The organism is Bradyrhizobium sp. 87, from assembly GCF_023073015.1.
GTDB classification, from domain to species: domain Bacteria; phylum Pseudomonadota; class Alphaproteobacteria; order Rhizobiales; family Xanthobacteraceae; genus Bradyrhizobium; species Bradyrhizobium canariense_D.
This window is the reverse complement of the sequence record NZ_JADPIQ010000128.1, coordinates 276733-333104: the sequence shown is the minus strand read 5'-3', so window position 1 is coordinate 333104 and position 56372 is coordinate 276733. Positions and strand designations below refer to the sequence as shown.

Genomic DNA, 56372 nt, shown 5'->3' with positions numbered 1-56372 from the left:
GCGGAAACAGTTCGGCCTTCACGACGCCACTGATCGAGGTATAGAAGCACGCAATCACAAGACCGATCATGATCAGGCCAAAAACGGCGTAGACGTTGGTGGTGCTGGACAATGCCATCAATAGCGGCACCGCAGCGAGGGTAGCGCATGCGCTGAACAGGATCATGTTGTTGCGCCGGCCGATCCTGTCCGATAGCGCCCCGAACACCGGTTGCAGCAGCATGAAGGCGATCAGGGCAGCGGTCATGATCGAGCTGACCGTCTTGGCATCCAGCTTCACGCTGTTGACCAGGAATTTCTGCATGTAGGTCGTAAACGTATAGAAAAATAGCGATCCGCCGATCGTGAATGCGAGAACGATCAGCAGCGCGCGCTTATGATGCCAGAGGCCGGAGAGAGAACCTGCCTCCTTGCGGTGCATGGTCTCCGCCGAGGCCGTCTCCTGCAACGAGCGGCGGAGATACAACGCCACAACGGCCGCGACGGCGCCGAACAGGAAAGGCACCCGCCATCCCCATTCCTTCAGCTCGTCGAGCGACAAGGTTTGCTGCAGAACCACGACAACGAGGAGTGCGAGAAGTTGCCCGCCGATGAGCGTGACATACTGGAATGACGAATAGAACCCGCGGTTGCCCTTGCCGGCAATCTCGCTCATATAAGTTGCCGCCGTTCCATATTCCCCGCCGACCGACAGGCCTTGTGCCATGCGCGCAAACAGTAGGAGCGCCGGCGCCGCGGCGCCGATTGTTTGGTACGTGGGGAGCATTCCGATCATCAGCGATCCCGCGCACATCAGCAGCACCGACAGCACCATCGAATTCTTGCGGCCATGCGCATCGGCGATCCAGCCGAACAGCCAGCCACCGAGCGGCCGCATGAAGAACCCTACGGCGAAAATGCCGGCCGTCGCCAGCAACTGGCTGGTCTGGTCGCCAGACGGGAAGAACGCCGCCGCGAAATAGATCGAGGTAAATGCGTAAGCATAGAAGTCGTACCACTCGACCAGATTTCCGGACGACGCAGCCACAATCGCCTTGATACGCGACAGCTTTTGCGCCGTGCTGTCAGCGGGGATTGCCGGGTGCGATGCAGCAACAGCGGTCATTTGCTTACCCTCCCAATCGACGGATGATGCTTTGAGTGAAGTCGCCAGTGGACGCTTTGCCGCCCAGATCGGGCGTGCGAACGCCGTCCTCGCGCAAGACCTGATCAATTGCCGTTCTAAGACGGTTTGCGAGATCAGGCTGATCAATGTGCTCCAGCATCAGCCCGACCGCCAGCAATAAAGCGAGCGGATTGGCGATTCCCTTGCCGGCAATATCCGGTGCCGAGCCGTGCACGGCCTCGAAGATCGCCGCATCCGGACCGATGTTGGCGCCGGGCGCCATGCCGAGGCCGCCGACCAGACCGGCGAGCTGATCCGACAGGATGTCACCGAACAAATTGGTAGTGACGATGACGTCGAACTGCCAGGGATTCATGACGAGCTGCATCGCCGTGGCATCGACGATGCGATCGTCCATCTTGACCCTGCCCTCGTACTTCTTTGCAACCTCGTGACCGACCTCGAGAAAGATGCCGGTCAGCGCCTTCAGCACGTTGGCCTTGTGCACGACGGTCACCTTCTTGCGACCGTTCTTGAGCGCGTAGTCGAATGCGAATTCGATGATCTTGCGCGATCCTTCACGCGTATTGACCCCGGTCGAAATGGCGACCGCGTGCGGATCTTCCCCAATTGGAATATAGTGTTCGAAAGCGACATAGAGCCCGCCGAGGTTCTCGCGCACCAGCACGATATCGATTTCGTCGAATCGTCCTCCGGGAACCATGCTTCGAACCGGCCGCAAATTGGCGTAAAGGCCGAATTCTTCGCGCAGACGAACATTGATCGAGCGGAATCCTCCCCCCACCGGCGTCGTTAGCGGGCCCTTCAGGGCGAGCCGCGTACGTCGGATGCTGTCCAGCGTCGCCTGCGGCAGCGGATCACGGCTTTCCTCGATCGCGGCCAGGCCACCCTGCTGGATGTCCCATTCGAATGGAGAGCCGAGCGCTTCGAGAATGTCGACGGCCGATTTCACGATCTCGGGGCCGATACCATCGCCTGGAATGAGCGTAGCGGGCCGCTTCGTTTTGGATTGAGCAGGCATTACTATGTCCTCGAAGATGAGAGCCGCGGGGTTTTGTGAATGTCAGACATGCTGCCTTGCACTCAATGTACGGGGCTTGCGGCGGAGGTGGCGGGTAGCGTTTCCTGCTTGCTGATCCAAAGCACCGCGATGATCCCGGCGATTTGAAGCAAAGCCAGCGGTATCAAGGCCATGGGGAAGCTACCCGTCGCCTCCTTAATGACGCCGAGCAGCCACACCGCGCCAGAAGTGCCGATGTGCGACAGGGTATTGATGCCGGCAATTCCGGCCGCAGCAGTTGCCGGAGAGAGTGTCCCAGTCGCCAGGGCCCAGAATGGTCCCTTGATCGAATAATTACCGATCAAGACCACGCTCAGAATAGCAAGCGTCACGGGTAATGAGCTCGTGAGCATGGTCGCAAGCAGCGCCGTTGCGCATAACGCAAGTGGTATTGCGGTGTTTTGGGCATGGGCGTTCGACCTGTCCGAATATCTTCCCCAAAAGATCATCGCAACGGAGGCGATGCCAAATGGGATGGCATTCAGGAAGCCGGTCTCCATGTTGGACATCCCGAACGATTTCACGATCTGAGGCTGCCACAGCGACAACGCGTTGCTCGTGGCCGAGCTTCCCGCATAGATCAAACCGAGGATGAGCACATATTTGTTGGTCAGAATTTGCCACAGCGACATGTGGCCGACCTGCTTCGCCATCGATCGTTCCGACTGCAGGCGCGCGTCGAGCCAATTGCGCGCCTCCGGCTCGAGCCATTTTGCATCAGCGGGTTTGTTCGGAAGCCCGAAGAACGAGACCAGGCCGAGCAGGACGGCCGGAATGGCTTCAACGATGAAAAGCCATTGCCAACCACGAAGGCCGAGCACGCCATCCATCGCCAGCAAAGCGCCGGATATTGGCGATCCCAAAAAGCTCGATAGCGGTATCGCCACCATGAAAACCGCAACGATCCGTGCGCGATAGGCCGCCGGAAACCAGAAGGTCAGATACAGGATCACACCAGGAAAGAACCCGGCCTCCGCTGCACCCAACAAGAAGCGGCTCAGATAAAAAGTAATCGGCCCTACCGCAAAAGCGGAGAGAATACCGACTATCCCCCATGTGATCATAATGCGCGCGATCCAGATCCGCGCGCCAACTTTCTGCATCGCCAGATTACTGGGGACCTCGAAAAGAATGTAGGCGATATAGAACAGCGCCCCGCCCGCCCCGAAGGCAGCCTGCGTCAGGCCCAGATCCTTGTTCATTTGCAGGGCCGCAAACCCGGCATTGACGCGGTCAACGTATGAAATGAAATAGCACACCATGAAAAACGGAAGCAGGCGCCATGTAATGCGGCGCATGGTTTCCGCTTCGATCCTCGGTAGCGGCGCGGAATTCGTTGGCATGGCGTCCTCGTTTCGGGTTGACGGTCAGGCAGCGAGTTGGCGCAGGACGTATTGAAAAATTCCGCCGTTGCGGAAATATTCGAGCTCGTCGAGCGTATCGATGCGGCAGGTCAAGGGTATGATGGCCTTATTCGCACCATCGGACTCGCGGATCTCGATCGCGAGCTTCTGGAGATGCTGGGAAGGCCATTCTTTTCCGCTGCGGCAAGCGAATAGTAGGCGTAGCTCTTTGCACCGACGACAAGTGTCTGGCGTGCGCCGAAGCTGTTGAGATACTGCTTCATTATCAAGTCCCCCTTCGCTGGAATCGTCCGCCTCGCGCAGATCTGAAGCGGTCTATTTCTCCGATGCTGCAAAGGGATCGAGACCCGCTTTTTTCAGGGCCGGAGCAGCAGCAGCGGAAGCGAGGAAGGCAATCAGAGCCCGTCCGGCTTCCGGCTGACTGGCACCGGAGGTTATGCCTGCAGAAAAGATCGTGATTTTCTGGACGTCTGGCGGGAGCGGCCCGACAAGGTCGGCTCCAGCGATCGGCAGAAGTTCACTGATCTGTTGAAAGCCGAGTTCGGCGTCACCGCGTGCAACAACACTCGCGACCGGCTCCGCCGGAATCATTTTGGCCTTGTCCTTCATCTCGGCGGCGATCCCGAGACGCTTGAACAGCTCGGTGCCCACATAGACGCCGCTGGCGCTGTCGGAGTATGCAACTGACTTCGCGTTCAACAGTGCCTGCTTCAATGCGTCAGGAGTACCGATATCAGGCTTTGGCGTTCCGGCGCGTACCGCGATCCCGATCGGCGAGCGTACCAGGTCGACGCGGCTGGTTCTGACCGCCCTGCCCTGCTCGATCATCTCGCCAAGCGCGTCGCCGACCATGATGAGCACGTCCGCCGCCTCGCCGCGTGCCAGTCGCACGGGGATGGCGTTCTCCGTCGTTCCCATCGAGGGGCCATAGGCCGTGACGACCGTATTTCCCGTCGCGCGTTCAAATTGCGGTACGAGCTCCTTATAAGGCGTCGCCAAGCCTCCCGAGATCATGACCCTGACTTCGGACGCCTTGGCGATTCCAGCCGCGGCCGCCAAGACAATCAGCAAGCTTAGCGCAACTCGCCTGCGCACGACGATCGTCACGCTCATCGGCAATTTCCTTCGATGCAATTATTCGAGGACTGTGCTTGCTCGATGACGGTCGACGTCATCGAGCACTTTGGTGGTCACGTCCCTATCACCGTCTCGACCGAATTGGCGCCGGATAGCGCGCGTCGTTGTTGCGGCCTGTAAACGAGGTACGTCCCGGCCAGACCACAGAGCGCTGCCGCGCTCATCCAATATCCCGGCGACGCATTGTCACCAGTGGCAGCGATCAGCCAGGTGCAGATCGCTGCCGTAAACCCGCCGAACGTCGTTGCCAGACTATATGCGAGGGAGAATCCCGACGTTCGCACACCCACCGGCATGACTTCGGTCAATGCGACGATCATCGCGCCGTTGTAGCTGGCGTAGATGAAAGACAACCAAAGTAGGACCGTCAGCATCTTCGGGAACGTCGGGCCTGCGGCCAACCAGGAAAGCGCGGGATATGCAGTCAGAAATGCCAAAGTCGAAAAGGCGATGAGGATCGGCCGACGACCAATCCGATCGGACAACGAGCCCATGATGGGAAGCCAGATGAAGTTCGATATTCCCACGCAAATCGTCACGATCAGGCCATCGGCCGCGGTCAGCTTGAGGACCGATTTGCCGAATGTCGGCGTGTAGACGGTAATGAGGTAGAACGACACCGTGGTCATGATCACCATCATCATCCCGGCAAGCACAATGCTCCAGTTTGCGAGGATGGAGCGATAGATCTCGCGGGGTGTCGGATGATGCTTCCGCGCCAGGAATTCATCGGTTTCCTGCAGCGAGCGTCGAATGAAGAATACGAAAGGAACGATCAGGCAGCCGATGAAGAACGGAATACGCCAGCCCCAATCGTCAAGCTGCGCCGGTGCAAGCCATGCATTGAGAGCGAAACCCAGCGAGGCCGAGACGATGATCGCGACCTGTTGACTTGCCGATTGCCAGCTGGCGTAAAAACCCTTCTTTCCCGGTGTGGCCATTTCCGAGAGATAGACGGAAACCCCACCAAGCTCGACGCCAGCCGAGAAGCCTTGCAGCAGGCGTCCGATCAAGACGAGGATCGGGGCCAATATGCCAATGGTTGCGTAACTTGGCACGAACGCGATGAGCACCGTGCCGGCAGCCATGATCGACAGTGTAACGATCAGGCCTTGGCGCCGGCCGATCCGATCCACGTAGGCGCCGAGGATGATGGCGCCGAGCGGGCGCATCAGAAAGCCTGCGCCAAACGCAACGAAGGTCAGCAGCAGTGACGCGTATTCATTTTCGAGTGGGAAGAATGCCTTGGCGATGTACGACGCGTAGACGCCCGACAGAAAGAAGTCGAACATCTCAAGAAAGTTGCCACTGGTGACGCGGAGCACCATGCCAAGCTTCGACTGTCCGGTGGTAACCGTCATGCCGTCCTCCCTTTTATCGTTTATGTTTTTTTGTCTTGTTCACCCGTCTTGCAGGTGTTGCAAACTTGATCGCGGCCGGATTGACCGATACGCGAGGAGCGATCGTTCAAGCTACGATTGCTGCCTCATCGTATATCAGCTGCCTGTCACCAACCTGTCGCTGCCGCACTCCGCAAGAAAATCGGTTTGAAGACGACGCGCTTGATGAGCCGGCAGATATGGGGGGCTTCTCTCGGATGTTATTCCGTCTGAAATCCAGATCCCTGGATTTCTATCGATCCTGCAACGCGCGGCGCCACTCTTTGAGGAAGCTCGCTCGTTTCGATTGATCGAGATAGGTGAGCAATTCTGCACCAATATGGATCGGCTTGACTGCGCCGCTGCGATCCGCAGGTATCACGCCTTCCGCGCCGAGACCGAGGCGCACAGGACCGACTGACCGGGCCAGGAGAAATTTCTGGCCGCGTTCTGAAAGCAGGTAATCAAGAAACAATTTCGCGGATTCCGGGTGGGGCGCGGTGACGGGTATAAAGGCTATTCGCGACATCAAGGTGATGTAGTCGGCAGGAAACACGATTCCGATAGAGGCATCTTCCTTGGCCCGTTCGATCGCGTAAGACCCTATCATATTGTAGGCGAGCAGATGTTCGCCGGATGAAATCCGATCAAGCACCGTTCCGGTGGTCGAATAGAGCTTGATACCGGCGCTGCCAAACGCACGGACCAAATCCCACGTTGTCCTGGTGATTCCGGCATCGCGCGTGATGAACAGGAAACCGGTCCCGCTCTGCTCCGGGTCATAGGTTGCGATCTTACCTCGATAGATGTCAGGCTTTCGGCTTAGAAGGCTCTTCAGGTCAGTGCGGGTTCGGGGTACATCGGACTCCGCAACGAGGTTCTTGTTATAAACAATGACAATCGGCTCCGCCGTGATGGCATAGGCTTCGTCTTTCCAGATGGCCCAATCCGGGATATGCGCAATTTCCTTCGAGACATAGGGTTGAGCATAGCCGTCATTGACGAGCTTGATCTGCAGATCCATCGCGGAGCTCCAGACAATGTCTCCGGGTGCTGCGCTGGAGGTCGAGGGATCCACGACTTGATTGTAGATATCGTTCGAGTTGATCTTTGTATGGACGATCTCGATGTCCGGATGACTTGCCCGGAAATCGGCAAGCAAGTCGGCGACGTCCGCGTCCTGGGTCGTCGATACGATGTTGAGCTGCTCTCGAGCTCCGGCGATAGCGGATGCTTGCCCTTTGAGAGGGCCGAGCTGCGCCTGCTCCGACATGGCAGGCCACGTCAGCAAGATCCCAACGCACAAGGCCAAGGCTTTGGCAGCCGCCATCGTGACGTTTCCTCGTCCATGAGCCGCTTTGCGGACTTCAGTTTGTTCAGGACCGCAGCCATTCGTACGGCAGCGCACAATCCGGCCTCAACTTGAGCTTTCACCATCACGCTTGGCAAGAGGAAAGCTCACGGAAACCCGCAGACCCCGGCCTTCCGGGCCAGGTGCAAGCACGATTTGGGCCCCGAGACGGTCCGACAAGGCTTTCACGATGGCTAGTCCAAGACCACTGCCTGCAGGGCCGTTCGCCATCGGAATCCGATAAAAACGCTCGAAAACGCGGGCCCGATGGGCCTCCGGAATTCCCGGACCGGTATCCTCGACTTCAATTCGCGCGGTCGTGGCGTCAACAACCGCGCGAACCAGGACCATCCCCCCGGGGCGGTTGTAGCGGATCGCATTGTCGATCAGGTTTGCCAGCAATTCGCCAATCAGGACCGTATTGCCGGCGATGACCGCGGGACAGTCGGATCGATCGAACTGGACGTCGATGTCGTTCGCGAAAGCCTGTGGGGCACGCTCCGACAGGACATTGAAGGCGACCTCATTCAGGTCAACGTTCTCCGCGGCCGGTTGCGCAATGTTCTGCTCGTCGGCCCGTGCCAGTGTCACGAGCTGCCCGAGCAGCCGTTCAAGGCGGTTGATGGCGTTATCGACCTCGTCGAGGGCAGATTGGCCCGCCGGCGTTTCCGACCCCAGGCGTCGCACCAGATCGAGATGCGTCCGCAGTATCGCCAATGGGGTTCGCATCTGATGCGAGGCATCGGCTGTGAATCGGCGCACCAGTCCGATGGCCAGATCCAGCCGCTGTAGCAGGGAATTTACCGCGAGCGCCGGTGCTAAAGCTTCCTGCGGCACCCGGGAAAGGTCGAGCGGACTGAGATTTGGACCGCCCTGAATACCGCGCGCGTCGATTTCTTGCTTGAGTTCGCCAAGCGGCCTCAGGCCTCGATCGACGGCGTACCAGCCGAGGCAAGCGATGAGGCTAATCAACCCGGCCTCGAGCATCGCCAGTCCGATCAGCATTTCACGTTCGACGACGCGGCGCGCCTGCACCGTTTCGGCCACTGCGACGAGGACCAGCTCCGGCCTGCCGTAGACCTGCCGCGCCTGCGCGCCGATACGAACCGTTTTGCCGCGATACGCGCCATCGCGATGGCCGGTTTCGCCAGCCTTCAATCGATCGAAGCCGGATAGTGGAAGATCCTTGTAACCGGTGATCAATTCGCCGAGGTAAGTCACGCTGTAATAGATGCTGTCGTGCGACTGGCTTTCCAGCATGCCGAGCGCAACCTGCGGCAAGTCGACCGTCAGTTCGCCATCTTCCACGCCGACGCGTTCGGCGATGGCGAGAACCGACCCATCGAGCAACCGGTCATGAACTGTCTGCACAACGCGCTGGATCAGCAACATACCGCCGATTCCAAGCACCATCGCCAATACAATGGCGGGCGCCACCAGATTGGTGAGGAGCGTTCGCCTCAACGACGGCCGCCAGGTGGCGATCACTGTACCTCCAGCAGATAGCCTAGCCCGCGGACGGTTCGGATCCGCGGCCCGTCAGGACCGAGTTTCTGGCGAACGCGACCAACATAGAGTTCCGCCGCGTTCGGCGCTACCGCCTCGTCGAAGCCAAATACCTCCGCGATCAGGCGCTCCTTGGAGACGACTTTGCCGGCGCGGGTCATCAGCACTTCCAGCACGGCAAACTCGCGCCGTCGCAATTCAAGCGGCCGGCCGCTCAGTGTAATCGTGCCCGCGGCGCGGTCGAACGCGAGCGGGCCACAGATCAAGGTTGGATTTGGAAGCCCCTGTCCCCTTCTCACGAGCGCGCGAACGCGGGCATCAAATTCGGCGATATCAAATGGCTTGGAGAGATAATCGTCGGCGCCGAGATCGAGCCCGCTGACCTTATCGCCGGTCGCGTAACGGGCAGTCAGAATCATGACCGGAACGGTCGACCCGGCTTGCCGTATCTTGTGCAGGACGCCGAAACCCGACACGTTCGGCAAGTTGATGTCCAGAATGATGAGGCTGTAGGGTTCCAGCAAGGCGGTCTGCGCCGCCGAAGCCCCGTCAGACTCGATATCGACGGCGAACCCGGACAGCTTGAGCCGCTCGGCAAGGCCGCGCGCCATGGCGGCATCGTCCTCGACAATCAGAATCCTCACTGAACAAACCCTTGCGTTCGCACCACCCGTGCGCGGGAGACGTCACCGTGAGGCTAGAAGGACAGTATCGAAAGATCAAATCGGAGCTTCCTCGCGGATGTACGGCTCGCATCCTTCGGACACTTCGCCAGGAGAGGGCCGCGTGCTTCCCGGCATCCCCTCCCTCGACGGTTCGACTTTGCCAGGCCAGTCCCCATATCGTGTGGCAACACGTAACGATACAGCGAGCAGCTTTGATGGCCAGGAGACGCGTGACGGAAACGGAAGCCGACGATCTCCCCCGCTATTTCGTCTGGGTGCGCGGTCTTGAGGGCCCCGAACCGCAGAAATGGATGGCGATGGATTTCGGCGTCGGTGACTGGAAACGGCCGCTCGTGCTCGCCTATCTCGAGCTACCTGAGGGCGAGCGACACTTGCCGTTGTCGGCGCTGGCCCGGCGATATCCGCCGCCGCGGGCAGAGGCTTCGTAGAGGGGCCATCCTGGACGGACGCGAGGATCTCGCCACCCCGTCAACCCAGGGCGAGCAACGCCGCATCACTGGCAGTACTGTTTTCCGCCATAGGTATGACATTTGCCGCCCTCGCTGCTGGCCGGAGCAGACGGCGCGCGCGGGCTCGGTTCGTGGCGGGACACCGCCTTTGGTTTCTGGGGCGACGGATCGGGACGCCGCTGGCACACGCCCTGGGCGTCCAGCACGAATTTGTTGTCACAGACGATCTGGACGCAGCGGTCGCCAACCGCCTTTTGCCCCCTCGCACAAACCAGCGGGCAGATGCGATCGGGCCGGGCGCGCACCGCATCGAGCGCGTCGAGGCTTGCGACCTTCACGTCGAATTTCGTACCGGCATATCTGTTGAAGCTGTCGAGCGCCTTTTGCGACGGTGCAGTCCAGGCGCCATCGGCCGCACCGGGATCGCAACCGACACGCTTCAGGTGCGCCTGGAGCAAGCGGGCGATGTCCGCAGGATCCATCGCTGGCACGCTAGTCGGCGCCACGGCGAGAGCAGCAGCGGGCGCGGCGGGCGGGGTCAGAGCGGCAAGCGTAGCCTGGCGCTCCTTCTCGCGCCGGTCTGCCTCGCGCTTCGCCGCCTCGATCTGTTGCTGCGCCTCCAGCGCGGCCTGCTTCATCGCCTGCTCGACCTGAAGGGCCGCGTCCTCCGCCTGCCGGCGCGCCTCCGCAACCTGCCGCCGGGCATCGTCGAGCTCGCGCTTGGCCTGCTCGGCGATGCGTTGGCGCTCCTTCTCCAGATCGCGCCGGGCCTGCTCGGAGATCTGCTGCGTGGCCCGTTCCGTCTCACGCGCCGCCTGCTCCTCGATCTGTTTCCTGAAATCGTCGCTCTTCTGCCGGACCTGCTGCTCGGCCTGCCGCTGTACGGCATCGGCGTTTTCGCTGATTTTTTCTGCGGCCTCGAGCTTGTCGAGCGCCGCATGCGCAAAGTTGGCATAGATGCCGGTGGCATGAACGGCGAGAAAGGAAAGCCAGGCCTGCTTGGTGCCGGCCTGCGCCGCAAGCTCATAATCCCGCCGGGCTCCCGCGTTCGGATCGATCGGCGGTGCAACCGGCGGCACCAGCGCCACGGTGTCGCCGCCGAGCGATCCGTAGACGAAGGGCTCCTGCCGCCGCCCCGTGCTCTTGAGCAGCTCGTCGCGAACCCGGCCAAGCGTCAGGCGAAGGTCGAGGCCCGGTGTCGCCAAATGATTGAGGAGCGCGGTCGCAAACGGGCTGTGCGCACCGTCGCCGTCGCCGGCGACCGCGCCGGCCTTGGCGGCGAACGCAATCAGCGTATCCGCCGTGGCGGGCTCGATCTTGGCGAGGCCGCGGCCCATCGAACGCGTGGCGACACTGCGTGTCATCCGCTCTGCAAATGGATTGTCGCGGCAGGCATCGAGGATGACGAGCCGCAGCCGCTTCGCCGGATTTATCGCCTGGAGAATCCGGTCCAGCGGGACCGCCTCGTCCTCGACGTCGAAATCGCTCTGCAGCCTGGCATCTGCCGGAATCAGGAAGTTCGCGCCGTTCACCTCGATGCCGTGACCGGCGTAATAGACCACGGCCATGTCGGAATCCGCGGCAACCGCAGCAAAATCGCGCACCGCCCGCCGCATCTCGATGACGCCGAGATCGCGGCGAAGCTCCACGATATCGAACCCCATCCGCTTGAACACGTCGCTGATGGCGGCCGCGTCGCTGTCGGGATTGGCCAGCCGCGCGACGCTCTGGTAGTTGGACACACCAAGGACCAGCGCCACTCGCTTGTCGGCCTGCGCGGTCGTCGCCGCTGCCAGCATCAGAGCAATCGCCAGCGCAACACGGCCGGCCAGACGCTGCAGGCGTGACATCGGAGCCGGGAGGATCAATCCGACCATGGTGCAGGCTTCATTCCGTCAAGGAGCCCTAGGCTGGCTCCGGGATGATTTCGAGGGTCTCCTCCCGTAAGTCAACCCGTCTGTGGCCTATCTCACTTCCCGGTGCCGCCGTGGGCGTCAGGCCAAACCTCCGGCGGCATGACTGCGGCCGACGAAGCTCGACCTGATCAAGGAGCCGTATCAGCAGTTCTACAAGAACAATGCCGGTACCGCGCATCTGGTGCAGCGACTGCCGGGCCCGCCCATGCCGCCGGACGAGCCAGTGCGACGAAGCAGTAGGCATCGCGTCGGGAACGCCAGACCGATGCCTTGCGCCCCCATGATTATGGGTGTCGCGGCGCCCGCACCGCGGCTAAACTTGGCCCTGCGCCGCGGGGGACACGCGGTGCAGGACGACGATGATCATGACCGAACAGGGCGAGACGGGTGAAGCCATCACCATCCTCCTCGTCGAGGACGACGCGCCGACCTGCTGGCGGCTCCAGGACGCGCTGGTCAAGGCCGGCTACGAGGTGCGAAGCGCCGGTACGCTGGGAGAGGCTCGTTCGGCGCTGAGCGCGGCTGTGCCGCGCGTGCTGCTCACCGATCTGCGGCTGCCCGACGGCCACGGCGTCGAGCTGATCCGCGAGACAAGGCAACGCTTTCCCGACACCGAGATCATGGTGATCTCGGCGCTCGGCGACGAAGAAAGTGTGATCTCCGCGATCACGGTTGGCGCCACCGGCTATCTCCTGAAGGATGCGTTCCCCACTGATATCGCCACCACCGTGCGCGATCTTGTCGCCGGCCATTCGCCGATCTCGGCCTCGATCGCCCGCTTCATCGTGCGCAGGACGCAAGGTTCCGCGCAGAATGCGGCCGAGCCTCCGCCGGGCCCCGCGCTCAACACCGCAAGGCTCACCCCACGCGAGATCGACATCCTCTGGGGCATTGCCAAAGGTTTCAGCTACGCCGAGATCGCAAGCCATCTCGGCCTGTCCCGGCAGACCGTGCCCGGCCACATCAAGAACATCTATCGCAAGCTCGAAGTGCACACCCGCAGCGAAGCGGTGTTCGAAGCGGTGCAGCAGGGCCTGATCAAGCTGTGAGCGAGATCGTGGCCAAGGCACCGGTCAAACCCGGGCGGCGCCGGCTGCTGGTCTCGCGTCTCGTGCCCTATCTGCTGCTGCAGGCGCTGATAGTGGTCGCGACCGTCCTCGGGCTGCGGCTGCTCCAGCCCAGCGACCCCGACGACTTTGCGCTGAGCGAATTCTCGCTGCGCGAGGACGGCGTGGCACGTCCCGTGACGCTGCCGCATTTCACGTCGTCACGCTATTCCCTGGCCGACCCGCCGCTCTACACCGGCGCCTTCACGTTCCGCCGCGGCGATGTCGCGTCGGGATGGTCGGTATTCCTGCCGCGCTTCAGCAACGCGGTGGAAGTCTCAATCAACGGCGTCGTCATCCTGGATTCCCGACGCGATGCCAACGCCAACCGACCCGACCGCAACACTCCGCAAATCGGGGCGATCCCGTCCTCGCTGCTGCGCGAGGGCACGAACGAGATCGCGGTACGGCTGTTGGTTTGGGGACCGCTCAAGGGCTTTCTCGACACCGTCTATGTCGGGCTGGATGCGGCCTTGCGGCCGGCCTACGAGACACGCACGCTGATGTTCGTCACGTTGCCCGTGGTGTTCTCCGCCTGGCAGTCGATCCTCGCCGTCATCCTGGCGATCATGTGGCTGATGCGCCGCCGCGAGCCGGTTTACGGCGTGCTGGCCGTGGCGATGGTACTCGGCGTAGTGCAGGCCTTTGCGCCGCCACCGGTGCCCCCCCTCAACACGTCCCGGCTCGCCGCGGTATTGCTCGCGTCCGCACCGATCGAGAGCGCCCTGGTCGTCGTCTTCGGCGTGCTGTTCTTCGGCTGGCGCTGGCCGCGCTACGGCATGCTGCTGTTCGCGCCGGGGCTCGTCGTGTTCGGCGTCGGACTGATCGCCGGCCCGCCGCTGCCGCGCATTCTGTTTCTCCTGCTTGGCATTCCTACCGTCGGTCTCTGCCTGCTCCTGATGGCCTGCGTCACCGCTGCCGCGGTGGTGCGGCGGCAGGACGCGGCAAGCTTCACGCTCGGCTGCGCGGTGACCATCGTGCTGATCTGCTGGGTCCACGACATGCTGTCGGTGTTCGAGATCGTGACCGACGAGCGCATCTTCCTCTCGCGCCTGTCCTACTCGGCGATGCTGGTCGCGATCGGCGCCGGCTTGACCTGGCGGTTCGCGCGCGCGCTGAACCAGGTCGACAGCTTTGCCGACCAGCTCGTGACGCGCGTACGTGAGGCCGAGGAGCGGCTGAAGGCGAGCTTTGCCCGCGAGGAGGAGCGCGCAAGGGCAGCCGCGCTCGCCAATGAGCGCACGCGGCTGATGCGCGACCTGCATGACGGCCTCGGCGGCCAGCTCATCAGCATCGTGGCACTGTCCGAGCGCGGGCACGAGGGCGCGACCATCACCGACGCTGCCCGTGCGGCGCTGAAGGACCTCCGCCTCGTCATCGACTCCATGGACGACATCGGCGGCGACCTGATGCTCGCACTCGGCTCCTGGCGCGAGCGAGCGACCGCGCAATTGCGACCGCACGACATCGCGCTCGACTGGCACGTGGCCACGCCGCAGGGGCTGCCGCTGCATCCCGAGCTCAGGCCATGGCATGTCATCCAGATCGTGCGCATCCTCGACGAGGCCGTGACCAATGCGGTCAAGCACGCACAGGCCCGCCGCATCGCGGTCACCATCGAGACGGTCGACGAAGGTCAGGGGCCGTTCGGTGTGATCAAGGTCGCGGATGATGGCAAGGGCTTTGCGAACGGTTCTGCGCCGGTCGGCAGCGGCAGAGCCACCGACGCGGGCCAGACCGCGCGGGGGCTTCGCAACATGAGGAGCCGTGCCGCGCGCTGCGGGGCGATGCTCGATCTGAGCTCGGATTCCTCAGGCACGCGCGTGCGGCTGCAATTGCCGCAGATTTTCCCCGACAGCGGTGCCGCCGTCGGCTGAAAAGCCCCCTCTCCGAACGTGTGGGACGCGCGGAGAGAGGGACGGGCCGGATGATTTGCCTGCGGAAGACGGGGGTTCGTCCGCAATGCTCCTTCGCCCGAACTCTTTCGTCTTTCTCAGCGCACGCCGACGCGATTGACCGGACCACCGCGATTCATCGGCGTGCCCGCGCGCACGCCGACACCGGGCGCACCGACCCCGGGTGTCGCGACCGCGACTGCGGCGGCCGGCGCAGCGACCACTGCCGCTCTCGGCCGCACCACGCAGCCCTTGGGTATGCCGACCGTCTTGCAATAGACCACCGCCTGCGCCGGGCTCGTGCCCAGCGAGACCGTCGCCGCACCTGCCAGCGCCAAAATTGTCAGCCCGGCGCTCAGCGCTCCCGCTCTTTTCGACATCTTGCTCTCCTGCTTCCCGTTCGGCGTCCCGATGCAATCACCGGGTCTCGCGGCCGACGTGCAGCCTGAATGACAAAAGACGGCGCGCTGATACATGCCATGAAAATGGGGGTACGGCGGCGGGAGGGGCTGGCCGATGCCATGAACATGGCATGGACCTGCGCCCGGCGCTCGCGAGATGGTCCGGCCCGCTTGATCCCAGGCGGGACCAACGACATTCCCAAGGAGGTGTTTTATGAAGATCTCGGTTCTTGCCGTGCTGCTGCTCGCCGCTACCGCCCAGACCGCCGCTGCGCAATCCGGTCCGACGCCGCAGGAGCAGATGACCTGCCGAAGCGACGCGAACAAATTCTGCGCCGAACATATCGGCAAGCCGCCACAGATGAATGCCTGCCTGCGCGAGAACAAGTCGAAGCTTTCGGACGGCTGCCGCAAGGTCGTGGAGTCACACGGCGGGTGAGTGCTCGCGTCCACAACACAAATCTCGGCGGCGTCAAAGCCGTCAGGCCATAGACGTCGATGCGCCGGTCATAGGTCGGGCGCGCGCACGACGGCGAGGATGGACGCTAATCGTCGTCGCCGAATAGCCTGATCTGCGGAAAGCCGCCGCGCGGCCTGCTCGGGACCTCGCGCGCATCGGCATCTTCGCGGATGTTGCGCGCGACGTCGTCCCAATCGGTGCGGTCGCGCATCCCACGCGGATCGCGGAAATCGTAGTGGCGGCGCTCGGCCCAGCGCTCACGGCGCTCCGTCCGGCGCCGTTCAGACGTGGCGCGCTTGACGTCAGAATCCCTGGCCTTGGCATAGGCGTTGTCGGATGAGGATGACGGCTCTGTCGATGCTTGCCGCTCGGCAGGCTTTGCGACTTGCGGAGGCGACGCCGGTGGCGGTTTCGGGGGCTCCACCGCTGCCGCCTGCGAAGGCTGTTGCGCTGGCTGTTCAGCGTTGGCTTGAGTGGTCTGCGTGTCGGGCTTCACCGCTTCGGACTTTGCCTCAGGCTTGGACTCGGCCTTGGCGTCGGATTTGGCTTCGGCCTGCGCTGGCGCGGCGACCATGGCGCCGAAGGCTTGCGAGCCGGTGAGATATTGCAGGCGCTCGGATGGCGCTTCCGTCGTGGCGGGCTTGGCGTCAGCGCGCTGCGCGATCTTGCTGGTATCAGGCCCCTGCTTGGGCGAGACCGGATTCATGATATTGCCGGCGACAATGCCGCCGCCGAGACCAATGGCGATGGCTGCGACGATGGTTCCTGCACCGACGAAATAGGCTGTCGAGGCGCGCATTGGTCCACTCCCTCTTTGGAGCGGGCAACGCTTGTCAATTGCAGGATGTTCCCGATATAGCCGCAGTTCCGGAAGGAACTTGCGCGTCAGATCTGCTGCGCCACCTTCTCGAGCCCAATGATGCGGGCGAGCTTGCGCACTTCCTCTTTCTGGTCGTCACGCAGCTGGAACAGCAGCGGCATCGCGGCCGACTTCAACTGCTGGACCTCGTCGCAATTGGGATCGATCGGCACGCCCTGCACGTTCGGATTGGACAGCTTGTTTGCCGAGATCTTGCGGACAACGTTGCGCAGCGCGGTCTCGACCGACGGCCAGTAATATTCCTGCGACGACGACAACTTCAGACGGTCCCTGATGCCCGCAATCTGTACGTCGGACAACAGCGAATAGGATTTCTGCGGCTGCGGCTTGGCGACGACCTTCGGCTTGGCCGGGACTTCGACGGCAGGAATCTCTGCAGCGGCCGGAGCCTCGTTCACGCTCGCCTTGGGCATCGGGAAATCGGATGGCGTGGCGGCGGCAAACGCCTGACGCAGCGGCTCGGTCAGCACGGGCATTTGCGAGAGCTTGTCCGCCGGAACCTGAACCGGGTCGATGGCGGCCGAGGCTAGCGCCAGCGTCGGAACCAGACGGTCGGCCTTGGCGGCCCGATTGGTTGCAAGCAGCTTGGGCGCCGGCGCCTGCGTGATCATTTCGGCGCTGACGCTGGGCACGCTATCGCGGCCGAGAATGGCGGTGGTGGCGGCGCCGAGGACGAGGAAGCAGGTCAGCACGACGATGGTGATGGCTTTCGACAAACGTCTCTCCGCAACCGGCTTCAAGTCCACGTGATCACTGCCCGCAAACTGGGCGAAAATTAAGGCTTAACCGTGCCATCGCGGCGGCAATCGCGCGGACTGCGGCGACATGATCTGGAAAGGTCAACAAAATCAAGCAGCTAGCGCCAGATCGTAAGCGTCCTGGATGTCGGCCACGATCTCCGAGGCCTCCCAGACTCCACGCGGCTCGACCGATTGCAGCGCCACCGTCCAATTGCCGCCCCGGCGGGTGCGGGGGACGCTGACGATGTCGAAGCGAACATTGCGGCACAGCGGGTGGCGGGCCAGCGCATGGGCCACGCGAACGCGAATTTCGTCCAGCGAAGCCGCCGTCTTGGCGTTGAGAAAGTCGAAGTCCATCGCCTGTCCCTCTCGGTCCTGATTGGCGCCTGAGGGGATTCTGGGCGATCGATGGTTAATCTGCCGTTAAGTGACCGCTTCTAAGGAGCGCTCGACTAACTGTGATGGAGGGGACGGGCCCTGTCGGTCTCCGGTTTTTACGGGGAGAGGCGGCCACCCGCCTCTCGATACTCCGCGACCGTCCGCGCGACGAGATCGTTGGCCTCCATCACTTCGGTTACACCCGATATCGAATGCCCGCCGCTCCAGATATCGCGCCAGCGCTCGGGGCGGCTCTCGCGCGCGTTGACTTCGATGTCCTTGCCGACGTCGATTGCACCGCGCGCCGGCAGATCGTCGGGGTCGAGACCGGCTGCCAGGATCGACGGCTTGAGCATGCTGGTCTGCAGGCCCGTGAACGCGGTGGTCAGCAAGATGTCGTCCGCGCTGCCGTCGACCAGCATTTGCTTGTGACGCTCATCCGCCATGCTCTCCCGCGTCCCGATGAACTTCGTACCCATGTAGCCGAGATCGCAGCCGAGCACTTCGGCCGCGCGCAATGCGTGGCCGTCGCTGATGCCCCCCGCGAGCACGATGATGCCATCGTAGAACGCACGCACCGCGCGGACGAAGGCGAACGGGTTGAGCCAGCCGGTTTGCCCGCCCGCGCCGGCGGTAAGCAGCACGAGCCCGTCGGCACCTGCTTCCGCCGCGCGTTCGGCGTGGCGGATCGAGGCAACATCCGCAAGCACCAATGCGCCGACGTCGTGCAGCGGCTTGAGCACCGTCGTGGGCGAGCCGACCGAGGTGATGACGATCTCCGGCCTGTGGTGCAGCAACACGGCGAGATCCTGCTCCAGCCGTGCATTGGAGCGGTGCACGATCAGGTTTGGGCAAAGCGGCGCGGCCTTTCGGCCGGTTTGATCTTCATGCCGCCGCAGCCGCGCTTCGATGTCGGTGAGCCATTCATCGAGTTGTTCGGTGCTACGGCAATTCGCGGTGGGGAAGCTGCCGATCACGCCGTTGCGGCAGGCCGCGACCATGAGCTCGACGCCCGACACCAGAAACATCGGCGCGGCAATCAGCGGCAGGGCGAGACGACCGTGGAAATGTTGCAGCCGATCTGACGTCACGCGTGCCTCCCTCGCGCGGGCTTAGTCGTTCCATCCCGCATTCCCTGTGCTAGCGTCGCGGTAAACATTGGCACGCCGGAAGCCGATAACAAAGCAGCGAGGAAACATATGTCCGATCCGCTCCATGCATCGTCCCCGACTTGCGCGCAGGCGCTGCGGGCGCTGTCGCGCTATCCGGGCCGAACCGCGTTCGCGTGGCCCGGCGGATCGCTGAGCTATCAGGGCACCATCGACCTGATCGGGCGCATCCAGGGCGTGTTCATGCGGCTTGGATTGCAGCCCGGCGCGCGGGTCGCCTTCCTCACCGCGAACCGCGCCGACACCTGGTGCGCCGGCGTTGCCGCGCAATTGTCGCGGCTCTGCGTCACCTGGCTGCATCCTTTGGGATCGCCGGGAGACCAGATGTTCCAGCTCGAGGATTCCGAGGCCGAGGTGCTGGTGGTCGATGCGGCCGCCTTCCACGATCGCGGCGGCGAGCTCGCCGCGCAGGCGACCTGGCTCAAGGCGGTGTTCACCACGGGACCGGCCAACTATGGCGTCGATCTCTTGCAGGCGATCGAGATCGAAGGCCATGCCAGCGCGCATTGCCTCGCCCGACCCGACGACCTCTCCACGCTGAATTACACCGGTGGCACCACCGGCAAATCCAAGGGCGCGTTGCGCTACCACCGCGAAAATGCCGGAGCCGCGGCCGCGATCCTCGCCGACTTCGAGATTCCCGATGGCGCGCGCTACCTCGCGGTGGCACCGATCAGCCATGTCGCCGGCACGAAAGTGCTACCGACCTTGATGCGGGGCGGCACCGTGCACATGCTGAAGGGTTTCGATCCCGAGGCGGTGCTGGGGACTATCGCACGCGAGCGCATCAACTTCACGCTGTTCGTGCCGACCATGGTCTATGTGCTGCTCGATCATCCCGCATTGAGCAGGACCGACCTCTCCTCGCTCGAGCTGGTGCTCTACGGCGCCTCCGCGATGTCGCCGAGCCGGCTGGTCGAGGGCATCGAACGGATCGGGCCGGTGTTCTCGCAGCTCTACGGCCAGACCGAATGCTACCCAATCTCGGTGCTGCGCAAGGCGGATCACGATCCCAAAACGCCCGAACTGTTCCTGTCCTGTGGCTTCCCGATCGCGGCGTGCGAGGTCAAGATCCTCGACGACAACGACCAGGAGGTGAAGACGGGCGAGGCCGGCGAAATCTGCGTGCGCGCTCCGCATGCGATGGCGGAGTACTGGAAGCGGCCCGACACCACCGCCGAGACGCTCAAGAACGGCTGGGTGCACACCGGCGACATCGCTCGTAAGGACGATCGCGGCTACATGTTCATCCTCGACCGCAAGAAGGACATGATCGTCTCCGGCGGCTTCAACATCTTTCCGCGGGAAATCGAAGACGTGCTGTCACAGCACGCCGATGTGGCCATGGTTGCGGTCGTCGGCATCCCCGACGAGAAATGGGGCGAGGCCGTGACCGCTGTCGTCGTCCTGCGCGAAGGCGCAAAACCTGACGCCGATGAACTGATCAATCTGGTGAAGACGCGAAAAGGCTCGGCTCATGCACCGAAGCAGATCCAGTTCGTCAAGCAACTCCCGATGACCGGCGTCGGCAAGGTCGACAAGAAGATGCTGCGCGCGAGCTTTTGGAGCGGGCGGGGCCGGATGGTGGGATAGATAAGGTGCCTCACCGCTTCTCGATCACCAGGCTTTGCACGGCTCGGCCGAAATAGCCCTGCCGGTCGGCGAGCCGCGACATCGCAAGCCCGGCACCATCGGGGCCGATCCAGGAATCACCGTCGAGCAGGATCCATTCGCCGACCGGCTGGCGCGCAAAGCTCACGGTGAGGTCAGCGTTGATGTAGGTCCAGGCGCGGAAATCGAGCGACGAGGCGGTGCCGTTGGAAAAATCGGCCGCGACCACGGCGCGCGTCGCCTGGGAGAGCGGTTCGCCCGCGATCAGGGGATGGTCGACGCGAAACCAGATCGCGCCGGCGCCGGCTTGCCCGAAGCGGCCGCGCGCAGCGCGCATCGAGACTGAACGTACGAACGGGCTGGTAGCGGCATGACCGTCCTCGAGCAGCGAGTCCTCCGGCGACGGCAGCGTAACCGGCAGCGCCTTGACGTGCTCGGGCAGCGTCAGCGCCTGGCGCTTGATCTTGAGCACGGTGGCGCCGACCACCTGGACGCCGTCGGCGAGCAGCTTGACTCCGCAGAGCTGGATCTTGCGGCCCTCGCGCAAGATCTCGGTCGCGATCGTGAGTGGTGCCACCGGCACCGGGCGCATCAGGTCGATGGTGACGCGCGCGATGTCCATTGCAACTGGCGTCGGAATGCGCTCAGCCGCCCACGTCACCAGCGCGGCCGGCGCCGAACCGTGCTGCATACGCCGGTCCCACGGGCCCGCGGCATCCGGGCTGGTGACGACGCTGTCGCCGTCGATGCGGTAGATGGGAGGCATCGTTTCTCCGTGATGCACATTCGGTGCTGAGCAAAAGCTGTCGTCCCGGCGAAGTTCACAACGGCGGATCGACCGCCTCGTCGTATTCCTTCTTGAAGCGCGCGATCATTTCGGCGGCTGGCACGATGCCGTCGATGCTGCCGACGCCCTGGCCCGAACCCCAGATTTCCTTCCAGGCTTTTGGCTTGGCGCGCTCGCCGGAGGCGTCGGTGCCGAAGTTCATCTTGGAGGGATCTGACGTCGGCAGGTTCTCCGGATCCATACCGGCGGCGAGAATCGACGGCTTCAGATAGTTGCCGTGCACGCCGGTGAACAGGTTGGAATAGACGATGTCGTCAGCCGTCGCGCCCGCGATCATCTCCTTGTATTTGTCGACGGCATTGGCTTCCTTGGTGGCGATGAAGGCCGAGCCGATATAGGCAAAGTCGGCGCCAAGTATGCGCGCGGCGCGGATCGCCTTGCCGTTGCCGATCGCGCCCGACAGCGCGATCGGGCCGTCGAACCATTTTCGCGTCTCGGCGACGAACGCCAATGGCGAGATCGTGCCGGCATGGCCGCCGGCGCCCGCGGCGACCAGGATCAGGCCGTCGGCGCCCTTCTCGATCGCCTTGTGCGCAAACTTCTGGTTGATCACATCGTGGAAGACGATGCCGCCCCAGCCGTGCACGGCCTGATTGAGCTCCTCGCGTGCGCCGAGCGAGGAGATAATCATCGGCACCTTGTACTTGGCGCAAAGCTGCATGTCGTGATCGAGCCGGTTGTTCGACTTGTGCACGATCTGGTTGACCGCAAACGGCGCCGACGGCTTGTCGGGATGCGCGCGATCATAGGCCGCGAGCTCTTCGGTGATGCGCGCCAGCCACTCGTCAAGCAGCTCCGGCGGCCGCGCGTTCAGCGACGGAAACGAGCCGACCACGCCCGCCTTGCACTGCGCGATCACGAGATCGGGCACCGAGATGATGAAGAGCGGCGAACCGATCACGGGGATCGACAGGCGTCCCTTGAACAAGGCAGGCATGGACATTGCGAGACGATCCTCTGTTGGCGGTCACATCGAAGTTGGGAGCCATACCAACAAGGCAATCTTTCCACTGTCAAGTATTGCGTTTTAGCGCCGTGGAGGGACGCCGTTACCGCAATTCCAAGCCGCGGAATTCAGCGCGGACCGACGACATCACGCAAGCAAATCCGGATTGATCAGCCGCTCGAACGAGAACATCTCGTCCCATTTCTCCTGGGTCAGCAGCTTGCGCTCGACGACGACGATCTGATGCAGCGACTTGCCGCTCTTGTAGCCCTCGCGCGCGATCTCGGCGCATTCCTTGTAGCCGAGCAGCGGCTTCAGCACCGTGACGATACCGAGCGAATTCAGCACCATGTTGCGGGTGTGCTCCTCGTTGGCAGTGATGCCGACGACGCAATTCTCACGCAGGCTGTTGACCGCGCGCTCCATGGTGCGGATCGAGAAGAACAGCGCGAACGAGATCACCGGCTCCATCACATTGAGCTGGAGCTGACCCGCGGACGCCGCGAGCGTCACGGTGGTGTCGAGCCCGATCACGAGGAAGCTAGTCTGGTTGACGACCTCGGGGATGACAGGATTGACCTTGCCGGGCATGATCGAGGAGCCCGGCTGAAGCTGCGGCAGGTTGATCTCGTTGAAGCCGGCACGCGGGCCCGAGGCGAGCAGGCGGATGTCGTTGCAGATCTTGGTCAGCTTGCTCGCGGTGCGCTTGAGCACGCCGGAGAGCTGCACATAGGCGCCTGTATCCGACGTCGCCTCCACGAGATCGCCTGCTAGGATGAAGTCGACGCCGGTGAGCGCGCTCAGATGCCGGACCGCGAGCTTGGGATAGCCGTGCGCCGCGGTGACGGAGGTGCCGATCGCGGTGGCGCCGAGATTGATCTCGCGCAGCAGCGCGCGGGCCTCGGAGATTCGATCGACCTCCTCGCCCATGGTGGTGCCCCAGCCGCGGAATTCGGCGCCGAGCGACATCGGCACCGCGTCCTGCAAATGGGTGCGGCCCATCTTCAGCACGCGCTCGAACTCCCTGCCCTTGGCGAAGAACGCCTCCTGGAGCTGACGCAGCGCCGTCATGTAGCTCTCGAGCCGCAGGATCAGCGCCAGCCGAAAGGCGGTCGGATAGGTGTCGTTGGTGGACTGGCCGTAATTGACGTGATCGTTGGGGCTGACGTGCTGGTAGTCGCCCTTGGCAAAGCCGAGCGATTCCAGCGCGAGATTGGCGATCACCTCGTTGGCGTTCATGTTGGTGGAGGTGCCGGCCCCGCCCTGGATGAAGTCGGTGACGAACTGGTCCATCATATCGCCGGCGATGACGCGATCGCAGCCCACGATGATGGCTTCCGCGACTTTGGTGTCCACCGCGCCGAGATCGCGGTTGGCCATGGCGGCGGCCTTCTTGACGTAACCAAGCGCCTTCACGAAGTAAGGCTCCTGGTTCATCGGAATGCCGGTGATGTGGAAGTTCTCCTTCCCGCGGATGGTCTGGACGCCGTAATAGATGTCGTCGGCGATCTCACGCTGTCCGAGGAAGTCCTGCTCCGTGCGGCTCATGGGCGCTCCTTGCTTGCTCGCGCGACGTCCTCAGTTCTGGCACAGCGCGCTGGTGACGAAGGTATCAGTGCGGCAGTCATCCGGTTTGCGTTGCCTGCCCGGGATCAGAACCTTGGCCGAGCACTTTTCCGCGGAGTCGGCATTCAGGCTCTTGCCTTCCGTGTAGCCCTTGCTCTGGCAGAGTTTGTCGGCGGCGAGCTTGCAGTCGGGCGCGCCGTTCGACGAGGCCGGACAGGCCACGCGTCCCGACACCATGGTCGACGGCTTCGCCAGGCGCGACAAATCGTTCATGGTCTCGCTCGGGCTTTTGATCGGCGGCAGGATCGAGGGCAGCTTTTCGAACAGCTTGCCCATTTCGTTGATCAGCCCGGGGTTTTCCTCGTGCGCCGGCGGCGACGAAGGAGCTGTCGAGGGCGCCGGTGCGGCCTGCGGTCCTTGCTCCTGCAAGCCGAGCGCCGGCGGTGCGGATTGCGGCCATCCGGTACCGCCGGCAGCGAGCAGGACCGAAAGCGCCGCAAATGTCAGCGTGCCCAGTCGCAGGACCGGATTGCCGGATCGAAGCATCATGGCGGCAACCGTAGCCGAACGAGGCGCGGTGGCAAAGCGCCTTGGGCGTTAGATCAATTTGATTGCGACGACAAAGCCGAGCACGAGCACCGCGGCGCCGATTGCCACCACCAATCCGAGATGCTTCTCGATCTTGATCCGGATCCAGTCGCCGTAGCGGTTTAGCAGGATCGCCACGATAAAGAAGCGCCCGCCACGCGCCACGATCGAGCACAGGATGAAGAGCCCGAGATTGTAGCCGGCAAAGCCGGACGTGATGGTCACGAGCTTGTAGGGGATCGGCGTGAGGCCCTTGAGCAGGATGATCACGGCGCCCCATTCGGCATAGGAGGCGCGGAAGGCGTCGACCTTGCCGCCGAGGCCATAGACTTCGATCAGCCAATGGCCGACCGAGTCGAAGAGCAGCGCACCGATAGCGTAGCCCAGAAGGCCACCCAGCACCGACGTCGCAGTGCAGATCGCCGCATAGACCCAGGCGCGTTGCGGGCGCGCCAGTGACATCGGGATCAGCATCACGTCCGGCGGGACGGGAAAGAAGGAGCTTTCAGCGAAAGCCACGGCGCCCATGATCCAGAGCGCGTAAGGCTTGTGAGCGGCGTCGATGCACCAGTCGTAAATACGTTTCAGCATGGCGCCGCGATGAAGCACCATGGGACGGATTTGTCCATGCCGAGATGGGACCGATTTGTGCCAATACTAGTGGCGCTTGCGCGCGGTGCGGCCTTCGAGCGCGACGATTGGCCGCCTGGCGGCGACACGCGGTGACGCAACTTTGGGCAGTTTCATAGCCGACTTCGGCAGTTTCTCGGCGATGCCGAGCATGTCTTCACGCCGCGTCATCTCGCGCCAGACGTCCTCGGGGCGCACGCCGGCCGAGGCCCAGAGCACGGTCAGATTGTAGAGTAGATCTGCGCTTTCCCGGATCACGGCTTCGCTATCGCCGTTGACCGCGTCGATGACGACCTCGATGGCCTCTTCAGCCAGCTTCTTCGCCATTTTTGACGGGCCGCGCTGAAACAGCCGCGCTGTGCGCGATGTTGCCGGATCAAGGTCCCTGGCCGCGAGCACAGCCAAATATAGCCGCTCAAGCGAATCACTCATGTACGCGACGCTACTCTAAACCCATGGCCAGCGCGTTAACGCGCGATAGTAGAGCCCAAAAAGGGGCCGCCGCGGCAAGCACGACGGCCCGTTTGTGGTCAACCTTTTGTTGTGGCCAAAACTAGTAGCAGTTGGTGCGGTGGCCCTGGCCGCAGAGCTCCGACGGAGCCGTGCCGCCGTAACGCTGATACTGGTAGTTCGGGCCGGGTCCGTAATACGGGCCGTCGCCGTAATAGGCAGGGCCGCTGTAATAGGCGGGGCCGCCATAATAGGGGCCATCGTCATAGGCGTAGGCGTTGCGGGTCGCGGCGATCGCAAGACCGGTGCCGACGATGCCGGCAAACGCTGCAGCAGCCGCCGCGCCACCGCCGCCACCATGCCAATGACGGCCGCCCGCGTAGGAAGCGGTCGGGGTTATTGCGGTCAGCGCCAGCACCGCGGCGGTAGCGAGAACGGCCTTACGGCCGGCAAATCCTGAAAATCTGTCAAACATGTCCTGGACCCTCCTTGGGACCTCGAATGGTGCCTGATGACAGGCTCGTGTCTCTCAAACACCCGCATCCCATGTTGGGTTCCCCAACCCCAACACAAGCTGAACGGGGTTGCGTGATCGTGACGCAACCGCCGCTCATCCGCCGTTCATGTTGGCGCGAACAAGCTTGTCGCCAGCCGGCGCTCCGAGCGTCACCAAGCCATAACAACACCGGACCGGCGCGACTGATGTTCGAATTCACGACAATTGCTCTTCGCGGTCTGCTGGCCGCTGCAATCTCGCTTGCGGTGCTGACTGCGCGCGATGCTACCGCGGCCGAGACCGTCGTGCCCTCCATTGCGATCCACTTCACCTTCGACCGCCCGATCGATGCGAGCATGGCGCCGTTCTTTCTTGCCGCCAAGGACGGCAGCTTCGGCGCCGAACGTCTCAACGTCTCCTTCAGCAGCGCGGCCGGATCGCCGGAGGCGCTTGCGCGCGTCGCCAAGGGCAACAGCGAGCTCGCGCTCGTCGACATCAACGAGCTGATCCGCTTCCGCGACAAGGATGCGACCCCGGTCAAGGCGGTATTCGTGCTGTTCAACCGCGCGCCCTACGCGATCGTCGCCCGCAGGAGCCGCGGCATCCACCTCCTGCCCGACCTGGACGGCAAAACCGTCGGCGTTGCCGATAGCGATCTGTCGATGCGGCTGTGGCCGGCGCTGGCGCAGCAGAACGGCATCGACACGGCTCACGTGAAATTCCACAAGATCAGCGCCGCGGTGCGCGAGCCGATCCTCTCCGCGGGACAGGTCGATGCCGTCGCCGGCTTCAGCTATCTCTCGGCAGTGAACCTGCGCGACCGCGGCGTGCCAGGCGGCGATCTCGTCGCGCTTCGCTATGCCGATTATGGTTGCGAGGCCTATGGCTTTGCCGTCGTGGTCAACCCGGCTTTCGCCGCGGCCAAGCCGGACACCGTGAAGGGATTCGTCCGCGCATTGATCGCCGGCATCAACGCGACCGTCAAGGACCCGGCGCGTGCGGCGGACGAAGCCGCGAGCCGCATCGACGGCGGCGATCGCGATCTTGAGCTGGAGCGGCTGCGCACCGTCCTCGTCGACAACATCCTGACGGACGAGGTCCGTCGCAACGGCCTCGGCGACATCGACCCGGCGCGCATGGATCGCGCGATCGACCAGATCGGGCAGGATTTCAAATTCCGCAACCGGCCGGCGGCGGGCGACATCTTCGACAGCGGGTTCTTGCCGCCAGTTGCAGGGCGGTTGATCAACTGAGCAAAACCGACAGCTTCCGCTATATCTCACGGGCGATCCCTGATTAGAGTATGCGCTCACTCCGTTCCAGCCGCCCGAGCTCCTCGCCCATGCCCATTCTCCGCCTCTACACCCGCGTTCTCGAGCTGCTCGGTAAGGAGGCACGGCTGGGCTGGCTGCTTGCGGTCGTCAATCTCCTGCTTGCGGGCTCGCAATTCGCCGAACCGGTGCTGTTCGGCCGGATCGTCGATGTGCTCTCCGGCAAGACGGTCGCAGGCTCCAACTCGGCCTGGCCGTTCCTGGTTGCATGGGTCGCGTTCGGACTGTTCACCATCGTCTGCAGCGCGGTCGTAGCGTTGCAGGCCGACCGGCTCTCCCACCGCCAGCGGCAGGCGGTCCTGACGGACTATTTCGAGCACATCCTGCAGCTGCCTCTGACCTTCCATTCGGGCACCCATTCGGGCCGGTTGATGAAGGTGATGCTGAACGGCACAGATGCGCTGTGGCGGTTATGGGTCGGCTTCTTTCGAGAGCATTTTGCCGCGATCCTCTCGGTCGTGGTGCTGCTGCCGCTATCGCTCTACCTGAACTGGCGGCTTGCAATCCTGCTGTTCGTGCTCTGCATCGTCTTCACCGCGCTGACCACCTTCGTGGTGCGCAGAACCTTCGGCATGCAGATGGAGGTGGAGGAGCACTACAGCGAGCTCTCCGCGCGCGCGTCCGACGCCCTTGGCAACGTCGCGCTGGTGCAGAGTTTCGTCCGCGTCGAATCCGAGGTGAAGGGCCTGCGCTCCGTCGCCGACGAGTTGCTAGCGGCGCAAATGCCGGTGCTGTCGTGGTGGGCACTCGTCACCGTCATCACGCGCGCCTCCACCACGATCACCGTGCTCGCGATCTTCACTTTCGGCATCGCGCTGCACGACCAGGGGCTGACCTCTGTCGGCGAGATCGTCATGTTCGTGAGCTTCGCGACGCTTCTGATCCAGAAGCTGGAGCAGGTCGTGAGCTTCATCAACAACGTGTTCATGGAAGCCCCGCGCCTGCGCGAGTTCTTCAACGTGCTCGATGCGGTTCCTGCGGTGCACGACCGGCACGACGCGATCGATGCGGGTCGGCTCTCCGGCCTCGTCGAATTCAACGACGTCACCTTCTCCTATGACGGCAAGCGGCCGGCGGTCGAGGACCTCTCCTTCACCGCGCTTCCCAGCCAGACCATCGCACTGGTCGGCGCGACGGGCGCCGGCAAGTCGACGGCGATTGCGCTGCTGCATCGCGCCTTCGATCCGCAGTCCGGCTTCATCAGGATCGACGGCATGGACGTGCGCGGGGTGACGCTGACATCGCTGCGGCGGAACATCGGCGTGGTCTTTCAGGAGGCGCTGCTGTTCAACCGCTCGATCGCGGAGAATTTGCGCGTCGGCAAGCCGGACGCCACCGAGGCCGAGATGCGCAAGGCGGCGGAGCGCGCGCAGGCGCTCGAATTCATCGAGCGCAGCGGCGGCTTCGAGACCAATGCCGGCGAGCGGGGCCGGATGCTGTCGGGTGGTGAGCGCCAGCGGCTGTCGATCGCACGTGCACTGCTGAAGGATCCGCCGATCCTGATCCTGGACGAGGCGACGAGCGCACTCGACGCCGTCACCGAGGCCAAGGTGAATACCGCTCTCGACGAAGTGATGAAGGGCCGCACCACCTTCGTGATCGCCCACCGTCTCTCCACCATCCGCAATGCCACGCGTATCCTGGTGTTCGAGAACGGGCGCGTGATCGAAAGCGGAACTTTCGATGAACTCGTGGCCAAAGGCGGCCATTTCGCCGACCTCGCCAGGGCTCAATTCATGGTTCAGGAGAACGCACGGGCCAGCGTGACAGCGGCTGAGGCTGCCGCGACGGCCGCCAAGTCGCCTTAACAAGCCGCCTTGGCAAGTCCCCATCGTATCGTCGAAATTCGGCCCATTTCATTGCGGAATACCCGGCTGATGCCCCTATTCCCGACGCACCAGCCGGTATAGGTTTGCGGCGCCGCAAGCGGCGGCGCTGGATTTCAGAACCGAACATCAGATCACGAGAGCCGACCGGAACCGGCGGGTCTCCAAGGACCGGAATCGGATAGTGCACGCTCTTCGCCCGCTGCTTCGTCAATCCCTGTTCAACCTGTTCGCCGCGGCACTCGCGTGTGCCGCGTTGCTCGCGCCGCGCGCGGCGAGCGCCGAAGCGCTGCTCCTGATCGAGGCCGATAGCGGCAAGGTGCTGCAGGCGGAGAACGCGACCATTCCCTGGTATCCGGCTTCCGTCACCAAGATCATGACCGCCTATGTGACGCTGAAGGCGGTCAAGGACGGCAAGCTCACACTCGACACACTGCTCACGGTTTCGCCGACGGCAGCCTCGCAGTCGCCCTCGAAGATGGGCTTTCGCCCGGGAACGCAGCTTACCGTCGACAACGCGCTCAAGATGATGATGGTGAAATCGGCGAACGACATGGCCGTCGTGCTCGCCGAAGGCGTTGGCGGTTCGATCGATGGTTTCTCGGCGCTGATGAACGACACGGCGCAGAAGCTCGGCATGACGCAGACGAGCTACGTCAATCCGAACGGCCTGCCCGCCGACGGACAGATCACCTCCGCGCGGGATCTTGGCATTCTCGCGCGCTCGTTCCTGCGCGACCTGCCCGAGTACGAGTACTTCGTGCACATTCCGGCAATCCGCTTCGGCAAGCGCGTCACCGGCAATTTCAACAAGCTGATCGGCCGCTATCCCGGCGCCGACGGTTTCAAGACCGGCTTCATCTGCGCCTCCGGCTACAATCTCGTCGCGTCGGCCACCCGCAACGGCCGCCGGCTGATCGCCGTCGTGCTGGGCGCCAACTCCGGGACCGCGCGCGCGGTGAAGGCGGCGCAGCTGCTGGAGCGCGGCTTCTCGCAAGATAATCTCACCTGGCTCCGCCCCTCGCTCGGCACCGTTGACAAGCTGGTCCCGGTCGACGCCTCGCCGCCGAACCTGCGTGACGACATGTGCGGCGGCCATCGCAAGCGGCCGGCCAGCGACGATGACGACGCGCTGATCGCGGCCAATGGCGGCACGTCCGGGTCCGCCTCGGCCACCGGCGGCGAAGCCCAAGTCACCTTCTTCACGGCCGGGCTTCAGCCGCCTCTGATGAAGGCCTCCGAGCTGATGGCCTCGGCCCCGGCGGCGGCCGAGCCCGTGCTGGTGTATACCGGTCCGACCCGCACCGGGACCGCCCTGATCGCGGCGGTCGCGGCCGATGCCGACCAGCAGGCCACGCCAAAGCCGCGTGGCAAGAAGTCGCGCGTCGCCAAAAAGCCCGACGCGGCAGACAAGCCGAAGGATGCCAAGACGGCGGCGGCGAAGCCCGATGCCAAGACGGCGGCGGCCGCAAAGCCGGCCGACGGCAAGTCCGCAGCTAAGCCGGCCGGTACCAAGCATGCCGCAGCCAAGCCCGATGCGGTGGCAAAGCCTGCGGTGAGCGGCGAGGCGGCCAAGCCCGCCAAGCCCAAGGCCGCGACCAAGCCCGCCAAGCCCGCCAACAACAGTTAACAGCCGACGCGAGGCGAGACCGCGCCGCACTTCGCAGTTGCGGCAGCGCCATTTGCAAGGATTCCGGTAGCCACTCCCTGACGTTTGTCCTAAGCCTCGACCGCTTGCCACCCGTTCCGGCAGGCTCGATACTGACGGCAACGAGGCAAGCCCGAGACACAACGGGCTCTGGTCAATGAGGGGAGTTTCCATGGAGCGCATCTGGCTTAAGCAATATCCGCCCGGCGTCCCCGCCGATATCGAGCCGACGCAATATTCATCGCTGGTCGACCTCCTGGAGGAGAGCTTCGCCAAGTTCGCCGACCGCAAGGCGTTCATCTGCATGGACAAGTCGATCAGCTATCGCGACCTCGACCAGATGTCGCTGGCGATGGCGTCCTATCTGCAAGGGCGCGGCCTGCAACGCGGCGCCCGCGTCGCGATCATGATGCCGAACGTGCTGCAATATCCGGTCGCGACCGCAGCCGTGCTGCGCGCCGGTTTCGCGGTGGTCAATGTCAATCCGCTCTACACGCCGCGCGAGCTCGAGCACCAGCTCAAGGATTCCGGCGCCGAAGCCATCATCGTGCTCGAGAACTTCGCCCACACCGTCGAGCAGGTGATCGCCAAGACGCAAGTCAAGCACGTCATCGTCGGCAGCATGGGCGACCTGCTCGGCTTCAAGGGAGTGATCGTCAATCTGGTCGTCCGCCGCGTCAAGAAGATGGTGCCGGCATGGTCGCTGCCGGGCGCGGTGTCCTTCAACGACGCGATCTCCGCCGGCCGCTCTCTGGCCTTCAACAAGCCGAAGCTGTCACCCGGCGACGTCGCCTTCCTGCAATATACCGGCGGCACCACCGGCGTGTCCAAGGGCGCCACCCTGCTTCATCGCAACATCGTCGCCAACGTCCTGCAGAACGACGCCTGGCTGCAGCCGGCGATGGCCGCGCCGCCGCATGTCGATCAACTCATGGTCGTTTGCGCGCTGCCGCTCTATCACATCTTCGCGCTGACAGCCTGCTACCTTCTCGCGGTGCGCGCCGGCGGCTGCAATCTCCTGATCCCCAATCCGCGCGACATCCCGGGCTTCATCAAGGAATTGGCGAAGTACCAGGTCAACAACTTCCCTGCCGTGAACACGCTCTACAACGGCCTGATGCATCATCCCGACTTCAAAAAGCTCGACTTCTCCAAGCTGAAGATCTCGAACGGTGGCGGCATGGCGGTGCAGCGCCCCGTCGCCGAGCAGTGGAAGGCCATCACGGGCTGCTCCATCGCCGAAGGCTACGGCCTGTCGGAGACATCTCCGACGCTGACCTGCAACACCACGACCAATCCGGAGTTCAACGGCACTATCGGCATCCCCGTGCCCTCGACCTGGATCTCGATCCGCGACGACGACGGCAACGAGATGCCGCTCGGCCAGCCCGGCGAGATCTGCGCCAAGGGCCCGCAGGTGATGTCGGGCTACTGGAACAGGCCGGAGGAGACGGCCAAGGTGATGACCGCGGACGGCTATTTCCGCACCGGCGACATCGGCATCATGGACGAGAAGGGCTACACCAAGATCGTGGACCGCAAGAAGGACATGATCCTGGTCTCCGGCTTCAACGTCTATCCGAACGAGATCGAGGAAGTGATCGCGAGCAACCCCGGGGTGCTCGAATGCGCCGTCATCGGCATTCCCGATTCCAAGTCGGGGGAGGCGGTGAAGGCGTTCGTGGTCAAGAAGGACCCGAACCTCACGGCGGAGGCCCTGGTCAAGTTCTGCCAGGAGCAGCTGACGGGCTACAAGGTGCCCAAGCACATCGAATTCCGCACCGACCTGCCGAAGACCAATGTCGGCAAGATCCTGCGGCGGCAGCTGCGCGACGAGAAGAAGGCGGAGGCGGCGTAAGCGCCTCTTTCGTTCATGACCGACGACGGCAACATCAGTCCGGCCGGCATCCTCGCCTTCTGGCGCGAGGCCGGCCGCGATGCCTGGTACGAGCGCAACGACGCATTCGACGCGGAGATCAGGCGCCGCTTTCTCGCGCTGTGGCAGAAGGCGGTCGCCGGCGAACTCTCGTCATGGGAGGCGACCGATGAGGGCGCACTCGCGCTCGTCATCGTGCTCGACCAGTTTCCGCGCAACATGTTTCGCGGCACGTCGCAGGCCTTTGCCAGCGATGCGCTGGCGCGCGACGTCGCCCGCCGCGCCATTGCGCGGGGCGCAGATCAAAGGATCGATCCGGTCCTGCTCGAATTCCTCTATTTGCCCTTCATGCATTCCGAGCACCTGCCCGACCAATTGCACTGCGTCGCGCTGTTTCAAAACACCGACAATGCCGAAAATCTGAAATACGCGCGTGAGCACGCCGACATCATCCGGCGGTTTGGCCGCTTCCCCCACCGCAACCATCTGCTCGGCCGCGACACCACCCCGGACGAGCAGGCCTTCCTCGACGGCGGCGGGTTCGCCGGCTGATGACATAACGGTGAAGGGTCCCGCCCTCACCGCCTGCCCTACCGGCAACATTGTGCAGCGCCGCCGCACGGTCTAAAAAGCGGGACCGATTTTCAGGGAGACTGACGATGGCGATCCAGACTGGCGACAAACTGCCCGAGGCGAAATTCCGCGTGATGACGGCCGAAGGCCCGCAGGTGAAGACCACCGACGACATCTTCAAGGGCAAGAAAGTGGCGCTGTTCGCGGTGCCCGGCGCCTATACGGGCACCTGCCACAAGATGCATCTGCCGAGCATTTTCCTCAACGCCTACGCCCTGAAGGACAAGGGCGTCGACACCATCGCCATCGTCTCCGTCAACGACGCCTTCGTCATGAACGCCTGGAAGCGCGATACCGACCAGCGCGACGAGGCCATCTTCCTCGCCGACGGCAATGCCGACTTCACCAAGGCGATCGGCATGGAGCTCGACGCCTCCGGCAACGGTCTCGGCATCCGCTCCAAGCGCTATTCGATGCTGGTCGAGGACGGCGTGGTCAAGAAGCTGAACCTCGAGGCGATGCCCGGCAAGGTCGAGGTGTCCGGCGGCGATACGCTGCTCGGGCAGCTGTAAGCTTTAGACGCCGCTTTCAGCCACAAACGACTCTGTCATGCCCCGCGAAAGCGGGGCATTCAGTATTCCAGAGCAGTTGTTGTTGAATTGAGAGGCCGCTGCGTACTGGATCGCCCGGTCAAGCCGGGCGATGACGGCGGAGCATGAGGAAGGAGCGCCGACCGCGCGCCTACTCCGCCAGCCTCTGCTGCAACCGCGCCTTCACGATCCCGTCGCGCGCGAGCTGGTCGGCGCGTTCGTTCTCGGGATGGCCTGCGTGACCTTTGACCCAGTGCCACCGCACGTCATGGGCCTTCAGCGCGGCATCCAGGCGCTGCCATAGCTCGACATTCTTCACCGGCTTCTTGTCGGCGGTGCGCCAGCCGTTGCGCTTCCAGCCGTGGATCCAGCCGGTAATGCCCTGACGGACATATTGGCTGTCGGTATAGAGATCGACCGTGCACGGCTTCTTCAGCGCTTCCAACGCGGAGATCGCCGCCATCAATTCCATCTGGTTATTGGTGGTGTGGCGCTCACCACCGTTCAGTTCTTTTTCCTTGTCGCCGAACTTCAGGATCGCGCCCCAGCCGCCGGGCCCCGGATTTCCCGAGCAGGCGCCGTCGGTGTAGATCGTGACAATCGGAAGCTCGCTCACGCCACCAGCCCCGACGGCATCAGCCCGTAGTCGCGCACGCTGGAAACGCTCTGGTGGAAGCGCAGCTTGCGGACATATTCCAGCGGATCCTTCGGCCGAACCAGCGCGCCGGGCGGAACGTTGAGCCAGTCGACCAGCCGCGTCAGCAGGAAGCGCATCGCAGCGCCGCGCGCGAGCAGCGGCAGCGCTGCCTCTTCCGGCTCGGACAGCTTTCGCACGCGGCCATAGGCATTGAGGAAGGCCCGCGCCTTGGTGACGTTGAAGGAATGATCCGGCTCGAAGCACCAGGCGTTGAGGCAGATCGCGACATCATAGGCGAGCCAGTCATTGCAGGCGAAAGTGAAGTCGATGATCCCTGACAACTTGTCGCCGAGAAAGAAGACGTTGTCGTTGAAGAGGTCGGCGTGGATCACGCCTTCGGGCAGAAGCGTCGGCCAGACCCCGCTCTCGAGGTAGTCGAGCTCTTGGCTCAGGAACGCGCGCAGGCCGGGCTGCACCTCGTCGGCCCGGTGTGATGCGGCATCGAACAGCGGCCGCCAGCCCGGGACCGACAGCGCGTTCGCACGCCTGATCGCGAAATTCGCGCCGGCCAGATGCATCCTGGCGAGCCCCTCGCCAACGCCGGCGCAATGGACCGCGTTCGGCTTGCGCGGCCAGACGCCTTCGAGAAAGGTGATGATCGCGGCCGACCGGCCCGACAGCTCGCGCAACGCCTCGCCGTCCGTTCCCTTCACCGGCAGCGGGCAGTTGACGCCGTGCTCGGCAAGATGCGTCATCAGCGCGAGGAAGAACGGCAGATCGTTCTTCGCCACGCGCTTCTCATAGAGCGTGAGGATGAACGACCCCTTGGTCGTATGCAGCAGGAAGTTGGAATTTTCGACGCCCTCGGCGATGCCCTTGTAGGAGAGCAACTCGCCGAGATCGTATTGGTTGAGGAAGTCCGCAAGCTCGTCGGCGGCAACGTCGGTGTAGACCGCCATGAACGTCTACTCGGCGGCGGCTTCGGGGCGCACCTGGCGCGGCAGCGGGAAGAACTCGTTCTCTTCCGCGGCCGAGACCGTCTCCACATGCAGCGTGAAGCGCTCGGCGAACGCGTCCATGATCTCCTCGACGATCACTTCCGGTGCCGAGGCACCCGCGGTGATGCCGAGGCTGGTGATGTTCTCGAACCGCTTCCAGTCGATTTCGGTGGCGCGCTGCGCCAGCACGGCGATCGGGCAACCCTCGCGTTCGGCGACTTCGCGCAGGCGCTGCGAGTTCGACGAGTTCGGCGCACCGACCACGATCAGGGCGTCGACCACCGGCGCCACCTTCTTCACCGCGAGCTGGCGGTTGGTGGTGGCGTAGCAGATGTCTTCCTTGTGCGGCCCGTTGATGTTCGGGAAGCGTTCCTTCAGGAGCGCCACGATCTCCGCGGTGTCGTCGATCGACAACGTGGTCTGGGTCACGAAGGCGAGGTTGTTCGGGTCCTTCGGGGCGATGGTCTTGGCGTCCTCGGCAGTCTCGATCAGGGTCACGGCGCCGGTCGGGAGCTGGCCGAGCGTGCCCACCACCTCCGGATGATGGGAATGCCCGATCAGGAAGATCTCGCGGCCGCGCTTGAAATGGATCGCGGCCTCGCGGTGCACCTTGGTGACCAGGGGGCAGGTCGCATCCAGCGAGAACAAATTGCGGGAGGTGGCGTCGGCCGGGACCGATTTCGGCACGCCATGGGCCGAGAACACCACCGGCGCGGTGGTGTTTTCCGGGATCTCGGCGAGTTCCTCGACGAAGATCGCGCCCTTCTTCTTCAACCCATCGACGACGTATTTATTGTGCACAATCTCGTGGCGAACATAGACGGGGGCGCCGTATTTATCGAGCGCCCGTTCCACGGTGTCGATCGCCCGGACCACCCCGGCGCAGAAGCCACGGGGAGAACAAAGCACGATCTTGAGGTCTGGTTTGGCTGACATTGAGCGATCTCGGGACCGAATCACCTCGCCAAATGGGCGGGAAGCGGTCGATGGATGAACAGGGCTTGGGTACGGTCTTACAGAGACTTCAGAGGGAATTGGGCCCCCTTTCGGGCGCTGTCAAGGCACTATCTATAGCAGAACCATTGCGTGGCTAGCCCCTCCGGGCTTATATAGCGCGAATTCCCAGTCATCGCTGATGACCACCGGTTTCGCCTCCAAAGGGGTGGGCGAAGCACAAAGGAGATTTGCCATGAGCAACGCACCTCTGATGCCCAAGGCGACCGCCGTCTGGCTGCTCGACAATACCGCGCTGACCTTCGATCAGGTCGCCGATTTCACCAAAATGCACCCCCTCGAGGTGCGCGCGATCGCCGATGGCGACGCCGCCCAGGGCATCAAGGGCATGGATCCCCTTTCCAATGGCCAGCTGACCCGCGAGGAAATCGAGAAGGGCGAGAACAACCCGGACTACCGGCTCCGCCTCCAGGAGAGCAAGGTGGTGCTGCCGCCGCAGCCCAAGCGCAAGGGCCCGCGCTACACCCCGGTCTCGCGCCGCCACGAACGCCCGAGCGCCATCCTCTGGCTGCTGCGCAACCATCCCGAGCTCAAGGACGCCCAGATCATGCGCCTGGTCGGCACGACCAAGAGTACGATCGCGAGTGTCCGCGATCGCACCCACTGGAACACCTCCCAGCTGACGCCGATCGATCCCGTCACCCTCGGCCTCTGCTCGCAGATCGAGCTCGATTTCGAGGTCGCGCGCGCGGCGAAGGAAAAGCCGATCGACGCAGCCTATGGCGGCGCCACTTTGCTGCCGGCCTCAGAAACCACCAAGAAGGACGAGTACGAACCCGCGGAGAGGTCCAGCGACGATCTCAACGTCGATGCTGTGTTCGCCAAGCTGAAGACGCTCGGCGGCAAGAAGCAGGACCAGGAGGAGGAGTAATCCTTCCACTTCAGTCGTCATCGAATGCAAACGCGGCGGGGAAACTCGCCGCGTTTTTAGTCTGACGCAAGAAGCTTCAGCAACCTCGTCATTGCGAGCGCAGCGGCGCAGCGCAGCCTTTATGGCCGGTCCGGATGGTTCAGCATGTATTCGCCGAGGTCGCGCTGGCGGCGGTCGGCGCGGGTGGTCGCGGAACTGCGCTGGACGTCGCGGTCCTTGCGGCACGCCACGTATTCGGGCGATCCGGCCGCATAGCCGCGGCTCTGGCAGACCGCGTCGTCATCATCGCCGCCCATCGCCACCGGCGTCTGGTAGCGCGCGGAGCAGGCGGAGAGAATGAGGCCCGCAAATGCAATCGCTAGAAACGGCTTCGAATTCATGGCAGGCCCTTCATCCTCATGGTGAGGAGCCCGCGCAGCGGGCGTCTCGAACCATGCAGGCCAAGCTGCCGCAGCGGGGCCTTTCATCCTTCGAGACGCGCGCCAGGTCCTCAGGATGAGGATTGAGCGGAAAAATGCGGCCTATTCAAGCCCCATTGCAAACCTCACACCCGCCCCTTCAGCGCATCGCCGATCTCGTCCAGCACCTTGGGGTCCTCGATCGTCGCCGGCATGGTCCAAGCTTCACCATCTGCGATCTTCTTGATGGTGCCGCGCAAGATCTTTCCGGATCGCGTCTTGGGCAGGCGGCCGACGGTGATGGCGAGCTTGAACGCGGCAACGGGACCGAGCTTGTCGCGCACCAGCGCGACGATCTCCTTCTCGATCTCGGCCGGGGCCCGTTTCACACCCGCCTTGAGCACCAGGAAGCCGCAGGGCACCTCGCCCTTGATCGCGTCCTTGACGCCGAGCACGGCGCATTCAGCGACATCGGGATGCGAAGCCAGGATCTCCTCCATGCCGCCGGTGGAGAGCCGATGGCCGGCGACGTTGATGATGTCGTCGGTGCGGCCCATGACGAAGACATAGCCGTCGTCGTCCTTGTAGCCGGCATCCGACGTTTTGTAGTAGCCGGGGAATTCGGTGAGATAGGCTTCCTTGAACCGTTCGTCCTGAGTCCACAGCGTCGGCAGACAGCCCGGCGGCATCGGAAGCTTGATGACGATCGAACCCATGGTGTTCGGACCGACCGGCTTTGCCGCTTCGTCGACCACGTCGACCTGATAGCCCGGCATCGGCACCGTCGGCGACCCGTGCTTCACCGGCAGCTGACCTAAGCCAACCGGATTGCCGGCGATGCACCAGCCGGTTTCGGTCTGCCACCAATGGTCGATCACAGGCACTTTCAACTGCTGCTCCGCCCATTCCACCGTCGGCGGATCGGCGCGCTCGCCGGCCAGGAACAGCGTGCGGAACGTCGAGAGGTCGTATTGCCGGATGAATTTTCCTTCCGGATCTTCTTTCCGGATCGCGCGGAACGCGGTCGGCGCAGTAAAGAAGGCGACGGCCTTGTGCTCGCTGATCACGCGCCAGAACGCGCCGGCATCGGGCGTGCCGACCGGCTTGCCCTCATACATGATCGAGGTCGCGCCATGCAGCAGCGGGCCGTAGACGATGTAGCTGTGGCCGACCACCCAGCCGATGTCGGAGCCGCACCACCAGACCTCGCCCGGCTTGACGCCATAAAGGTTGAACATGGACCATTTCACCGCGACGAGATGGCCGCCATTGTCGCGCACGACACCCTTGGGAATGCCGGTCGTGCCTGACGTATAGAGGATGTAGAGCGGATCGGTAGCGGCGACGGGCACACAAGGCGCCTTCTTGCCGTCGTTCATCGCCTTGCGGCGCAGGCCCGCCCAATCATAGTCGCGGCCGGGCGTGAGGGCGCAGACGAGCTGCGGACGTTGCAGCACGATGCAGGCCTTCGGCTTTGCCCCCGCAAGCCTGATCGCCTCGTCGAGCAGCGGCTTGTACTGCACGATCCGGCCGGGCTCGATGCCGCAACTCGCCGACAGAATCAACTTTGGCTGCGCATCGTCGATGCGGGTGGCGAGCTCTTTCGCGGCAAAGCCACCGAACACCACGGAGTGCACCGCGCCAATGCGCGCGCAGGCGAGCATCGCGACGACGGCCTCGGGGACCATCGGCATATACAGGATGACGCGATCGCCCTTGGCGACACCAAAATCCTGCATGATGGCGGCAAGCGCCTGCACTTCGGCCAGCAGTTCGGCGTAGGTGAATTTGGTGACGCTATTTGCCAGCGGCGAATCATGGATCAGCGCGACCTGGTCGGCGCGGCCGCGTTCGACCTGACGGTCAAGCGCGTTGTAGCAGGTGTTGACGACGCCACCGCTGAACCAGCGGCCGTAGACGCCTTGCGAGGGATCGAAGATCTTTTTCGGTGGCTCGATCCAGTCGATCTCCTTGGCCACCTCGGCCCAAAAGCCCTTGGGGTCAGCCAGCGAGCGCGCATAAACCTCGTGATAGAGACTTTTTCCGTCGATGTTTCCTCGGACGTTCATTCCCGCGCTCCCGTTCCCTTATTCGCCTGGCCTTGACCTTGTTGCAGGACAGACGTCCCGCCATGACAGGGATCAAGTACCGGCCTTGTTTGAGGGGTATTTTCCCGGGAACGGGCCGCGGTTCAAGCTGAAAAGAACAATGCTCAGCTATCCATCGCATTCAGCCGCTGCAGCCGCTCCTGCATGACCTTCCTGAGATCATAGCCGGGGCGGCCGAAGCTCGTATTGCGGGTGGTGAGGAAATCGCGCTGGGTGCGACGGAGGCCGCCGGCGAAGCGGGACCCGGCCGATTTCAGCACGCGCTCGTAGGTCTCGGCGATCTGGCGATCGAGCACCCCCAGCTGCGGATCGGCACAAATCACCTTCTCGACCTCGCGCTTCGCGGTGGCACAATCGAACGACGGGCCATTGCCGGAATTCGCCGCGAGCGGCCGCAGCGGCTCGCCGCCGAATTTCGCGATCTCCGCGATCATGGTTCGGCGGCCGCCGGCCGCATTGTCGTTGCCGGGATCGAGCCGCAGCGCGGTCTCGTAGTCGGCCAGCGCCTTCTTGCGCTCGCCCATCTTCTTGTAGAGCACGGCGCGGTTGTTGTAGGTCAGCGCGAAATTCGGATCGAGTTTCAGCGCGGCCTCGTAATCGCTCAGCGCCGCGCCAAGCTCGCCCTTCAGGTGGTAGGAATCGCCGCGGTTTGTGAAGAAATTCGGCCGCGGTGCCAGCCGGAGCGCCTGATCGTAATCGGCAATCGCCTTGTCGTACTCCCCCATCGCGGCCAGCGCCAGCCCGCGATTGTCGTAATATTCGGGCACTTTCGGATCGAGCCGGATCGCCTCGCCGTCGTCGGCAACCGACTTGTCGAGCTGGCCGAGCTTCTTGTAGGCGGCGCCACGATTGGTGTAGCTGCGCGGCCGGTTCGGATCGAGGCGCAACGCCTCGCTGAGATCGCGGATCGCCTTCTCGTTGTCGCCGCCGAGATAATAGGTCACGCCGCGGTCGGACCAGGCCTGTGCATTGTCAGGCTTCAGCCTGATCGCCTGGTCGTAATCGGCAAGCGCGCGGTCGAGCCGGTGCTGGTTGGTGTAGACGACGCCGCGCAGCTCGTAAGATTCCGAATCCTGCGGATCGAGCTCGATGGCCTTGCTGAGGTCCGCCGCGGCGCGGTTGAGATCGCCGCCGGCCTCGCGCAGGAGATCACCGCGCAGGCGCCAGGCTTTTGCGTTCTTGCCATCGAGTGCGATGGCGCGATCGATATCTCGCAGCGCCTGCGTGAGGGCGCCCGAGGTTCGCGCATTGGCGTCGGCGCGCACCAGCAATGCCGCGGCGCGATCGAGGGATGGATTCGAGGCCTGGTCGATGATGGCGCTGCAGGCCGGGATCAGCTCAGCCGGAGCGGCCTTGCTCCCGATTACGCAATCGACGCCGGCCGAAGCAGGGGCGACGAGAACGACGCTCATTGCCGCGCTGAGCAGGAGCGAGCGAAACGAGATTTTTGCAAACGAGAGCATTTGCGCGGAAGGATGCGTGCCGCACATGGCATAGGGCTCCGGGACATCAGGCTTTCACCATTGTCGCGGCAGCCAAAGAATCGGTTCAAATCGAGGCGTGCCAGCGGCGCACCGATCCCTTCCCTCCTTCGTCCCGCTCTTACGAGCGAGACGAGGAGCCTCAATACCCGTCCACCCCGTTGAGCCGCTGCAGCCGCTCCTGCATCGCCTTCTTCAAATCGTACCCCGGCCGGCCGAACCCGGCGTTGCGGCCGGCGATGAAATCGTCCTGCTCGCGTTGAAGCGCCTTCGCTTCGCCTGCATTGCGGGCTTCGCGCAACACGCGCGCGTTGGCGGCAAAGATCTCGCGGTCGAGATCTGCGAGCTCGCGGTTGGCGCAGATCGCCTTCTCGACGGGACGGCGCACACCCTTGCAAATGAAACTGGGCTTGCCCGCGACTGCCATCTGCGCGCCGATCCGCTCGATCTCGCGCGCCATCGCCTTGTGATTGGGCTTGGCCTTCTCGTGGTTCGGATCGATTTTCAACGCCGCACCGAAATCCTGCACCGCCTTGGGCTTGTCGCCCTTCCTTAGCCAGAGTTCGCCCCGCGCGTTGAAGATATCGGCGAGACCGGAATCGAGCTCCAGCGCGCGGCTGTCGTCGGCGATCGCGCGGTCGACTTGGTCGTGCCGCGCATAAAGCCCGCCGCGCGCGATCAGCGCCTTGATCAGGTCCCCTTTCGCCGTCTTCTCGTTGTCGATCACGGCGGCGCAGGCCGTGGCGGCCTTGTCGATGTCGTCGGCTGCGGCAGCCGCGAGGCACGGCGCGATGTCGACCTGCGGCACCGCGGCCGGCTCGCCGCCGGTCGCAGCATGAGCCGCAACGAACGAGAGCGCAAAGAGCAACCCGGCGCCGGACCATTGAATGAGAAAACGCATGCTCGCCACAGTTGGAAAGTCTTGAGTTAAGGTCCGCCTTGAGGTCTTGCCTTGGGGCTGCACCATCCATCATACGACCGGATTGGTGCTAGCTTGTGGCGCCGCTCAAATCGGGTTCGGGGATCAACGTGTCGACATTCGAATGGATCATCGTGCTTCTGCTCGGCGCCGTTGCATTATCGGCGCTGGCGCGGCGGATCAAGGTCCCCTACCCGACCTTTCTCGCAATCGGGGGCGCACTGATCGCCTTTGTGCCGTCGAGCCCGTCCTGGACGCTGGAGCCCGACCTGGCGTTGGCTCTTTTTGTCGCACCGGTCCTGCTCGATGCCGCCTTCGACACCTCGCTGCGCGATCTCCGCAACAATTGGGTTCCGGTCTCCACCCTCGTCGTCGCCGCGGTCGGCTTGACCACGGCCGCTGTGGCCTACGTCGCGCACCGGCTGATGCCTGATATGCCCTGGGCCGCCGCGGTTGCGCTCGGCGCCATCGTGGCCCCGCCGGACGCGGCCGCCGCGGTCGCGATCCTGAGCCAGGTGAAGCTGCCTCACCGCATGGTGAAGGTCCTGGAAGGCGAGAGCCTGCTCAACGACGCGACCGCGCTCTTGATCTATCGCATCGCCGTCGGAGCGACCGCCACCGAGCATCTGGCATGGAGCCAGGTCGCGCCAACCATGGCTCTGGCCCTGGTCGGCAGCGTCGTTGCCGGCTATCTCGCCGCGCGAGTCATGCCACTGGTGATCGTGCGGATCACGGAGGCTCCCAGTTCGATCATCATGCAATTCGCCACTACCTTCATGGTCTGGATCGGCGCTGAACATCTCGGCCTCTCCGGCATCCTCACCATCGTCGTGTACGCCATCACGATGGCACGCGCTGCACCCGCTCGCATGCCGGCGCGGTTGCGGGTGCCGTCCTACGCGGTGTGGGATACGATGGTGTTCGTGCTCAACGTGCTCGCGTTCATGCTGATCGGCATGCAGATGCGACCGATCTGGACGCGGCTGGACGCGGACGTGCGCTGGGACTATTGCCTGGCCGCCGCCTGGATCCTGCTCACCGTGGTCCTGGTCCGGTTGGCCTGGGTCACGCTCTACCGCACGACGCTGCGCACGCTGGTGGCGCACGGGATCTATCACCCCAAGGATCCGAAGCAGGTCGCCTCCGCCAAGGGCGGCCTCATCATCTCCTGGTGTGGCATGCGCGGCCTCGTCACGCTCGCCACCGCCTTTGCCTTGCCGGAAAACTTTCCGCATCGTGACTTCATCGTCTTCTCGGCGTTTGCGGTCGTGCTCGGCACGCTGGTCGTGCAGGGCCTGACCTTGCGGCCGCTGATCCTGGCGTTCGGCCTCAAGGACGACAATCCCGTCGGCATCGAGGTCGCGCGCGCCCGCGCCGTCGCCTATCGCGCGGCGCTCGACGCGATCGAGGACGATCCGTCGGAGGAAGCCGAAATCCTGCGGCTCGAATATCGTGCCATCCTGATGCAGGCCGACGACGATCCCCATGGTGGCATCACCAACGGCGAATTGCCCGCCGATCCGCTGCGCCGCCGCGCCATCGAAGCCGCGCGAAAATCGATCTTCGACCTCCGGGCCACCGAGGTGATCGGTGACGACGCGTTTCACAGGATCGAGGAGGAGCTCGATCGCGCGGAACTGAGCGCGGGGGGTTAGATTTCGTCATCCCGACAAGCGCCCTGCACAGGTGGCTAGGGGTTTGAACCAAACGCCGCCTCTCCAGACTCATCCCTCATGACGACCCTGATCGACGACCGTCGTGTGCGCGCGCGAGATGCGTCGCCCGCACGATATTTCTATCTCCACATGGCACTGGCCTGCGCGGCCACCGCCTTTCTCGGCTTCGCACCGACCTATTTTGTGCCGCTCGCGAACCGGACATTGTCCGCAAGCCCCGTCATTCATTTCCACGGCCTGTTGTTCTTCACCTGGTCTCTCTATTTCGTGATCCAGACGTGGCTCGCCGCCTCAGGCCGCATGGTCAATCACCGTGCGCTCGGCATAGCCGGCGTTTCGCTCGCGACCGCGATGACGATCTTCGGCTTCCTCGCCTCCGTCCATGTGATGCAGCATTCCGCGGCGCTCGGCCAGAAAGAGGCCGGCATCGCCTTCTCGATCGTGCCGATGAGCGGGATCGCGTTCTTCGCTGGTGTATTCGTGCTCGCGATCATGAACACGCGAAAGCCGGAGATTCACAAACGCCTGATGCTGCTCGCGGCGGTCTCCATCCTCGATGCCGCGATCGCGCGCTGGTTTCTCACTTTCCTCGCGCCTTCGGGACCGCCAGGGCCGCCGCCGGTGCCCGTCACCATCGCGCCCGCGATGGTCGCTTCGCTGCTGCTCGTCGTCGCCATGGTACGCGACTGGCGCACCGCGGGCCGAGTGCATCCAGTCTACATCACCGGCACGCTCGCGCTGCTGGCGGTGAAGGTGCTGAACTGGCCGATCAGCGAAACGGCGGCATGGCATTCATTCGCCGGCGGGATTCTGGCGCTGGCGCAATGATGTCGTCCTGGCGAAAGCCAGGACCCATTACCCCGAATGCCGAATGTTGAAGTAGCCGGAGCCGCCAGCCTTCGTCAAACTTCTCCCTGGGGTTATGGGTCCTAGATCAGCGCTCGTTACGCTCGCTTGTCCAGGACGACGGCGAACACGGAACGACGCCTAGGCCCCCGCCTTGCACGTGATCCCGCCGTCCACCACGAGCTCGATGCCCGTCACATATTTCGCTTCGTCCGAGGCCAGGAACAGCGCGGCGTTGGCGACGTCGAAAGCGTCGCCCATGTGGCCCATCGGCACTTGCGCATCGCGCGCCCGCCACATCGCTTCAACATCGCCCTTGGCATAGCTGTTCGCAAGACCTGCGGAATGTTCCACCATCGGCGTCTTCATCAGGCCGGGCAGGATCGCGTTGACGCGGACATGGTGGCGCGCGAACTCGATCGCGGTGGTGCGGGTCATCTGGTTCATCGCCGCCTTCGAGGTGCCGTACGTGACGTAGGAGATGCCCATGTGGCGGATCGAAGCGATCGAGGAGATGTTGATGATCGAGCCACCGCCCTGTTTCACCATCACGGGGATGACGTGCTTCATGGCGAAATAGGCGCTCTTGAGGTTGACGCTGAAGACCCGGTCCCAGCTTTCCTCGGTCACTTCGACCACGCTGCCCATCTCGGCGATGCCGACATTGTTGTCGAGCACGTCGATGCGGCCGTAGGCCTTGAGGCATGCCGCGACCATCGCCTCGACCTCGCGCGCATGCGAGACGTCGGCCGTGAACGCGCTCGCCTGGCCGCCTTCGTCCGCGATGATCTTCGCGGTCTCCTCGGCGGCCGCGCCGTTGCGATCGACGCAAAACACCTGCGCACCCTGGCGGGCAAAGGTGACCGCGGTGGCCTTGCCGTTGCCCCAACCAGGCCCGATCGAGCCGGCACCCACCACCATCGCAACCTTGCCCTTGAGCCGACCCATCGCGTGTCTCCCTTATTATTGTTCTTTGCAGACGATCATCTTTGTGACGTTAGCACCAATGGGATGACCGACAATCTCGGACAACGTCCGGCACTTGCCGTCATGGCATAGCCGCCATTCGCCAGCCGCGTCCGAATTGCCCAGCACGACCTCCGGCATCGGCGCGCGCGCGGGCCTCCATTGAAACCAGCCGTCGACGAGGCGCGCCTCGGGCGGCGGCTCCATGCCGGGGCCGGTGCCCTTCACGCGTGCCTGCACCAGTTCGAGCCCGGCGGGGGTGACGCGCCAGTCTTCCTGCCAGTCGACCTTCGCGATCGAATGCGTCCACACCAGTGTGAACGCGGACAGCGCCAGCGCCTTCAGGCCTGAGGCTGTGACGAGGCAGAGGCTCACACCGCCTCGACCGGCGCCGGCGGCCGCCGCCGCCACTGCCACAGCACGATCGCAGCGGCGAGCAGGAAGCCCGCGGTGTCGCTGAACGGGAAGTCGCCGAGCAGGCACAGCGCGGCACCGAGCGCGACCAAACGTTCGAGGAACGTCAGGCGCGTGAACAGGAATCCGATCGCGACCATGCCGAACAGCGCGATCGCCACCAGCGCCTTGACAGTCGCCAATGCCACCGCGCCGTAGAAGCCGAGCTTGGCCGCCATGGGATCGCCGCCCTGCAGCATCAGCGCCGGCGAATAGACGAAGATGAAGGGGATGACGTAGCCGGCGAGCGCGATGCGCATCGCCTCCCAGCCGATCTTGTCCGGATTCTCCTTCGCGATCGGTGCTGCGGCAAGCGCGGCCAGCGCCACCGGCGGCGAGAGGTCCGCCATGATGCCGTAATAGAACGCGAACATGTGGCTTGCGATCAGGGGCACACCCAGTTTGGCCAACGCGGGCGCCGCGAGCGCTGCCGTGATGATGTAGGTCGGGATGGTCGGGATGCCGGTGCCGAGCAGGATCGACAGCAGCATGGTCATGATCAGCGCCAGGAACAGGCTCTTCTCGCCGAGACCGATCACCCAGCCGCCGAAGATGGTGCCGACGCCGGTCTGCGACATCATGCCGATGATGACCCCGACGATGGCGCAGGCCATGCCGACGGTGATCGCGGATTTGGCGCTTTCAGCCAAGGCATCGCGGCAGGCGCGCAGGGCGGAAAATCCGCCACGCACGAACGCAGTGATCACGATCAGCGCGACGACGACGCCTGCGACCGGCACGATCTGAAGGCCGTCGCGCGAGAGCGCCGCGACGACGAGCGCGAGCCCGATCCAGAAGACATAGCGGATCGCCATCGAAGACGCGCCTGTCGTGATGGCGGTGCCAAGGATCAGCGCCACTGTGAGCGCGAGGCCCATGCTGCCGGCATAGAGCGGCGTAAAACCTTCGAACAGCATGTAGACCAGCGCCGCGAGCGGCAGCACGAGATACCAGCGCGTCACCAGGGCCTTCCAGGCGCTCGGAATCTCCGAGCGCTTCATGCCGGTGAGCCCGTGCTTGCCGGCCTCCAGATGCACCATCCAGAAGGCGGAGGCGAAATAGAGCATCGCGGGAATCGCGGCCGCCTTCACGATCTCAGAATATTGGACGCCGAGCGTCTCTGCCATGATGAAGGCGACCGCGCCCATCACCGGCGGCATGATCTGCCCACCCATCGACGCTGTCGCTTCGACGCCGGCCGCGAACGCGCGGCGATAGCCGAACCTGATCATCAGCGGAATCGTGAACTGGCCGACGGTGACGACGTTGGCGACGCCGGAGCCGGAGATCGTGCCCATCATGCCCGAGGCGAACACCGCGACCTTGGCCGGGCCGCCGCGGGTCCTGCCGAATAACCCAAGAGAAACGTCGGTGAAGAGCTGGATCATGCCGGCGCGCTCCAGGAACGAGCCGAACAGGATGAACAGGAAGATGTAGGTCGCCGAGACGTAGATCGGCACGCCGTAAAAACCTTCGGTGCCGAACGACAGATGCGTGACGATCTGGTCGAAATCATAGCCGCGATGGTTGAGCGGTGACGGCAGATACTGGCCGAAGAACCAGTAGACGAGACAGGCGCCGCACATCAGCGGGAGCGCTGCGCCCATCAGCCGCCGCGTGCCCTCGAAGATCAGGACGGCGAGCAGCGTGCCGACCACCAGATCGAGGCGCGTCGGATCGCCGTCACGTGCGATCAGATCCGCATAGAAGATCCATTGATAGAGCCCGCACAGAAAGCCCATGCCGCCGATCAGCCAGCCGATCGCGCGGCCGAAATCGCTTTTGGCGGTGAAGTTGCCGATCAGGCCGAAGGTGAGGAGAATGAGGAAGCCGACATGGACGCCGCGCACCACCTGGCTCGGCAGATAATTGAAGGCCGCGACATAAAGCTGGAAGATCGCGAAGGCGATGCCGATCCAGTAGGCGAGCGTGCCCCACCAGCCCGGGCCAAAGCCTTCCGGAAAACCGTGCTCGAAATTGTCGAACTCGACCTTGATGGGCTCTTGAGCGCCCTCTGCCTTCTCCAGCATTTCAACCCATCCCCAATCGTCGAGCGCTTATAGCATTGGCACGGTCCATCCGCGCCGTCATGCCCGGGCTTGTCCCGGGCATCCACGATCTTTCTCGCCTGGCCTTAGAACGTGGATGGCCGGGACAAGCCCGGCCATGACGTCCGATAACGAGGCCGACGTTACTTGATCAGCCCCTTTTCCTTGTAATAGCGGATCGCGCCGGGGTGCAGCGGAACCGGGCTGCCGCTGGCGGCCGTCTCGAGCTTGATCTCCTTGCCGGCCGCATGCGCGTTGGCGAGTTCGGGCAGCGACTCGTAGACCAGTTTTGTCATCTGGTAGGCGAGATCGTCCGACACCGCCGAGCTGGTGACGAGGTAGTTGACCACCGCCGCAGTCGGCACGTCCTTGTCCTGCCCGGTGTAGGTGTTGGCGGGAATGGTCGCCGCGATGAAGGGCAGGCCGATCTTGTCGACGGTCTCCTTCGGCACCGACACCACCACGATCGGGCTCGAGGTCGACAGATCCTTCAGCGAGGCCACGCCGAGCCCGGCCGATTGCAGCGTCGCGCCGAGCTGGCGGTTCTTCATGAGGTCGACGGATTCGGCAAACGGCAGATACTCGACCTTGCCAAGATCCTTGTAGCTCATGCCGGCCGCCGCCAGGATGGCGCGCGAATTCAGCTCCGTGCCCGATTTCGGCGCGCCGACCGACAGGCTCTTGCCCTTGAGATCCGCAAGCGTCTTGATGCCGCTCTCGGCAGTCGCGACGATCTGGATGTAGTTCGGATAGATCGCGCCGATCGTGCGCAGCTTGTCGAGCTTGGACTTGAAGCCTGCTTCCTCGTCGCCATCCCAGGCCGCTTTCAGCGAGTCACCCAGCGTGAACGCGATCTCGCCGCGACCCTGCTGGAGCAGGATCAGATTCTCGACCGACGCCTTGGTGGCCTGCACCTGCGTCTTCACGTTAGGAATCTTGTCGCCGTAGATCTTCCCGATCGCGACCCCGAGCGGATAGTAGACGCCGGAGGTGCCACCGGTCAGCACATTGATAAAGGATTGCGCCTGCGCGCAAGGTGCCGAGGCCGCCAGAGCAAGAGCCGCGGCCACGCCGAAAATCGTTCGTTTCATGATCTTTCTACTCCCCAAACCGGCCGGAAGTTGGCCGGATGAGGGGGGCGGGTCAACCCATCCAAAAGTCAAAACAGGACTGCAGTAAATGGCTGTGCTGGTTCGATTTTTGGGGAACTCGCCAGGTGCGGCGAGGTGGCGCAGCCAGGTCTGGTCAGCCCCTCACTGGAAGGTCATGTCCAGGCATTTGGAGATGTCGGAGCCGAGGCCGGAGGAGATGATGATGCAGCCGCGCACCTTCTGCGCGCCGACGTCGGCGGCCCACACCGAGTAGCCGCCGGGGCCGAAGAACGAATTGGTGTTCGGCGGCTCGGTCTCGGTCGCGTCGAAATCGTAATGGCCGTCGGTGTCGAAGATGCGCGGCTTCTTGGTACAGCCGCCGTCGGTCTGGACGTTGATGACTTCCTTGTTGTCCCGGGTCAGCGCCAGCGAGACCTGACAACGGAAATATTCCGAGGTCTTGGTGTTGAAGAGGTAGGTGTATGACTTGCAGGTCGCGGTGTTCAGCTTGCCCGGGGCCAGGCCGCGGCTGCACGAGATCCTCTGGTTGTGGCTGAGCTGGTAATCATCGGCACGGGCGGCCGGCGCGAGCACCGTCAGCAACAGGCCGGCGGCCCAGCAAGCTTTAATGACGAGGTTCATTCGAATCATCCCCTACCCAATGTTTTTGTCGAATTGCGTTCTAGACGGAAAGCGGAACATAGTCGCGCGGGGACGAAGGGAAAATCACAAACTGCTCGGCAAGACGTGATGCGCTGCGGCGCTTTCGCAAATTGACCTGGAAGCGCCGTTCGTGATTTGTTCAAGCCGGGAGCCTCGATGGGGAGGATAGGGTGATGGCATTTTCGACAAGGATATTTTTGGTGACGGCCGTGCTCGGCGCGTTCGCTGCACCCGCATTGGCGCAGACCGCTGCAACACCTTGGGAGCTCAAGCCCGACACCGGCTACGCCTATGACAAGGACGGCAAGACCTTCTCCTACAAGATGGGCACCAGCAATGCCGGCGAACTTCTGAAGGGCGCCAAGAAGGTGCCGAAGGGCACGCTGTTCTTCCTCGGCCACAACGGCCAGCTCTACATGCGCAGCGGCCCGTATCTGGAAGGCGACGGCAAGTTCAAGTTCGGGTCGGATCAGTAGGGCGAGGTCGCGGCGACGCCACACACTGCTGTCGTCCCGGCGAAGGCCGCGACCCATACCGCGTGATCCCTCGATTGCGTACGGCCGCAGTACCGAACGACCGTCCTCCCAAACTATGCCCTGTGGTAATGGGTCCCGGCCTTCGCCGGACGACGCCGCCTAAAACGCCCCCGCCAGCTCGCGCGCGCCGGCGTTGTTGCTGTTGCTGTCCATCCTCGTATCCGTCACCGCCAGCAGCTTCGCCACCGTGTTGTGGCGGATCGCGACCGGGTTACGCTCGTAGCCGCCGCGCTGGAAGAAGTTCGAAGTCGGCACCTGCTCGCGCATTACCTGCGGCATTGTCACCATGTCGAGGCCGGTGCCGTCGCCGGTGAGGTTCATCATCTCGAGCTCGGCCGCGCTGAGCGGGCGGTTGTAGCCCTTGGCACGCGCGAACAGCACCGAGGTGAGCAGCTTGTGAGTCTGCAGCATCGGCCCGATATCGATGTCGAGCACCATGGCATGCATGGCCCAGCCCTGCGCGGTGTTGCCGATCTTCTCGTGCTCCGACCAGGTGTCGGGCACCGACTTGGCGTGCGCCACCATTTTCTTGAGCACAGTGAGCTTGTGCTCGAGCGACTGACGCGCCGGGCCTGAGGTCCGCGCCACCTTGTCAGAGAGAGCGCGGATGAATTCATGGCCTTGCTCGGCCAGCAGCTCGACGCTGTTGGTCGTCAGCAGCTGGTTGTAGCCCATCGCGGTCGAAATGGCGCGCTTGCCGCCATGTTCGATTCCCGCCTGCACGTCGTAACTGCCGGTGCCGCCGGTCTCGAACGCGTAGACCCGCACCGCCTGCTCGCGCGTCAGCCCCGAGGCCAGCGCGTAGCGTGCATAGACGCGCTTGAATTCGACTTCGTTGGCCGGCCGCTGTGGCGTGAACTGATAAAGCTCCTGCGCCGCGCGCAGCAGATCGGCGACCACCGGGATCGGCTTTTTCGTCGGGCGGTCCGGGGTTTCCTCCGGCTCCGGATTCACCGGCCGTTTCGGCCCGTTATAGAGCGGCGGATGCTCCAGCACGTAATCGTCGAGCGTGACCTGCTGCCCGCTGCGCCGCTTGGCATTACGGCCTTTCCGCTTCTCGGAGATCTGACTCCAATAGGCGCCGGCTTCCTCGTCAAAGGCCGCGCGCGCCGCCTGATACTCCTGCAGCTTGCGGCGATATTCCAGCACGGCGGGCGACACGCCGCCTTGCGCAAAGAACTGCGACAACAGCTGGGCATTGGCATTGCGGACGGCCGGCGGCAGCGCGTCGGATTCGCCGCCGCGCACGGCAGGCGCGAGCAGGACGAGCGCGAGTGGAACCAGTCTCACGGCATTTCGAATCGATTGATGCATGCTGCCCTCTTAGCAGGCATCCGGTAACTGTCACGTTAACGCGCCGTTTACCTCGTTTTCGCCCCTCGCATCATTTCCAGGCGAATACCGGCTGTTCCAGCTCGGTGACGCGGGTGTGCCGTCCTGCCAGCACTTCGCGGAACTGGTAGATCAGGGCCGCCGTCGGTGCGTGAATCAAGCTCGACTGATGATGGAAACGGCTCACACGGCGCGTGCTCTCGGGGATCGCGACGAAATCGAAGGCGTCGGCGCGCTCGACCGTCGCAAGCGCGATGCGATGGACGGAGGCGACCTCGTCCGGGTTTGGTTTGATCGCGGCACTATCGGCGGCCCAGACCACGACCGGCGTGATCAGATAACCGGAGCGGGTCGGATAGTCATCGAGCGTGCCGAGCACCTCCGCGCCGGTGAGGCGCAGGCCAAGCTCCTCGTCGAGCTCGCGCAGTGCCGCCTGGACCGGCGTCTCGCCGGCATCGCAGCGTCCGCCGGGAAGAGCCCATTGGCCGCGATGGGCGCGCAGATGCGATGCGCGCAGCGTGAGCAGGAACGCCGTGTCATCGCGCTCGCTGGCTGCGGTCAGCGCAATCACCACAGCGGCACGCTTCAACGCCGCCGGCGCCTCATCCTCCGGCAGCCGCGTGAAGGCCGCACAGGCAGCCGCGATATTCCGCCGTGTGGCATCGTCGAACGGTCTCATCATGCTTGACTACACCACGTCCGGCCCCGATGAAACGAGATCGCACGACCCGCTCAGGAAATGGACGACATGACCAACAAGACCGCCGCGAGGCTGAAAGCAGACGGCTGGACCATCCTGGAGACCACGGGCTTCATGCACCTGATCGGCCCATTGTGGGAGCGCAAGGTCGACGGCCAGTACGAATTCGCACTTGCGACCGAGGACAAGCACCACAATCGCCGCGGCATGGTCCAGGGCGGCGTGATGATGACGTTCGCGGACCGTACCTGCGGCATGACTGCCCGCTATGTCTCGGGCAAGGAGTTCATGGCGACGGTGCAGCTCGACACACATTTCGTCGAAGCCGGCCAGATCGGCGACATCCTGATCTCCCGCCCGCGCGTGGTGCGCTCGACCCGCAGCCTGATCTTCATGAGCACCGAGGTGACGGTGGACGGCCGCTGCGTGGTGATGGCCAATGGTGTGTTCAAGATCTTGAAGGGGCCGGGGTAGGAGCGATACCCACCGCTGTCATTCCCCGCGCAGGCGGGGAATCCAGTACGCCGCGGCTTCTCGATTGAACTACAGCCCTCTCGGAATACTGGATCGCCCGGTCAAGCCGGGCGATGACAGCTGAGAGCGTAGCAAGCATCTCCGCCAACCGCGTCATTGCGAGCGCAGCGAAGCAATCCAGACTGCCGCCGCAGACGCATCTCTGGATTGCTTCGCTGCGCTCGCAATGACGGAGTGAGACGGTTATGCTGTCGCCAGAAGAAGCAGCAAGGACGCGCCCATGCAATACCGCCAACTCGGCCGCAGCGGCCTGAAAGTGTCGCCGATCTGCTTGGGCACCATGATGTTCGGCGGGCCGACCGATGAAGCCACCTCAAAGCGGATCATCGCGAAGGCGCACGAGGCCGGGGTCAATTTCATCGACACCGCCGACGCCTATTCCAAGGGCGCATCCGAACAGGTCGTGGGACGCGCCATCGGCAACAACCGTCACGCCTGGGTGCTGGCCACGAAACTCGCCAATCCCATGGGCGACGATCCCAACCGTGTCGGCCTGTCGCGACGCTGGGTCTTGCAAGCGGCGGATGAGAGCCTGAAGCGGCTCGGCACCGACCACATCGACATCTATTATCTGCACAAGGAAGACCATTCGACGCCGCTGGAGGAGACGGTGCGCGCGATGGGCGATTTGATCCGCGCCGGCAAGGTGCGCTATTTCGGCGTCTCGAACTACCGCGCCTGGCGCGTCGCCGAAATCTGCAACATCTGCGACCGGCTCGGCATCGACCGGCCCGCGGTGAGCCAACCCTATTACAACGCCATGAATCGCATGCCCGAAGTCGAGCACTTCCCGGCCTGCTCCTATTACGGCCTCGGCATCGTGCCCTATAGCCCCCTGGCGCGCGGCGTGCTGACCGGCAAATACACGCCCGACGCGGCTCCCGACAAGGAGACGCGCGCGGGCCGCAATGACACCCGCATGATGCAGACCGAATGGCGGCCGGAATCGCTCCAGCTGGCGCAGGAGATCAAGGCCCACGCCGAGAAAAATGGCATCACCGCAGGCCAGTTCGCGGTCGCCTGGGTGCTGAACTCCGCCTTTGTCTCCTCGATCGTTGCCGGCCCGCGCACCGAGGAGCAATGGGACGGCTATACCGGCGCGCTCGACTATCGCTTCACCGCCGAGGACGAGGCGCTGATCGACAGACTGGTCGTGCCGGGTCATCCCTCGACGCCAGGCTACAACGACCCGGCCTATCCGATTGAAGGACGTCGCGCGCGGACGGCCTGAGCCGGAGACAAGAATGGCCCTCGAAGATCGCTACGGCCTGCCGCTCTCTACCTCTTCGCCCAAGGCGGCGTCCGCTTATCGCGAAGGCGTCGACCTCATGCTCGCGGGCTGGACCGGCACGGCGGAAACCTTGGAGTGCGCGATTGCGGCCGATCCGGATTTTGCGCTGGCCCATATCGCCCGCGCCCGCCTGCATGGCTTCTATCAGCAAGGCGATCTGGCACGGCAGAAGGCGGCACTCGCCCGTGAGCTCGTGGCGACACGCGGCACGGAACGCGAGCGTTCGCATGTCGAGACGCTGGCGCTTTCAATTGAGGGCCGGCTGCCCGAGGCAATCGCGGCGACGATGAAGCACGTCGAGGCGTGGCCGCGCGATGCATTGGTGCTGTCGCTGCCGCTCGGCGCCTTCGGCCTGTTCGCGTTCTCCGGCATGGCCGATCACGACCGCGCCCGGCAGGAGCTGTGCGAGCGCGTCGCGCATGACTATGGCGAGGATTGGTGGTTCCTCACCATGTACGGCTGGGCGATGACCGAGAACGGCAATGTCAGTCGCGGCCGCGGTGTCACCGAGCGCGGCTTCGAGCTGCGCCGGCAGAATGCCCATGCCGTGCACGCCGTGCTGCATGCGATGTTCGAGGACGGTTCGATCGAAGCGGCCGACCGGCTCGTCGACGACTGGATCCCCTGTTACGACCGCGCCGGGATCTTGCACGGCCACATCCGCTGGCATCAGGCGCTCGGCGCGCTGGAGCATGGCGATGCCGCGCGGGCGCTCGCGATCTATGCCGATGTGCTGCAGCCAAAGGCCACACAGGCGCCGCCGCTCAATCTCGTCACCGACGGTGCGTCACTGCTCTGGCGCCTGTCGGCTTACGGCCACGTCGTGCCGAGAGCGCTCTGGGTCGAAGCCGATGCCACCGCGCAAAGACTGTTTCCGAAATCGAGCCTGCCCTTCGCCGATATCCACATGGCACTGTTCGCAGCCGCAACGCAAAATCGCGAGGCGCTTGTCGCGCGGTTGACCGCGATCGAGCAGCGGCTCGCCGATGGCAAGCTGCCGGCCGGCCCCGTCGTGCCGGCGGTCTGCCGCGCGCTGGCAGCCTTTGCGGACGAGGATTACGCGGCATGCGTGCAAATGCTCGCGCCGGTCCTCGACGAGGTCGTGCGTCTCGGCGGCAGCCACGCCCAGCGCGAGTTGATCGAGGACACTTTTGTCGTTGCCCTCATGCGCAGCGGCGACCTGCCGCGCGCCCGCGCCCTGCTCGACGCCCGCCTGCACCGCCGCCCATCCTTGCGCGATACGCGCTGGCGGGCGGCTATGGGGTAGCCCGCCACGAAAAAAACACCGGCCTGACGGCAAGTGCTGGCCGGGAATGGGTTGGGCGATATGGGCGAATTGCCGTTGGGGTGGCGCGGTGGTATTTCAGACGAGTCCGGCAGAACAAACGGGATCGCAACCAATTTACGGTTCGCTGGTTATCCGACGGGACTTTTCGGTCGTTCCCTGGCATGTGAGCCTTCCGATGCGCCTCTGCCGCCCCATCCTCGCTGCTGCCCTCGTCGCCACCTTGGTCCTCTTGGCAAGCCCTTGTTTTGCCGAGTCTTCCGCGCCGATTCCCGTCAACAATCCGCCCGGGCAACAGACCGCCTTTATCGACTTGCTGGCGCTGATGTCCGGCCACTGCAAGACGTTGAAGGTTGCCGGCCGCACCTTCCCCTGCAAGACGGTCGCCTACGCTCATGGTGACAAGGGCCGGGTCAATTTCACGGTCGCGGTCGACGATCCCGCTGATGACAATCACGTCGTGTCGTTCTCCGGCGAGAACGGCAAGCGCGCCGACGACAATTCCTACGAGCTGCCGATCGACCGCATGCTGCTCAACTCCAAG

The 56372-nt window shown here is 63.8% G+C and carries 55 protein-coding genes (2 of these 55 only partly in view); 20 read left to right on the top strand and 35 right to left on the bottom strand.

Going from position 1 to position 56372, the window contains the following annotated elements:
- From IVB50_RS33010 to IVB50_RS33000, 3 genes are all read right to left on the bottom strand, one after another.
- Nucleotides 1-1105 carry the 5' portion of an MFS family transporter gene (locus tag IVB50_RS33010; protein WP_018453169.1) on the bottom strand. 218 nt of this gene lie to the left of the window's left edge, so the window shows 1105 of its 1323 coding nt (coding positions 1-1105); the start codon lies at nucleotides 1103-1105; the stop codon falls past the left edge of the window.
- A 4-nt stretch (nucleotides 1106-1109) separates the two neighbouring features.
- On the bottom strand, nucleotides 1110-2147 hold the full coding sequence (locus IVB50_RS33005; protein WP_018453168.1) for an isocitrate/isopropylmalate family dehydrogenase: 1038 nt from the start codon (nucleotides 2145-2147) through the stop codon (nucleotides 1110-1112).
- Nucleotides 2148-2209: 62 nt separating this feature from the next.
- Complete coding sequence (locus IVB50_RS33000) at nucleotides 2210-3529, bottom strand: MFS transporter (RefSeq protein WP_026232474.1); 1320 nt, start codon at nucleotides 3527-3529, stop codon at nucleotides 2210-2212.
- A gap of 36 nt (nucleotides 3530-3565) precedes the next feature.
- On the opposite strand from IVB50_RS33000, the gene IVB50_RS32995 reads away from it, so the two are divergent.
- Complete coding sequence (locus tag IVB50_RS32995) at nucleotides 3566-3745, top strand: hypothetical protein (protein ID WP_143273402.1); 180 nt, start codon at nucleotides 3566-3568, stop codon at nucleotides 3743-3745.
- 120 nt (nucleotides 3746-3865) lie between these two features.
- On the opposite strand, the gene IVB50_RS32990 is transcribed toward IVB50_RS32995, so the two are convergent.
- From IVB50_RS32990 to IVB50_RS32970, 5 genes are all read right to left on the bottom strand, one after another.
- The gene (locus tag IVB50_RS32990; RefSeq protein WP_018453165.1) at nucleotides 3866-4663 is read right to left on the bottom strand and encodes a substrate-binding domain-containing protein; all 798 of its coding nucleotides are present in this window, start codon (nucleotides 4661-4663) and stop codon (nucleotides 3866-3868) included.
- Between the two features lie 77 nt (nucleotides 4664-4740).
- Nucleotides 4741-6048: an MFS transporter gene (locus tag IVB50_RS32985; protein WP_018453164.1), complete on the bottom strand. Its 1308-nt coding sequence runs from the start codon at nucleotides 6046-6048 to the stop codon at nucleotides 4741-4743.
- Between the two features lie 271 nt (nucleotides 6049-6319).
- The gene (locus tag IVB50_RS32980; RefSeq protein WP_085350789.1) at nucleotides 6320-7396 is read right to left on the bottom strand and encodes an ABC transporter substrate-binding protein; all 1077 of its coding nucleotides are present in this window, start codon (nucleotides 7394-7396) and stop codon (nucleotides 6320-6322) included.
- 87 nt (nucleotides 7397-7483) lie between these two features.
- Entirely contained in the window at nucleotides 7484-8905 is a 1422-nt protein-coding gene (locus IVB50_RS32975) for a sensor histidine kinase (RefSeq protein WP_018453162.1), read from the bottom strand.
- Nucleotides 8902-9567 carry a response regulator transcription factor gene (locus IVB50_RS32970; protein WP_018453161.1) on the bottom strand — a complete coding sequence of 222 codons (666 nt, stop codon included), beginning with the start codon at nucleotides 9565-9567 and terminating at the stop codon, nucleotides 8902-8904. Before IVB50_RS32970 ends, IVB50_RS32975 begins: the two co-directional genes overlap by 4 nt.
- 236 nt (nucleotides 9568-9803) lie before the next feature.
- On the opposite strand from IVB50_RS32970, the gene IVB50_RS32965 reads away from it, so the two are divergent.
- Complete coding sequence (locus tag IVB50_RS32965) at nucleotides 9804-10037, top strand: hypothetical protein (protein ID WP_026232472.1); 234 nt, start codon at nucleotides 9804-9806, stop codon at nucleotides 10035-10037.
- Between the two features lie 65 nt (nucleotides 10038-10102).
- Here the strand turns inward: IVB50_RS32965 and IVB50_RS32960 are convergent, their stop codons facing one another.
- Nucleotides 10103-11935 (bottom strand): caspase family protein, encoded by a 1833-nt coding sequence (locus tag IVB50_RS32960; protein WP_247299256.1) that lies wholly within the window; start codon nucleotides 11933-11935, stop codon nucleotides 10103-10105.
- 404 nt (nucleotides 11936-12339) lie between these two features.
- On the opposite strand from IVB50_RS32960, the gene IVB50_RS32955 reads away from it, so the two are divergent.
- Together IVB50_RS32955 and IVB50_RS32950 are read left to right on the top strand one after the other, a co-directional pair.
- Nucleotides 12340-13023, top strand: coding sequence for a response regulator transcription factor (locus tag IVB50_RS32955; protein WP_018453158.1), 684 nt, complete (start codon nucleotides 12340-12342; stop codon nucleotides 13021-13023).
- The gene (locus IVB50_RS32950; protein WP_247299254.1) at nucleotides 13020-14957 is read left to right on the top strand and encodes an ATP-binding protein; all 1938 of its coding nucleotides are present in this window, start codon (nucleotides 13020-13022) and stop codon (nucleotides 14955-14957) included. The genes IVB50_RS32955 and IVB50_RS32950 overlap by 4 nt, the downstream gene beginning before the upstream one ends.
- A 116-nt stretch (nucleotides 14958-15073) precedes the next feature.
- Here the strand turns inward: IVB50_RS32950 and IVB50_RS32945 are convergent, their stop codons facing one another.
- Complete coding sequence (locus IVB50_RS32945; protein ID WP_026232471.1) at nucleotides 15074-15355, bottom strand: hypothetical protein; 282 nt, start codon at nucleotides 15353-15355, stop codon at nucleotides 15074-15076.
- A 235-nt stretch (nucleotides 15356-15590) separates the two neighbouring features.
- Between IVB50_RS32945 and IVB50_RS32940 the strand changes: the two genes are divergently transcribed.
- On the top strand, nucleotides 15591-15815 hold the full coding sequence (locus IVB50_RS32940) for a cysteine rich repeat-containing protein (protein WP_018453155.1): 225 nt from the start codon (nucleotides 15591-15593) through the stop codon (nucleotides 15813-15815).
- Nucleotides 15816-15921: 106 nt separating this feature from the next.
- Here the strand turns inward: IVB50_RS32940 and IVB50_RS32935 are convergent, their stop codons facing one another.
- From IVB50_RS32935 to IVB50_RS32920, 4 genes are all read right to left on the bottom strand, one after another.
- Complete coding sequence (locus IVB50_RS32935) at nucleotides 15922-16635, bottom strand: hypothetical protein (protein WP_018453154.1); 714 nt, start codon at nucleotides 16633-16635, stop codon at nucleotides 15922-15924.
- 86 nt (nucleotides 16636-16721) lie between these two features.
- On the bottom strand, nucleotides 16722-17432 hold the full coding sequence (locus tag IVB50_RS32930) for a hypothetical protein (protein WP_018453153.1): 711 nt from the start codon (nucleotides 17430-17432) through the stop codon (nucleotides 16722-16724).
- Between the two features lie 132 nt (nucleotides 17433-17564).
- Nucleotides 17565-17813, bottom strand: a complete 249-nt coding sequence (locus IVB50_RS32925) for a hypothetical protein (RefSeq protein ID WP_018453152.1) — start codon at nucleotides 17811-17813, stop codon at nucleotides 17565-17567.
- Nucleotides 17814-17950: 137 nt separating this feature from the next.
- A complete protein-coding gene (locus IVB50_RS32920; protein ID WP_018453151.1) occupies nucleotides 17951-18925 on the bottom strand; it encodes a nitronate monooxygenase in 975 nt (324 codons plus the stop codon).
- Nucleotides 18926-19033: 108 nt separating this feature from the next.
- Here IVB50_RS32920 and IVB50_RS32915 point away from each other — a divergent pair, with 108 nt between their 5' ends.
- Complete coding sequence (locus IVB50_RS32915; protein WP_018453150.1) at nucleotides 19034-20596, top strand: AMP-binding protein; 1563 nt, start codon at nucleotides 19034-19036, stop codon at nucleotides 20594-20596.
- 10 nt (nucleotides 20597-20606) lie between these two features.
- On the opposite strand, the gene IVB50_RS32910 is transcribed toward IVB50_RS32915, so the two are convergent.
- The 7 genes from IVB50_RS32910 to IVB50_RS32880 all read right to left on the bottom strand — a co-directional run bounded on the left by IVB50_RS32910 (nucleotide 20607) and on the right by IVB50_RS32880 (nucleotide 26116).
- Nucleotides 20607-21380, bottom strand: coding sequence for a thioesterase family protein (locus IVB50_RS32910; protein ID WP_247299252.1), 774 nt, complete (start codon nucleotides 21378-21380; stop codon nucleotides 20607-20609).
- Nucleotides 21381-21435: 55 nt separating this feature from the next.
- A complete protein-coding gene (locus tag IVB50_RS32905) occupies nucleotides 21436-22404 on the bottom strand; it encodes a nitronate monooxygenase family protein (protein ID WP_018453149.1) in 969 nt (322 codons plus the stop codon).
- Nucleotides 22405-22554: 150 nt separating this feature from the next.
- Nucleotides 22555-23955 (bottom strand): aspartate ammonia-lyase, encoded by a 1401-nt coding sequence (locus IVB50_RS32900; protein ID WP_018453148.1) that lies wholly within the window; start codon nucleotides 23953-23955, stop codon nucleotides 22555-22557.
- 30 nt (nucleotides 23956-23985) lie between these two features.
- A complete protein-coding gene (locus IVB50_RS32895) occupies nucleotides 23986-24522 on the bottom strand; it encodes a hypothetical protein (RefSeq protein ID WP_018453147.1) in 537 nt (178 codons plus the stop codon).
- A gap of 48 nt (nucleotides 24523-24570) precedes the next feature.
- Nucleotides 24571-25173: a YqaA family protein gene (locus IVB50_RS32890; protein ID WP_085385485.1), complete on the bottom strand. Its 603-nt coding sequence runs from the start codon at nucleotides 25171-25173 to the stop codon at nucleotides 24571-24573.
- A 45-nt stretch (nucleotides 25174-25218) separates the two neighbouring features.
- Nucleotides 25219-25623 carry a phosphoribosyl-ATP diphosphatase gene (gene hisE / locus IVB50_RS32885; RefSeq protein ID WP_007597487.1) on the bottom strand — a complete coding sequence of 135 codons (405 nt, stop codon included), beginning with the start codon at nucleotides 25621-25623 and terminating at the stop codon, nucleotides 25219-25221.
- 121 nt (nucleotides 25624-25744) lie between these two features.
- On the bottom strand, nucleotides 25745-26116 hold the full coding sequence (locus IVB50_RS32880) for a hypothetical protein (RefSeq protein WP_018453145.1): 372 nt from the start codon (nucleotides 26114-26116) through the stop codon (nucleotides 25745-25747).
- 227 nt (nucleotides 26117-26343) lie between these two features.
- On the opposite strand from IVB50_RS32880, the gene IVB50_RS32875 reads away from it, so the two are divergent.
- The 6 genes from IVB50_RS32875 to IVB50_RS32850 all read left to right on the top strand — a co-directional run bounded on the left by IVB50_RS32875 (nucleotide 26344) and on the right by IVB50_RS32850 (nucleotide 33963).
- The gene (locus tag IVB50_RS32875; RefSeq protein WP_018453144.1) at nucleotides 26344-27390 is read left to right on the top strand and encodes an ABC transporter substrate-binding protein; all 1047 of its coding nucleotides are present in this window, start codon (nucleotides 26344-26346) and stop codon (nucleotides 27388-27390) included.
- 89 nt (nucleotides 27391-27479) lie between these two features.
- Nucleotides 27480-29276, top strand: a complete 1797-nt coding sequence (locus tag IVB50_RS32870) for a glucan ABC transporter ATP-binding protein/ permease (RefSeq protein ID WP_018453143.1) — start codon at nucleotides 27480-27482, stop codon at nucleotides 29274-29276.
- A gap of 202 nt (nucleotides 29277-29478) precedes the next feature.
- Nucleotides 29479-30924, top strand: a complete 1446-nt coding sequence (locus IVB50_RS32865; RefSeq protein WP_085361117.1) for a D-alanyl-D-alanine carboxypeptidase family protein — start codon at nucleotides 29479-29481, stop codon at nucleotides 30922-30924.
- A gap of 190 nt (nucleotides 30925-31114) precedes the next feature.
- Nucleotides 31115-32800 (top strand): long-chain fatty acid--CoA ligase, encoded by a 1686-nt coding sequence (locus tag IVB50_RS32860; RefSeq protein ID WP_018453141.1) that lies wholly within the window; start codon nucleotides 31115-31117, stop codon nucleotides 32798-32800.
- Nucleotides 32801-32815: 15 nt separating this feature from the next.
- Complete coding sequence (locus IVB50_RS32855) at nucleotides 32816-33370, top strand: DUF924 family protein (RefSeq protein ID WP_018453140.1); 555 nt, start codon at nucleotides 32816-32818, stop codon at nucleotides 33368-33370.
- Nucleotides 33371-33477: 107 nt separating this feature from the next.
- Nucleotides 33478-33963, top strand: coding sequence for a peroxiredoxin (locus tag IVB50_RS32850; RefSeq protein WP_018453139.1), 486 nt, complete (start codon nucleotides 33478-33480; stop codon nucleotides 33961-33963).
- A 169-nt stretch (nucleotides 33964-34132) separates the two neighbouring features.
- Here the strand turns inward: IVB50_RS32850 and rnhA are convergent, their stop codons facing one another.
- Genes rnhA through ispH form a run of 3 tightly spaced genes read right to left on the bottom strand, consistent with a single transcriptional unit; the run spans nucleotide 34133 to nucleotide 36552 of the window.
- Nucleotides 34133-34597, bottom strand: a complete 465-nt coding sequence (gene rnhA / locus IVB50_RS32845) for a ribonuclease HI (protein ID WP_018453138.1) — start codon at nucleotides 34595-34597, stop codon at nucleotides 34133-34135.
- Nucleotides 34594-35577, bottom strand: a complete 984-nt coding sequence (locus IVB50_RS32840; RefSeq protein ID WP_018453137.1) for a homoserine kinase — start codon at nucleotides 35575-35577, stop codon at nucleotides 34594-34596. The genes rnhA and IVB50_RS32840 overlap by 4 nt, the downstream gene beginning before the upstream one ends.
- Before the next feature lie 6 nt (nucleotides 35578-35583).
- Entirely contained in the window at nucleotides 35584-36552 is a 969-nt protein-coding gene (ispH, locus tag IVB50_RS32835; RefSeq protein ID WP_007597506.1) for a 4-hydroxy-3-methylbut-2-enyl diphosphate reductase, read from the bottom strand.
- A gap of 253 nt (nucleotides 36553-36805) precedes the next feature.
- On the opposite strand from ispH, the gene IVB50_RS32830 reads away from it, so the two are divergent.
- On the top strand, nucleotides 36806-37501 hold the full coding sequence (locus IVB50_RS32830) for a cell cycle transcriptional regulator TrcR (protein WP_007597507.1): 696 nt from the start codon (nucleotides 36806-36808) through the stop codon (nucleotides 37499-37501).
- Nucleotides 37502-37620: 119 nt separating this feature from the next.
- Here the strand turns inward: IVB50_RS32830 and IVB50_RS32825 are convergent, their stop codons facing one another.
- The 4 genes from IVB50_RS32825 to IVB50_RS32810 all read right to left on the bottom strand — a co-directional run bounded on the left by IVB50_RS32825 (nucleotide 37621) and on the right by IVB50_RS32810 (nucleotide 42389).
- A complete protein-coding gene (locus tag IVB50_RS32825; RefSeq protein ID WP_018453135.1) occupies nucleotides 37621-37881 on the bottom strand; it encodes a hypothetical protein in 261 nt (86 codons plus the stop codon).
- A 164-nt stretch (nucleotides 37882-38045) separates the two neighbouring features.
- Nucleotides 38046-39968, bottom strand: a complete 1923-nt coding sequence (locus IVB50_RS32820; protein WP_247299249.1) for a propionyl-CoA synthetase — start codon at nucleotides 39966-39968, stop codon at nucleotides 38046-38048.
- Between the two features lie 143 nt (nucleotides 39969-40111).
- Nucleotides 40112-41497, bottom strand: a complete 1386-nt coding sequence (locus IVB50_RS32815) for a tetratricopeptide repeat protein (protein ID WP_018453133.1) — start codon at nucleotides 41495-41497, stop codon at nucleotides 40112-40114.
- Nucleotides 41498-41630: 133 nt separating this feature from the next.
- Nucleotides 41631-42389 carry a tetratricopeptide repeat protein gene (locus IVB50_RS32810; RefSeq protein ID WP_018453132.1) on the bottom strand — a complete coding sequence of 253 codons (759 nt, stop codon included), beginning with the start codon at nucleotides 42387-42389 and terminating at the stop codon, nucleotides 41631-41633.
- A 95-nt stretch (nucleotides 42390-42484) separates the two neighbouring features.
- On the opposite strand from IVB50_RS32810, the gene IVB50_RS32805 reads away from it, so the two are divergent.
- Nucleotides 42485-44062: a sodium:proton antiporter gene (locus IVB50_RS32805; RefSeq protein WP_018453131.1), complete on the top strand. Its 1578-nt coding sequence runs from the start codon at nucleotides 42485-42487 to the stop codon at nucleotides 44060-44062.
- Between the two features lie 78 nt (nucleotides 44063-44140).
- Complete coding sequence (locus IVB50_RS32800) at nucleotides 44141-44911, top strand: hypothetical protein (RefSeq protein ID WP_018453130.1); 771 nt, start codon at nucleotides 44141-44143, stop codon at nucleotides 44909-44911.
- A 159-nt stretch (nucleotides 44912-45070) separates the two neighbouring features.
- Here the strand turns inward: IVB50_RS32800 and IVB50_RS32795 are convergent, their stop codons facing one another.
- The 5 genes from IVB50_RS32795 to IVB50_RS32775 form a co-directional block, all read right to left on the bottom strand.
- Nucleotides 45071-45877, bottom strand: coding sequence for a glucose 1-dehydrogenase (locus IVB50_RS32795; protein ID WP_204512522.1), 807 nt, complete (start codon nucleotides 45875-45877; stop codon nucleotides 45071-45073).
- A gap of 15 nt (nucleotides 45878-45892) precedes the next feature.
- Nucleotides 45893-46270 (bottom strand): DUF1850 domain-containing protein, encoded by a 378-nt coding sequence (locus tag IVB50_RS32790; RefSeq protein WP_198293337.1) that lies wholly within the window; start codon nucleotides 46268-46270, stop codon nucleotides 45893-45895.
- Complete coding sequence (locus tag IVB50_RS32785; protein WP_018453127.1) at nucleotides 46267-48378, bottom strand: TRAP transporter permease; 2112 nt, start codon at nucleotides 48376-48378, stop codon at nucleotides 46267-46269. The genes IVB50_RS32790 and IVB50_RS32785 overlap by 4 nt, the downstream gene beginning before the upstream one ends.
- A 161-nt stretch (nucleotides 48379-48539) precedes the next feature.
- Nucleotides 48540-49487: a TAXI family TRAP transporter solute-binding subunit gene (locus IVB50_RS32780; RefSeq protein ID WP_018453126.1), complete on the bottom strand. Its 948-nt coding sequence runs from the start codon at nucleotides 49485-49487 to the stop codon at nucleotides 48540-48542.
- A gap of 162 nt (nucleotides 49488-49649) precedes the next feature.
- Nucleotides 49650-50129 carry a hypothetical protein gene (locus IVB50_RS32775; RefSeq protein WP_018453125.1) on the bottom strand — a complete coding sequence of 160 codons (480 nt, stop codon included), beginning with the start codon at nucleotides 50127-50129 and terminating at the stop codon, nucleotides 49650-49652.
- 194 nt (nucleotides 50130-50323) lie between these two features.
- Here IVB50_RS32775 and IVB50_RS32770 point away from each other — a divergent pair, with 194 nt between their 5' ends.
- Nucleotides 50324-50626 (top strand): hypothetical protein, encoded by a 303-nt coding sequence (locus tag IVB50_RS32770; RefSeq protein WP_026232467.1) that lies wholly within the window; start codon nucleotides 50324-50326, stop codon nucleotides 50624-50626.
- A 159-nt stretch (nucleotides 50627-50785) separates the two neighbouring features.
- On the opposite strand, the gene IVB50_RS32765 is transcribed toward IVB50_RS32770, so the two are convergent.
- Nucleotides 50786-52000, bottom strand: coding sequence for a hypothetical protein (locus IVB50_RS32765; protein ID WP_018453123.1), 1215 nt, complete (start codon nucleotides 51998-52000; stop codon nucleotides 50786-50788).
- 70 nt (nucleotides 52001-52070) lie between these two features.
- Nucleotides 52071-52700 (bottom strand): CoA pyrophosphatase, encoded by a 630-nt coding sequence (locus IVB50_RS32760; RefSeq protein WP_247299247.1) that lies wholly within the window; start codon nucleotides 52698-52700, stop codon nucleotides 52071-52073.
- A 66-nt stretch (nucleotides 52701-52766) separates the two neighbouring features.
- Between IVB50_RS32760 and IVB50_RS32755 the strand changes: the two genes are divergently transcribed.
- The 4 genes from IVB50_RS32755 to IVB50_RS32740 all read left to right on the top strand — a co-directional run.
- Complete coding sequence (locus tag IVB50_RS32755) at nucleotides 52767-53192, top strand: PaaI family thioesterase (RefSeq protein WP_026232466.1); 426 nt, start codon at nucleotides 52767-52769, stop codon at nucleotides 53190-53192.
- A 280-nt stretch (nucleotides 53193-53472) separates the two neighbouring features.
- Nucleotides 53473-54483, top strand: coding sequence for an aldo/keto reductase (locus IVB50_RS32750; RefSeq protein WP_018453120.1), 1011 nt, complete (start codon nucleotides 53473-53475; stop codon nucleotides 54481-54483).
- A gap of 13 nt (nucleotides 54484-54496) precedes the next feature.
- Nucleotides 54497-55810 (top strand): tetratricopeptide repeat protein, encoded by a 1314-nt coding sequence (locus IVB50_RS32745; RefSeq protein WP_247299245.1) that lies wholly within the window; start codon nucleotides 54497-54499, stop codon nucleotides 55808-55810.
- Nucleotides 55811-56006: 196 nt separating this feature from the next.
- On the top strand, nucleotides 56007-56372 hold the 5' portion of the coding sequence (locus IVB50_RS32740) for a hypothetical protein (protein WP_018453119.1). Its footprint extends 225 nt past the window's final position; 366 of the gene's 591 nt are visible here — the first part of the coding sequence; the start codon lies at nucleotides 56007-56009; the stop codon falls past the right edge of the window.

Excerpts from the sequence above, each read along its gene's own strand:
- IVB50_RS33005 (WP_018453168.1), bottom strand. The coding sequence starts at position 2,147 with ATGCCTGCTCAATCCAAAACGAAGCGGCCCGCTACGCTCATTCCAGGC.
- IVB50_RS33000 (WP_026232474.1), bottom strand. The coding sequence starts at position 3,529 with ATGCCAACGAATTCCGCGCCGCTACCGAGGATCGAAGCGGAAACCATG.
- IVB50_RS32990 (WP_018453165.1), bottom strand. The coding sequence starts at position 4,663 with ATGAGCGTGACGATCGTCGTGCGCAGGCGAGTTGCGCTAAGCTTGCTG.
- IVB50_RS32985 (WP_018453164.1), bottom strand. The coding sequence starts at position 6,048 with ATGACGGTTACCACCGGACAGTCGAAGCTTGGCATGGTGCTCCGCGTC.
- IVB50_RS32980 (WP_085350789.1), bottom strand. The coding sequence starts at position 7,396 with ATGGCGGCTGCCAAAGCCTTGGCCTTGTGCGTTGGGATCTTGCTGACG.
- IVB50_RS32965 (WP_026232472.1), top strand. The coding sequence starts at position 9,804 with ATGGCCAGGAGACGCGTGACGGAAACGGAAGCCGACGATCTCCCCCGC.
- IVB50_RS32960 (WP_247299256.1), bottom strand. The coding sequence starts at position 11,935 with ATGGTCGGATTGATCCTCCCGGCTCCGATGTCACGCCTGCAGCGTCTG.
- IVB50_RS32955 (WP_018453158.1), top strand. The coding sequence starts at position 12,340 with ATGACCGAACAGGGCGAGACGGGTGAAGCCATCACCATCCTCCTCGTC.
- IVB50_RS32945 (WP_026232471.1), bottom strand. The coding sequence starts at position 15,355 with ATGTCGAAAAGAGCGGGAGCGCTGAGCGCCGGGCTGACAATTTTGGCG.
- IVB50_RS32940 (WP_018453155.1), top strand. The coding sequence starts at position 15,591 with ATGAAGATCTCGGTTCTTGCCGTGCTGCTGCTCGCCGCTACCGCCCAG.
- IVB50_RS32935 (WP_018453154.1), bottom strand. The coding sequence starts at position 16,635 with ATGCGCGCCTCGACAGCCTATTTCGTCGGTGCAGGAACCATCGTCGCA.
- IVB50_RS32925 (WP_018453152.1), bottom strand. The coding sequence starts at position 17,813 with ATGGACTTCGACTTTCTCAACGCCAAGACGGCGGCTTCGCTGGACGAA.
- IVB50_RS32915 (WP_018453150.1), top strand. The coding sequence starts at position 19,034 with ATGTCCGATCCGCTCCATGCATCGTCCCCGACTTGCGCGCAGGCGCTG.
- IVB50_RS32910 (WP_247299252.1), bottom strand. The coding sequence starts at position 21,380 with ATGCCTCCCATCTACCGCATCGACGGCGACAGCGTCGTCACCAGCCCG.
- IVB50_RS32905 (WP_018453149.1), bottom strand. The coding sequence starts at position 22,404 with ATGTCCATGCCTGCCTTGTTCAAGGGACGCCTGTCGATCCCCGTGATC.
- IVB50_RS32900 (WP_018453148.1), bottom strand. The coding sequence starts at position 23,955 with ATGAGCCGCACGGAGCAGGACTTCCTCGGACAGCGTGAGATCGCCGAC.
- IVB50_RS32895 (WP_018453147.1), bottom strand. The coding sequence starts at position 24,522 with ATGATGCTTCGATCCGGCAATCCGGTCCTGCGACTGGGCACGCTGACA.
- IVB50_RS32890 (WP_085385485.1), bottom strand. The coding sequence starts at position 25,173 with ATGGTGCTTCATCGCGGCGCCATGCTGAAACGTATTTACGACTGGTGC.
- hisE (WP_007597487.1), bottom strand. The coding sequence starts at position 25,623 with ATGAGTGATTCGCTTGAGCGGCTATATTTGGCTGTGCTCGCGGCCAGG.
- IVB50_RS32880 (WP_018453145.1), bottom strand. The coding sequence starts at position 26,116 with ATGTTTGACAGATTTTCAGGATTTGCCGGCCGTAAGGCCGTTCTCGCT.
- IVB50_RS32875 (WP_018453144.1), top strand. The coding sequence starts at position 26,344 with ATGTTCGAATTCACGACAATTGCTCTTCGCGGTCTGCTGGCCGCTGCA.
- IVB50_RS32870 (WP_018453143.1), top strand. The coding sequence starts at position 27,480 with ATGCCCATTCTCCGCCTCTACACCCGCGTTCTCGAGCTGCTCGGTAAG.
- IVB50_RS32860 (WP_018453141.1), top strand. The coding sequence starts at position 31,115 with ATGGAGCGCATCTGGCTTAAGCAATATCCGCCCGGCGTCCCCGCCGAT.
- IVB50_RS32855 (WP_018453140.1), top strand. The coding sequence starts at position 32,816 with ATGACCGACGACGGCAACATCAGTCCGGCCGGCATCCTCGCCTTCTGG.
- IVB50_RS32850 (WP_018453139.1), top strand. The coding sequence starts at position 33,478 with ATGGCGATCCAGACTGGCGACAAACTGCCCGAGGCGAAATTCCGCGTG.
- IVB50_RS32840 (WP_018453137.1), bottom strand. The coding sequence starts at position 35,577 with ATGGCGGTCTACACCGACGTTGCCGCCGACGAGCTTGCGGACTTCCTC.
- ispH (WP_007597506.1), bottom strand. The coding sequence starts at position 36,552 with ATGTCAGCCAAACCAGACCTCAAGATCGTGCTTTGTTCTCCCCGTGGC.
- IVB50_RS32830 (WP_007597507.1), top strand. The coding sequence starts at position 36,806 with ATGAGCAACGCACCTCTGATGCCCAAGGCGACCGCCGTCTGGCTGCTC.
- IVB50_RS32825 (WP_018453135.1), bottom strand. The coding sequence starts at position 37,881 with ATGAATTCGAAGCCGTTTCTAGCGATTGCATTTGCGGGCCTCATTCTC.
- IVB50_RS32820 (WP_247299249.1), bottom strand. The coding sequence starts at position 39,968 with ATGAACGTCCGAGGAAACATCGACGGAAAAAGTCTCTATCACGAGGTT.
- IVB50_RS32815 (WP_018453133.1), bottom strand. The coding sequence starts at position 41,497 with ATGTGCGGCACGCATCCTTCCGCGCAAATGCTCTCGTTTGCAAAAATC.
- IVB50_RS32810 (WP_018453132.1), bottom strand. The coding sequence starts at position 42,389 with ATGCGTTTTCTCATTCAATGGTCCGGCGCCGGGTTGCTCTTTGCGCTC.
- IVB50_RS32800 (WP_018453130.1), top strand. The coding sequence starts at position 44,141 with ATGACGACCCTGATCGACGACCGTCGTGTGCGCGCGCGAGATGCGTCG.
- IVB50_RS32795 (WP_204512522.1), bottom strand. The coding sequence starts at position 45,877 with ATGGGTCGGCTCAAGGGCAAGGTTGCGATGGTGGTGGGTGCCGGCTCG.
- IVB50_RS32785 (WP_018453127.1), bottom strand. The coding sequence starts at position 48,378 with ATGCTGGAGAAGGCAGAGGGCGCTCAAGAGCCCATCAAGGTCGAGTTC.
- IVB50_RS32780 (WP_018453126.1), bottom strand. The coding sequence starts at position 49,487 with ATGAAACGAACGATTTTCGGCGTGGCCGCGGCTCTTGCTCTGGCGGCC.
- IVB50_RS32775 (WP_018453125.1), bottom strand. The coding sequence starts at position 50,129 with ATGAACCTCGTCATTAAAGCTTGCTGGGCCGCCGGCCTGTTGCTGACG.
- IVB50_RS32770 (WP_026232467.1), top strand. The coding sequence starts at position 50,324 with ATGGCATTTTCGACAAGGATATTTTTGGTGACGGCCGTGCTCGGCGCG.
- IVB50_RS32765 (WP_018453123.1), bottom strand. The coding sequence starts at position 52,000 with ATGCATCAATCGATTCGAAATGCCGTGAGACTGGTTCCACTCGCGCTC.
- IVB50_RS32760 (WP_247299247.1), bottom strand. The coding sequence starts at position 52,700 with ATGATGAGACCGTTCGACGATGCCACACGGCGGAATATCGCGGCTGCC.
- IVB50_RS32755 (WP_026232466.1), top strand. The coding sequence starts at position 52,767 with ATGACCAACAAGACCGCCGCGAGGCTGAAAGCAGACGGCTGGACCATC.
- IVB50_RS32750 (WP_018453120.1), top strand. The coding sequence starts at position 53,473 with ATGCAATACCGCCAACTCGGCCGCAGCGGCCTGAAAGTGTCGCCGATC.
- IVB50_RS32745 (WP_247299245.1), top strand. The coding sequence starts at position 54,497 with ATGGCCCTCGAAGATCGCTACGGCCTGCCGCTCTCTACCTCTTCGCCC.